The following is a 57671-nucleotide window of genomic DNA, read 5'->3' as shown; positions in this document are numbered from 1 at the left end:
ATGACTTAATCCATTTATCCCCCTGCTCTTGGATATTGAAGGGTTTCACCGTACTTGAATTCACAAGTTCAAGCATAAGTAAATCTGCCCCAAACTTTTTATAACGTATAAGATCAATGTTTCTATTGATCTGTTTAACTGCGTATTCATCATATTTTGTAAAATCTCCCGCTACACAAATAAGTCTGGGAATGCTCCAATCTAACCTATCCGAACATTCTTTCCCTAGTGTCTTCATCACTAATAACTCAAATTCTGCTTTATGATCAAGTAGCCAGTCGAGATAAAATAACCCTTGGTTGATGACATTCTCGTTACTGGTTCTTTTATATTCAAATATAACAGGACAGTTGTTTTCATCCAATCCTAAGCTGTCTATTCTACCACCGTTCGATGTGGTGTATTCGCTTTTCAGAAAAGTTATTCCAAAAAAAGTAGGCATATTCTTTTCAATTAATAATTGCAATTCTCTCTCAAGTATAACAGAACTGGCAGGTAACTCTTTAACTTCTCCCTTTATATGAAACAGTTTAATATCGGACATTTACAGCTCCCTTTCTAAAACTTGATAACCATAGATGTGATACTAAAACTATTAAAGTTTACCACATGCTAGTCATAAGTGGATCGTTTTTCATGTATATCGCTTCGATCCGTGCCTTGGCACGCGACAGCTTTGCCCCCGTTCGTAACGAGCACGATCATCAGCTCTCCCGTACGGAAGCCATGAAGAGTATGAATTCCTCATCGAATTCGCCAATTCCCTCGGCCCGGATAGACAACAGTGAGGGGCGTAGACGTGTCATCTTCATCCTTTCACATCATAAACCGGTTGTCCGATCATCGTCTTCAGCCTAATCGGCACCTCCTACGACAGCTCCGTTAGCGATTCACAGCAGGCAATATTGATGAAATACCTGCCTCCCGCAAGTTCAAGATCAATCGGCCGTGCCTTTTGTTCGATGATGAGATCGCAACCCTCTCTCCAGTTACGGGGGATATTCATCTCACGCGCGAAATAATTCGTTGTCTCTACCGGCAGATACCGAGCGGCGGACAATTCACAAGCGGGCGCCTTACCGTTGATGACATCATACAGTGTTTCGTCTCCACCAGTTGCTATAGTGTCTGGATTGATCGTTCACACTGCTCAAGTATTTCCAGGGCCCATCTCTCACTTACCTCGACACACCGCCAAAGATTGGCACAAAGGAATTTATTTTATTATCAGAAACCGACCATAAAGAAAATTAAATAAGCTGATACCGTTAGAATATCAGCGCCAGCTCGTAGCTTAAGATTTCTAATGTCCGACAGATTGTAATATGAATTGCGACAGCTAGAAAATAAAAAAGCGACCCTTATCCCCTATTACTGAAAATGAAGGTCGCCTTTTGTTTCATGCTTTTAACTGCTCCGTAAAATCTGTATAAATACACCATAACAACATTTGTATGAAAATGAAATAAGAACACCCGAAGGTGTTCTTATCATTAGATTTGATTCTTATTCACTTCCGGTGCTTCATGCCTCTTATTGTAGCCCCACAATCCAAACTATAGCTAAAATGTATGCAATAATATCTGTGATCAAGTAGTTCATTTTAAGTAAAACAAAGAAAGTGACAATAAACAATATTGGGAGAAGGATAGCTATGGCAGTGACTAGCCTTTTACAATTTTTGTCTTCCAAACTCTCTTACCACATTAAATCTTCTTTTTTTTGCCGGTGATCTTATCTATAATGAACATAAATACACAGAACAAAAGGGACATAATCAACATGTCTAGTATAGTTACACCAGAGTCACTTTTTATGACAAAGAACATAATAATCTGTAAAATCAAAGATATCACAAAAAGTGATATGTATCTAATGCTATTCATGCAACACCATTCCCTTCGATGAGTAACTTTACTGTCCTATGCAACGGACACTAAACCAAGCCAAACTAGCAGCAAGTCCTACAACTCCGCCTTTAATTGCATTTTTTCCGATGATTTTGATGATTTCAACGGCTAACTTATCCCACAATTTCTTTTCGATCATTTCTGTCATTGCACCAGTTAAAAGACCGATTCCTGTAAAGTCAATAATTTGGTTGGCAACACAAGATCCCCATGAAGCTGTGGAAAATCCCCCATCTTCTGGATGAGTCACTCCCTTTAGATTATTTGCTGTTAGTTGCTCACCGTTTGCAAGCTTAACAAGTGCCGAGATGGTTGCAACATTATCAGATCCGAACTTCTGAGCAATTTTCCCCTCATTCAATACATACTTGCCGTCTTTTTTCACAGATGCCTCTTCAAAAATGAATTTCAGGTCAGATGCTACTTGAGCTGATTCCAAATACTCAGCCGGAACGATATCACGTACATCAGCATCTTTCACAGTAGTGCCCATCATGCTAAACTTGTCTTCGCCAATTTCGATCATGTGACCTTGATTTTGTGACCCCACTTGTCGTTTTGATTCTGATGCTGCAACAGCCATCGGTGCAAACATCGAAAATGCCATACTCACACTTAACAACGTTCCGATCCATTTTCTCTTCAAACAACTCGCCTCCATATTTTATTGGAGAAGATTACTCTCTATACATGGAAGGACTCTGTATCACGATAAACTACATACGCAACTGTATGTAATGATACATCATCTATTTCTAAGGTGATTTAAAGAGTACCCTCACGTAGCGAGTATATAATATGTTGCATATATTCCATATTTTAGTGATTTGAGAAACAAAAAGTAAAAGTAAGCATCTTTTTGGGTGCTTACGCTATGCTTATACTATATCACCAAGGGAAAACTCCCTTTTAAGTGATTACGAGCCGATAATCCACGGCGCGCCGCCTCCAAATTGTGCTACAGTAACACCTGTGATAGCCAGTGAAACAATAATACGAGCAGCCTTATAAAAAATAATTTTTTTCATGTTGTCTATCTCCTTTTCTGAATTATTTGCTCAACATATTCAGGGCTGTTCTTAACTTTTGAATCACTACATTAGTTGTTTCAACATCACCATTAGCAGCATCTGTCATCAACCCTAATACCTCATAAGCTTTCCTATCTAATGAAATTTTCTTATATTCTAATGCGCTTTGAATATAGCTGTCGAAAGCTTCTTCAATGTTTTCTTTTTGTAGCAAATCCCCTTTAAGCTTATAGTAATGAGCAAGTTTTGAACGTTTGTCAGGAGTAGTACGATAATCTTCAATGGATCTTGTCATTTCGTTTTCATAGGTAATCAATTTTTCCGCTGCGGTGTAATTTTGTTTGAAAAGATATAAATCCATTAGCATAGTTACTGAATAGATGAGATTATATTCGGAGTGATTTTGCAAGTAATTTTCAAGTTGTAAAATGCCAAAATCGATATTTCCTGTTTTTGCACGTAAACATCCATTCATCAAATCAATGTTGTCTTTAATATAGGGGAAAGAATATTTGTTATACTCACTAAGGTATTTTTGACTATTCTCGTAGGCACCGAGATAATAATAGCAATTACAAATGTTGAAAAGTGCATTAGCCTTATATTCTTCAGTTATTGTATTATCATTATCAACAACATATTCGCTAAATCTTATTGAATTGTCATAATGCATTAAGCTGAAAGCATGAACTCCTAATGAATAATAAAGTGTAATTTTTTCAATATCGTTTAAAAAACTTTCGTAGTTCAAAATATAATGGCCTGATTGGTACGTTTCCTCCAATCTACTGAAATCATTCCGTTCGATCATATATTTTTTGTACAATCCTTTTGCAATATAGGGCATTATTCCATGTGAGCGTGAGTAGTCGATGATGAGGTTATACAGAGATAGTTTAATAGAGGTATCTTCTATGGAGTCGATGTGTTGATATAGCTTCTCGGTTAAATCAATGCTGTCTTCGTTCGGAGATTCAAGGTATTTGTTCGTAACTTTCCTAATTAGTTCAGCACTACTTCCTTCTGCAATCGCTGTTTGAAGCATGCCCAGCAATATTTCAGCCCTTTTCTCAATCTCAGCATAATAATCAATCAATGTTTCAAAGGGGATACCCAATGCTGTTGCCAACGGATATGCGGTCGAAAATTCTGGTCGTTTTACATCGCCGTTCTCAATTCTAGATATCGTACCTTTGTTAATGCCTGACAGCTCTGATAACTGCGTTAATGTCATATTCGATGCACGTCTAGTGTCTTGGATAAGTTCTCCGATTGCTTTTATGATCGGCGCTGCCTTCAATATCAGCCCTCCTTCTCCTGAAATAATATCCTATATTTTACCATGTTATGAATGGTGTGTAAATTGAGCGTTATTCTGAGGTGAACATAACTTAAAAGGAGCGAGAAAATAAACTGGTATCCATAGACTGGACACTTTAGAAAGAAAGATGTTCAGGCTGTGAGTATCTTTCGTATTCTCACATCCCAATGCGCAGCCTTTTCACCACGAACGACCTTACCTTTTGTTTAGACAGTTCATAAAAAAATGGGATCTGTTGATAAAATTTGAATCGTTGTTTACCTCTAATTCAGTACAAGGACATTAAAGAAGACGCCTAGGAATTTCCTGACGTCTTCTGATTACTTGGGCTGATCTCCGATCAATTTTCACATCAATTATGTTCTTCGAACAACCCTGACACGACATATTTATTATTATAACGTACTTCGCCGTAGTTCATAAAAATATTGCACAATTGGATGCTTTACCTTCATCTTCTCAGTCATATTTAAAATTCGCTTTTTTCCAACTCGTCTGTCCACCAAAGCCAGAATATTCAATAAGATATCATTGCTCTCTATGCTTTCCTCTATAGAAATGGATAAAAACTTACTTGCTGTAACGACAAAATTTGATTTACTTAATGATGACTGTGCTGACAAAAGCTCTTTTGCATATCCGGACATTTTTCTACTTCTAGCAATTACGATTAGACGATCCTCGGGAGCACCCTTGGTATCCTTTCTAACCGCTTCAATTTCTTCATTGCTGATCGGAATTTGGATTTCTGAATCATTCCTAATTTCCTGCTCCGTTTGATACCATTTGATTAAATTAGTTTTATCACTCATATTGAATACATTCTTTTTATCTACCGAAATATAACAAATACCTGCTTTATCAGGTGAATAACGGTAACCTGTTGCTCGGTATTCAACCCTTCCATGTAACGCAGGACAGAGAAAGCTCTCCAGTTGTTGCTTCAATTTGCTCCAGGACATGTAATCCCCCTATATTCTACTAGAATTCCTTCCCCCATATTATCACATCTTTATTTAATTTTTAGTACGTGTATATTGCGAATTTCAGAAAAGGCTGGACAATAAAACGAATAAATTGTTATTCGATTATTACAAGCAATGCATCGATACGTATAAACAACGACAAACAAAAAAAGGGCCTTCTCAATTAAATACGATACGGTGATACAAGTGTGTACAACATCCCAACCACTTCCCCTTCACACTGGCTGCTACAATAAAATACGACCCACACGAAAAGGCTTTATTAATAGATGATTGATTTTTGCAGAAAGATTATGCCATTATTAAACAAGGATCTGCTATAACATTACTAAGGAGGGATGATTTTGACGACAGGATACACAAAGTTTGTGCCAATTAATTTGAAGGCTGTGGTCACAAGTGTAGATTTAGTTACGAAACAAGTCTCCACAGATATTTTTTTTCAAGGGAGTTGGATTGCTGCACTTACAATAAATTTAACTGAAAATACTATACACAAGATTGGAAGTTTCGACGAAGTGAACAAACAATTTGGACTGAATGAAGAGTTTATTGTCATGAGGATTCAAGACAGGGTTGTTTCAATTATTGAAAACGGCACTACTGATCCTAAAGACTTTCCGATTTAATTTTTTGTGCTTATGATCACCACATTAGGAATATAGCACCACAACATTATGTCAAATACTTAATGATGACTGTGCTGACAAAAGCTCTTTTGCATATCCGGACATTTTTCTACTTCTAGCAATTACGATTAGACGATCCTCGGGAGCACCCTTGGTATCCTTTCTAACCGCTTCAATTTCTTCATTGCTGATCGGAATTTGGATATCTGAATCATTCTTAATTTCCTGCTCCGTCAGATACCATTTGATTGAGCTCGTTTTATCACTCATATTGAATACATTCTTTTTATCTACCGAGATATAACAAATACCTGCTTTATCAGGTGAATAACGGTAACCCGTTGCACGGTATTCGACCCTTCCATGTAACGCAGGACAGAGAAAGCTCTCCAGTTGTTGCTTCAATTTGCTCCAGGACATGTAATCCCCCTATATTCTACTAGAATTCCTTCCCCCATATTATCACATCTTTATTCGATTTTTAGTACGTGTATATTGCAAATGTCAGAACAGGCTGGACAACAAAAAGCCGCCTCCCTTATTGGAGAGGCAGCTCATTCTATTCCAGCCCGTACTCATATCATTCCATATTCCTTTATTTCAAACACCCCGGTCTCTTTCCATCCGAGATCAACTGATTGATCGCTTCGATTAATTGCGGAAGCTCACGCATCGTATCAATCGCGAAATCTGCACCATATTGCATAAAGTTGTGCTTCGTCTTCGAGATCATCTCGGCTTTTTCCGCCTCGGATAGGCCTTCGAATTGCGCTTGGCTGAGTCCCATCTCGGAGCTGCCGACAGCAACACCAACCGACCACACGCCAGCATGGACTCCCTCTTTCACATCCGATGCCGTATCGCCCACTTTGACCACTTTCCAGCATGCGGAGAGCTTGAGCTCCTCCATATTGCGATGGATCATGTAAGGGTATGGTCTGCCATAAGAATCCGTTTCACTAGGTGTGACCAGATGATCGGGACTGTACCCCTTTTCCTTCGCGATAGGTACGATCACATCCATCATGGTGCGGGTATAGCCCGTTGAAGATCCAAACTTCAATCCTTGCGCTCGTAAGGTTTCTACGGTATCCACTACACCTGGAATCGGATCTGTGTATTCAGTTAGTGAGGACATTAACGCAGGCTCAAATGCCGCATAGAGCTGCTCCACATCCTGTTCTGTAAATGGCTTACCATACTGGTCTTCCCATAATGCGGATACCCTTGGCATCGACAGCATCGCCCGGATATGATCGATTTTCAGCATCCCCATAGGTGCTCTAGCCTCATCCATTGTTACCTCGATACCTGCCTGCTTGAAGATATCGATGAATACATTCACAGGTGCAAAACATCCGAAATCGATGGCCGTACCCGCCCAATCCAATATGATTCCTTCTACTTTATTCATGATCGCAATGCTCCTTCATATATTGCTCAATAATACGGCATAACTGATCCATGTCTTCCTCATAGATTTCCCCGATGTTCCCAATACGGAACGTATCCAAATTCGTCAACTTCCCTGGATAAATAACATAGCCTCTTTCTTTCACATATTGATAGAATTCGGCGAATTGAAATTGTTCGTTTGGAAACAGAAAGGTCGTAATAATTGGCGACTGGTAGTCCGCTCTAATGTAAGCTTGCATGCCAACCTTCGCAAGTCTCTCCCTGAGCAGCAGGTTATTGTGCTGATAGCGAGCTTGTCTTGCTGCGACTCCGCCTTCTTCTTGCAGTTCATCCAACGCCTTGGAGAATGCAGCAACGACATGGGTTGGTGAGGTAAAACGCCATTTCCCGTCTTTGTCCATACACTTCCATTGATCATACAAATCAAGAGCCAAGCTGCGCGCAATCCCTTGACATTGTTGCAATTGATCAAGCTTAGCAATTACAAAACCAAAGCCAGGAACACCTTGAATGCATTTGTTCGCACTGCTGATTACATAATCAATATGAAGACCCGTAACATCGATCTCAATACCGCCAAAGCTGCTCATCGCATCCACAATGAACGTTTTTCCATAAGCTTTTGCCAGCTTCGAGACCCTATCAATCGGATTCAGTATCCCAGTAGTTGTCTCGCAGTGAACCATTGCAATATGCGTAATCTCTGGATCAGCTTCAAGCATGACCCCCAGTTCCGTCATATCCGGATACTTATCATAGTCTGCCTTATGCTCGACATACGACAGCCCTATCACTTGTGCCATCTGTATCATGCGTTCCCCATAAGCGCCGTTGGAGATGATTAGAACCTTATGTTCGGGAGCAATCACGGATGTCATCACCGATTCTACGGCAAAGGTTCCGCTGCCCTGCATCAATACAACTGTATACTGCTCCGAATCCACTCCTGCAATCGTCAATAACTGGGATCTTATTTTCTGCGTAATCGATTTATAGTCATCATCCCACGTGCAGCGATCAAGCAACATTTCATGCTTAACGGATTGGGTCGTCGTCAACGGTCCTGGGGTCAATAATTTGTAGTTATTCATCATGATCCCTCCCCCTATTGTTATGAATTATTTAGCATCTTTAAAAAACTGCTGATGTTCCTTCAATAACTCCACGGTTAATGGCTGATCGAACTTCATCGGTTTCGCTGGCTTATTGACCGCATCTGTGGATTCCCCTTTGTACAAAGCAACAGGATAGTTCGTAATCAAATCTTTTCTCGCATCCTTACTAATCGTCTCCGCCATTTTCATGGCAAGATCCGTCACTTCGTTGTTCTTATTGATAACTGCAATGGACTCTGTCAACGAATAATTCCCTTCGATAGGATCAATATAATCAATCGGAGCTCCTTTTTCGTGTGCACGTACCGCCTGATGACGGAGTCCAAATCCAGCAGCTACTTCTCCCGCTTCAACTTTCTTAATCGGCCCGGAACCGGATTTTTCTATATGCTGGCCTGCATTGGCAATGAGATCATGGAGTACAATCTTCCCTTCCTCCGGTCCATAAGCACTGATGATAGCCTGTATAAGCAGCCAAGCTGTAGAGGAATCGAATACATTTGGAATCGACACCAAATCCTTATATTCAGGCTTCGTTAAATCTTTGATCGATTGGGGAGCCTGCAGCCCTTTTTGCTTCAACACTTCCGCATTCACAAAGATAGATCCTGTATTTGCCAAAATAGGCGTGTAGTAGGACGGATACGAATCCATAGCTCCTGTTTCAAATGTTAAGTCTTTATACATCTTGTATTGGCTCTGTGAACTATCTAGGAAATACGAGCTCATGGTCACAAGATCGGCCTCAATCTTATCCCCTTCAGCCATCAGCTTGCCGCCTAATTCTGACGTCCCCATCGATTGGAGTTGATACTGTCCTTCATAGCCTGCGGATTTCAGTGCAGACTCCATCGCTGTTACGGCTTCTTCATCTGCGTTGGTGTAGATAATCACTTGCTTCGATTCCTTTGCACTGCCAGCACCACAGCCTGCCAATACCACCAACATGCTTATTGCCATTAATGACAAGAGCACCATCCTGAACCTTTTTGACATTCCAACCATCGTAATCCCTCACTTTTACGATTATTTAGGCTAATCATAGATAAGCATTAAGCCTGTTTAACGATGAATCGCAAATCTCTTTTGTCCATAATCACATAGCAGTTTCACAATCAGATTGGTGAAGAAGATCAGCATCGACAATACGAAAATTTCATTGAATTTGGCAAAATGCTGAAGCTCTTTGATTTTGCTAGCAACGACAGCGGTTTGAGTGGATACGAGAAAGATGATGCCGCTGATCGTAACCATCGCATTGAGAAAATAATATCCCAGCATCTCGATCACCGTCGCAGCCGAATTAGGCAAGACTACCCGATAGACCGTCTTGAACCAGCTATCTCCGAGTAGTTCTCCCGTCGTTTCCCAGGAAGGATTCATCTTGGAGAGCGAATTCTTCGCCATCAAATACGGTGTTGTAAAGAAATGCACGATATTACACAGCACGATGATCGTAACGGTCCCTTTCAAGCTGCTTCCATTAAACAAGAGCAAGTAAGAGATGCCAAGCACCATGCCAGGCACCGTATTCGTGATCATGGAAGCCATATCGGTGAGTGATCTTGCCCTTAATGAAGTCCGTACATTGAGAAGCGCAGCACAATAAGCAACCAACGTACCAAATATGGAAGTTAACACGGCAATCCAGATCGAGTTCCGATATACCTTCGTTAAATCACTGGATTGAAGTACACTTAGGACATGTTTTGATGTAAAAGTAAGATCATAAGGATATCGGCTCAACCACGGCGCGATAAACATGATGGCGAATATCGACAGCATCATAAAGACGATGACAGAAGACACGGTCACGAAGCTAATATCGCGCAGTCGATGTGTGGGCAGCTCGATTTCTCCAAGTTGATCATAGTGAAAGTTGAGCTTCTCTAAAGACTGCAGCAGCCATATTGCGAATATTGCTGGCACAAGCATGAGCACCGCGATGACAGCCCCCTGATTCAGATCAGGAATGGAGCCCAGCATGACTTGATATAACTGGCTAGCCACCACCGAATAGGTTCCTCCCACCGACGCCGGTATCCCAAAGTCCGTAAAGCTTAGGATAAAGGAAAGCACAAATGCCCCACCCAATGCCCCTGCCAACGGCCGAACAATCGTATTCGCAAAGCTTCTTAACGGTCTGTCGCCCATCAGATGAGACACAATAATAAACTTTTTATCCATGTATTTAAATGCGTTATGAATCAATAAAAAGGCTGGCGGAAGTGTATAAATGACGTAACCGATCAGCAATCCATTAAAGCCATAGATATCGAACAAATTTTGTCCTGCAAGCTTGGTCAGCAATCCCTGATTGCCAAGTGAATACATCATGGCAAATCCATACGTAATTGTCGGAAGCAGCATGGGAAGAACGATTGTCGTCTTCAGCATGCCTTTGAAGGTCCGATGAGCACGTGTACAGTGAATCGTGTACGCCGGGATGAATGCCAATATCGTTGTTAGGATTGCAGTCACCGTTGATATCTTTATACTGTTCAAGACAGCTATCATCATCTCATCATTCATCCAAATCGAGCTGTAATTGGCAAATGAAAAGCCTTGCTCTGTCTCGAAGGATCGAATAAATAGGACAAGCAGCGGCAAGAACAAAATACCGGTTAACAAAAGAAGTATGGCGATGAGCAGAATCCGCATTTCTGGCTTTACTTTATGCATATCGCTCACCAAACAGATTGAATATATTCTGCCGCTTAATCTGCAACTGCTTGATAATAAACTGTTTTACAAACTCATTGCTCGGCTGCCCGATAATCTCTCTCGGCGTGCCATATTGCGAGATTGTGCCTTGATTGATAATCAAAATTTTATCGGAAAGGGTTAATGCTTCCTCAGGGTCATGGGTAACAATGATCGTCGTGAGCTTGAACTCCCTGGCAATCGATTGGATCCGTTGTTTGATCGATTCTTTAATGACTCCATCCAATGCGCTGAGCGGTTCGTCTAGCAGCAGGATCTTCGGCTTCGTAACCAAGGTTCTAGCTAAAGCCACTCTCTGCTTCTGCCCGCCTGATAATTCACTGATTCGCTTGCTTAGATGCGGCTTCAGTTCCAAAAAATCAATATAGTCTTGAACCTCCCGCTCACTCACGCTTCCTTTCTTATTGCGCAACCCATAGATGATATTCTCATAAGCATTCAGATTCGGAAATAACGCATAATCCTGAAATACGATATTAAAGCCACGCTTTTTCATGGATACATGTGTCATGTCCAAGCCGTTATACATAATGCTGCCATGATCCAGCTTCGTTAGGCCAAGAATAATATTAAGCAGTGTCGTTTTCCCGCTCCCGCTTGGGCCGAGAAGCGATACAATCTCGCCAGATCCTATCTCTAAGCTGATATCTTGGAGCACCATTTTGCCGTCAAATTGTTTGCTGATATGTTGCAGCTTAAGCAATCGGCTCACCTCCCTTAGTCACACCCCCATTATATAAATCAATGATCAAAGCAAATGCAGTTTTATGTAAATGTTGCGTAAATCATGCATATATATTTCATATCTTTTGCATATATTGTGCGCCATGTTTAATGTTCAGTTAAATATATAGTCCATTTATTGAATGTGAACGGTGCAGTCGGTACACTGTAGGTACAATATCAATCGATAATAGGTGAACTTATGCTGCCACTTGAAAGACAACAAAGAATTATAGAATTGCTTGCCATCAAAAAGGTGCTTAAACTGCCAGAGCTGGCAGCCGAATTAGCGATCTCCGTGGATACACTGCGACGAGATCTGAATCTATTGACCAAGCAAGGGAAGATCGAAAAGATATATGGCGGTATTAAAATCGTGGAGTCGAAGTATGGAGAATCCTCCATGGATGAGCGGATGGTTAGCTTATTTGAGGCAAAAGAAAACATCGGTAAAATATGCAGCGAGATGATCGACGATGGGGATTGCATCTATATTGACAGCGGCTCCACCACCTATCACATAGCCAAGTTTATTAAAGGCAAGCACAATCTCACGGTGGTCACCAACTCCATCCCCGTAATCAATGAACTCATGAATACCGATGTTGAACTGATTATTATCGGAGGAAAAATCCGCAAAGAAGAACATTCCGTAGTCGCGTACGATTATATTTTTAATTTTCATGAATTAAATATTCGAAAAGCGTTTATCTGCTGCAGCGGCATTACGGTGGAACGAGGAATCTCGGATTACAATTTGGAGGAAGCGATTACACGCAAGAAGATGATCGAACTGTCCAAAGAAGTGTATATCGCGGCAGACAGCACCAAATTCGGGAAAGACGTTAAGATTGCCATTACACCACTAGATAATGTGAACGCCATTATTACCGATGCGAATATCGATCCCCGTTACCCGCCGCAATTTAAGTCGATACGAACGAAGCTAATCCTTGCAGATTGAACTGAATTGCGGATGGATCAAAACATACTACCCGTACATTGAAGCCGAGCATGCACTAACTGGCTTATTTACCATCAGGAGAAGGATGGGTCATGGAAACTGCATACTTATGTATTGAATCAGGTAATCATGAAAAAGTGGGGTCATCGCCCCTCTTTACTATTTGTACCAATACGTACTCGATTTAATTGTCCTTTCGCACCATCACTGCCACCGACTCCACATGCGTCGTCTCGGGAACATGCTATTGGGGTAGAAGAAAAAACTTACGTGCCGATGGTTTCTAGTACGGTCAGCTTCGCCTTGTATAGTAATTCGGAGCAATTCAAAGAAAACGGAAGACTGAAAAAGTAGGAATTTATCTGTTTTTTGTGATGTTCCACGGAAGCAAAATCACCGCTCAAGGCTTAATTTGCCCAAATACAGCGATCGAGGGGCTAAACTGTTTCACAAAATTCTAGGGTTTGGTGCATATGTCAAAGGGATCTAAATTTTTTTACTACCGATATCCAGGATTATGAAAATAAGTCGAGTTTTAGCGATAAGCTAGTTAGTATTGCGGTGGGGTTAATAGCCTTACGCAGTGCGTGGAAAGCAGCGCGAAACAAGAAAAACCACCGGGATTAGGTTGGTCGCCTTGCAATCCGATGGTTTTTCGATCATTTGATTAAAACGCCGTAGTCGCTTCACAGGCTTTTGTTAAGAGTCACGATGCTGGATACATCGTGCTTTTTTTATTTTACGCTTCTTAAAAAATCGTTGACGTGTACATGGTATGAGGATTTGCATTCTTTTCCTTACACATTATTAAATCTTACCTAAGGAATGTAGTACATTTAAATAATGCTCATAATAATCGTTACCTAAAGCACAATCCTCAGGGCGAATACCTTTAAGAATAATGAGTTCCCATAATATTTTTTCACATATACCCTGCATGGTAAACCCTGAAATAGTTTTTTGGTCGGCGCTCTCCAGTATGATATGAATCCGCTTTCCTTCTTTGATTTCTTTCCAAATTTCCTCTGATTTTGTACGAGATAATCCTTCCGGATGAACATAAGTAGAATTTACATGCGACATTTCTATGTGAATTTCTTTTTCATATTGAGTATATAGAGTGGATAAAAAATCGACATCGTTTATTACAAAATATTTAACAATTTGATCAAAGTTAACACAATGGTCCTTCTTCAAGTCGTCAAAGAATGTTTTATCATCCATCTCAACTGCTTTATAATTCGTCATCAATATTTCTTGAACTGCGGATATACTGTATGATGTTGGTAAATTAGACTCTTTAAATTTATGATCAAGTTCGTTTAGCATACAAGCTCCTTAATTTAAAAGAATGAATGTCCACCTGTTCTATCATGCGTATGATAGTGTGCATAATAGAAGAATCCAGGAAGTTGGTCGCAAGTTAGCTCAGGACCTTTCGATTCTTTACCTCCTCCAGCTGTTCGAGCAACTAAATCTGCATAAGCGGATGATTTAGACCACACATTCTGCTCGGCTTTAACAAGCATAGGATTTACCAATCTAAATGCCGCTGCCTCCAAAGACATACCATCACCAACCCAAACTTTCCCCCCTATTATTTTTGCCATGAAATGATTAGCAGTTTTATCTTCTCGTAATTTGGATAAAACACCTGCTTCATTAAGAGCAACATAAGTTACTCCTGCAATCAACATTGCCGTTCCAGCAGCAAGCAATTGACCTAAAAGCCATTCGCCGATGATAACACCTATTGGAACAGCCGGATCGAGGGCCGAATGTATAAGTTCGTGTTTCTCTATCCTGCTCGCGACATAAGCCCTATCCCATGAATCGTATCTAACTGCATAATTGATTGCCCATGTTGCGAGATTGATACCTGTATACAACCGACATTGTTAGAACGATACATCATAAGAAAGTCGATACTTCTTTTTAATTTCATAATAACCCCAATTATGTAAATGTGCCATATCTTCTTTAACGAGTAATGGCATTAGCGCCAAATCGATATAATACCGGAACAAAGGCTGTTGATTGTCCTTTTTGCTGAAAGGCTTGATGGTTTCTTCGCGCGTGCCCACCTGAAGCCGCGAACATGTATGCTGGCAGAATCATTGGAGATGCACTTTACATTCTAATCTGAACAAGGGTGAATCTCCTGAGTGCCTCTTCGAGGAAGTGGGTAGAGCCTGATGAAATGATCCGGCCTATCCTTGAAAATTTGAGAGTTAAAACAGACCCGCAATGAACCGCCTTTTCACCACGAACGACCTCACCATTGATTTAACAAGTTCATTAAAAATGGGTTTAGATATATCCGGTTTCATGACTTAAGGCATACATCTGCTACAATTCTGATTAACCAGAGAGTGCACGCCAAAATTATCTCGGAGTGGAGCGTCTTGGTCATGGCTGCATTACAACAACAATGAATCTCTATGGACACGCTCTCCGATCTGCTGATAAATTTGAGTCGTTGTTTGCATCTAATTCAGTACAAGAACATTAAAGAAGACGCCTGGGATTTTCCTGGCGTCTTCTGATTACTTGGGCTGAACCCCGATCAATTTTTGCATCAAATTTACATCAATTATGGTCTTCGATTTCTATATTACTAATATTTAATTACTATTTCACGTCAAGAAATCAAATAAACATAAGGGATTCACTGTGCTGTTCTATCCCTACTCAGCAAAGCCACTGACTCCACATGTGTCGTCTGCGGGAACATATCCACCGGCTGTACCTCAACGACACGGTAGCCACCACCCGCCAATACTTGCAAATCGCGAGCCAACGTCGACGGATTGCATGACACGTACACAATGCGCTCTGGGCGCATAACCAGCATCGTATCGAGCAGCGCGGGGTCGCAGCCCTTGCGCGGCGGGTCGACGACGATGACGTCAGGCGTTACGCCCTGCTCCTTCCAGCGAGGGATAACGTCTTCTGCTGCGCCGACGGCGAATTCCGCATTCGTCACCCCATTCAACTCGGCATTGCGGCGTGCATCGGCGATCGCTTCCTCGACGATCTCAACACCGAGTACCCGCTTCGCGCGCTGCGCAAGGAACAACGAGATTGTCCCGATGCCACAGTACGCATCAATAACGGTCTCGTTCCCTGTCAGACCCGCATACTCGACAGCCTTCTCATACAGCACTTCCGTTTGGACCGGATTTACTTGGTAGAAGGAGCGAGCAGAGATTTTGAACGCAATATCTCCGATATAATCCGTAATATATTCCGAACCCCATAATACACGGGTTTTATCTCCCATAATAACATTCGTGCGCTTTGTATTAATGCTCTGGCAAACGCTCTTCAACTGCGGCAAGGCCTCAGCAAGCTCGGCTACGATCTTCTCCTGATGCGGCAGCTTGTCCCCATTCGTCACGAAGGTGATCATCAGCTCATTCGTGCGGAACCCGACACGCATCATCACATGACGAAGTAGGCCTGTATGCTGCTCCTCATTATACGGCTCAATGCCATACTTCCGTACAACTTGCTTCACCGCGCGCATCGCGTCGTCATTCATTTCATGCTGGATCAGGCTCGTATCCGTATCAATGATCCGATGGCTCGCCTTCGCGAAGTAACCGCCGATCAGTTCGCCTGTACGTTCATTTTTACCGATCGGCATTTGGCTCTTATTCCGATAGCGCCAAGGCTGCTCCATTCCAATCGTCGGCCATACCTTGATCGGCTGTTCTTGAACCACAGCTGTGACACTTAGGCCGCTCAGGCTCTGTTCTTCGCTAGCCTTATCCGCCGCCACCGCATTCCCTTGTTCAATATCAGGCTCAGAAGCGTGGGAGGCATCACCAGAAGCGACACCAATTTCATCTCCGGTCTCACCTGTGCCTATCTGCTCCACTTGAAACTTCCCAATGCGCTCCAGCACGTCGACGACATGCTGCCGCTTCCAGACCAGTTGCTCACTGTACGCCATATGCTGCAACTGACAGCCGCCATATGCATTCGCCGGATGCTCCAACTCCACACGATGTGGGCTGTCTACAAGGCGCTCCAGCACCTTCGCATATCCGTACTGCTTTTTCACCTTCAGCACAAGCGCACGCACCTGTTCACCCGGCAATGCCCCTTGTACGAACAGCGTGAAGCCGTCAGCACGGCCCACTCCGTCACCGTCATGCGTCAATCCGATAATATCCAGTATAACCTCATCGTTTTTCTGTACCGGAGCACTGTGCACGCGTGCATGTGCCGCGCGTCCACCCACCGCTTCCTGTGAACGCGTCGCAGATGCAGACTGTCCTCCATTTCGGCGCATCGGCCGCTTGCCTTGCTTGTTTCCTTTCACCCTAGTTGCCTCCTGTTATGTGCTCACAAAACCCATCTATTTTGAATGCTATTCGCATTGCTTGCTGTCATCATATGTTCATGCTCTTTCTTCTGTCGGTAAATCACAACCTAACTACATCTTCCACAACGAACGAAAGCAGTTCAAAACGAATCAGAACGAGCAAATCAGCTCCCTACACAGCCTCGATAATGCCAGTCATATTGTACCCTGCTTGCTCCGTATATAGATCATGGCACCATCATACCATAATCCACCCGCCAACAAGAAGTGCTCCAGCATTGTCCTGGCTGCATCATCCGTTTCCACACCAAAAAAGATAACCGCAAAGCGCGCTCTCCCCGCACAATTGCCATCGCCTCTTGCTTCAACAACAAAACGGCTTGACCCGTGCCCCTTACGGCAGCAAGTCAAGCCGAACATTCCATGAAATAGAGAACTGACATTCTCAAACCAACACCTTTATCCCTAAGCACAGGTACATGAAAGTAACCGTTATTTACCGAACGTACCTTATGCCTTATGACACACACTTCTATGCTTACGAACTCCTACGCATAAGTTGCATCTGGGTTATCTGCAAAAATGCGCAAATGCCCTGGCAGCACCTTGAACGTCGCCGGCAGCAATCCGCCGAATTCTCCGTCCAAATTGAGCTGCACTGCATCCGGCGATGTAACCGTAACCCGATTCGTTTGCTTGTGAATGACAAGCGGATCATGAATATGCTCTCCCCGAAGAGCCATACTAGCTACACGAACGAACTCCACAAGATTGCAGCGCTTCAGCATAATAACATCGAAGAGACCATCATCAATCTTCGCCTCAGGCGCCAGCTTCTCGAAACCGCCAACCGAGTTCGTATTCGTAATCAAGAACAGCATAAACTCCTCATGATAGACGCCGTGACCCTCCAACTCTATGCGCAGCTCAGTCGGGCGCAGACGCGTCATCTTCTCCAGCCCTTTCATATAGTAGGCAAGCTGTCCGATGACCGTCTTCAGCTTGCTGGGCACTTCGTACGTCAGCTCCGTCAAGGAGCCCCCGCCCGCAATATTGATGAAATACTTCTCGTTCGATTGCCCAAGGTCTATTACGCGAGTCGCCTGACGTGTAATAATTGAGCAGGCATACTCCCAATTGCGCGGAATGCCGAGCGCACGCGCGAAATCATTCGTCGTTCCGAGCGGAATAATGCCAAGCGGCGGCCGCTCCGGCTTGTCCGCCATTCCGTTGATAACCTCATTGAGCGTACCATCCCCGCCCGCTGCGATAATCATATCGTACCCGTTATCGATCGCCTCTGCCGCACTTGCTGTTGCGTCCCCTTCGCCTTCCGTCGCATGCGTCGTTGTCTCGATGCCCGCTGCATCCAGCATCTGCAATATATCCGCCAACCGCTTTCGGCCTTCCTCTCGGCCAGATGTCGGATTATAAATAAGTCTTGCTCTCTTTACCATGAATACTTCACCCATTTACAATCTATTCACGTTCAATCGATTTCACAACCTGCCACCAAAGGCTCAAGTGCAACCCGCCGGCCGTCATTCGATCCGTTTCTTTCCGTTCAGCATACCTATATCCAAGCAACCTAATATTTAGATTCATACTACCATATCCAGTTCTATTACTTCCATAGCACGACCAACTCACAATTAAAATGCTGCTAAGATGTACGTGCTTCCATCAGTCTCAGTAGACGAACAGCCTCCTGCTGCAGCCACTTGCTTAAGGCCGGATGAGGCAGCAGCGCCTCCCCATCGTACAGAACCGATACATCTTTAAACCGCTCTGGAATAACGTGAGAGGTGAAATAGCCCCGACTGAGAAATACCGGAACGACTGCTACACGGCGCTCCATGATCCGTTCCTCGAGCGCATCCGCCCCAATACGAAGAGTATCCCTGCCACCAACGAAATCCAGCGGAACGGCAAGCTGCTCGGCTCTGCCGCCCCATCCCATTTCATTTTGGCTGCTCGTCAATACATGCGATAAGCGCTGTACCGCATCTGCAATATCCTCACAGCAGAGCAGCGCATGCGAAGCACCTGCACAAGCCCCCCGCTGTACAAGACGGCGCGCCAGCCGCCTCAAACTGGAATGCCAGCGTGAAGTAAAAGGTTCATATCGGCTGCCGTGCGCCACTAGCAATACTGCATCTGCATGGGGACGTACGCCAAGCCCGCGCAGCCGTGCCTCAATCATGTCTAGAAGGAGTTCCTCCTGACCTTCCGATCGTACAAACAAGCCGCTATCGTCACTCCATTGCTCTTCATTCATTTTACGATATGGGGAACTAGCTGTTACTTCTCTCGATGGTTCCGCACAATCCACACAAGCAACGCCACTATTTATACGATCAATCGAGGCCTCTGCCAACGGAACAACATCCCCACCGTCAAGCGGACGGCCATAATAGACGCAAGCCTGAACTTGGAAAGGCTCCAAATCTGTCTCACAGAGCGGAGCAGGCTTCACGCCTAATGCATATGCTATCTCATCCGCATGCGTACTACCCGCAGACACGAACAAGGGGATGACCCCAATGTGGTTCACCCCTTGCGCTTCCAATGTATCAATGCCATATTGTATATCTCGTCCTGGCACACATTCCAAGTAGGAAGATGCGACGGCAACCCCTTGAGGCCATTGTGCCTGTGCGATTGCTTCTTCCACCAGTGTAACCCAGGATTCATCTCTTGAACCGTGGCTGATAATAAGCAGTCCCGGCTTCATCAGATTATTTACCTAAGCGTTCCAATGCCATTTTATAACCATCATTGCCGTAATTCAAACAGCGCTTCACGCGCGATATTGTAGCTGTACTTGCTCCGGTCTCCGCTTCAATCTGATTGTACGTACAGCCTTTGCCCAACATACGAGCAACTTCCAACCGCTGGGATAAGGATTGAATTTCATTTACCGTGCACAGATCATCAAAGAAAACATAACACTCTTCCACTGATTTCAGCGTCATAACCGCCTCAAACAGCTGGTCGATCGACTTATCGTTCAATTTTTTCAATTGCAACCTTATCCACCCCTACATCAATGCTTGTTACCATCATTGTACTTCCTTTGTCAGACCTTTTCAAGCGTTACAGTTGTCCTGCGTTAGTGAATTACTGTAAAAATATAGCGCTTCCATAAAAGATTGGGCGTCCGCCTACGGGCGATCGTCCAATCGAGTTGTTCGCCTATCACATACATTATATTATCCCATATGAATGCAGAAAGCACTAAACAATATTGATTGAAGCATGTCTATGAATAAGCACACCTGCCATACTTATAAGAAAAAGGTCGTGATGATATGAATAACCCTCGCCACCACGAGAGGGCTCCCTTACCATCGCAGTTGATGAACGTGCCGACACTGCCGACGCGGCAAGGAGACAAGGCACATATTCGTAGCTTTAGCCCTGATCCGACTTCATACTCCCCTTCATTCGCACCGCCATCTCCTATAGAGACTACCGCCATCGTTCCATTTAGTCAGGCAGCAGAATCTCCAATTACCACAGTCGTAACCGAGGCTGCAGAGGCCAAAAAAAGCGGCTTCTCCATTGGTGACATCAAGCAGGTCATTGATCGAATGGGCGGAATCGATGGCATCGTAGAAACGATGGGCAAGGTACAAAAAGTCATGAACAGTGTATCTCAGATTGCTCCTGTCGCAAAGCTGCTTATGGGCACACTCCTCCCAGGCAAAAAGAAGGACGAAGAAGAAGAGGAAGAAATTGAATATACGCCCAAGCGCAGGCGCCGCCGCAGACGGACGACAGGCAATACCCGAACACCAACCTTCGGTAAGCAGCGCCAACGCACCAACAGGCCACCACGCCGTCGATAATCGAACCAAAGCAAAGAGCCGGCTCTCCATTGAGCCGGCTCTTTGTGCCTCAATATTAAAAGAACAAATCGACTATTTTGAATACAATCATCGCAAGTGCCGCACATATCGGAATCGTAATGAACCAAGTCACTACAATTCGTCCTGCAACGCCCCACTTCACCGCCGAGAAACGCTTGGCGGAGCCTACCCCCAAGATCGCGGAGGTAATAGCATGCGTAGTGCTAATAGGCAAATGCGTCAGCGTTGCCGACATAATAACCGAGGCTGCAGACAAGTCTGCGGCAAAACCGTTAATCGGTTCGATTTTGAAAATCTTCGTTCCCATTGTCTTAATGATCTTCCAGCCGCCTATCGAAGTACCGAGAGCCATTGCAGTTGCAGCGGCAAGCTTAACCCAGAGCTGCACTTCCATTTCGGTCTGTAATTGTGCAGTGACAAGCGCGAACGTAATAATCCCCATTGCCTTCTGCGCGTCATTCGTACCATGTGTGAATGATTGCAGAGCTGCAGTAATAATTTGACAGGTTCGGAACCCTTTATTTACGGTATGTGGACTGTGATTGCCGAAAATCCACTTTAGCAGCGTCATAACAATATAACCGACAGCGAACGCAATAATTGGCGAAATAATAAGACCGAGGACGATATTTTTAAATCCGCCCAAGTTCAAATAGTCGGAGCCGGCACCGATGAACACTGCCCCTGCCAATGCGCCAATAAGCGCATGCGAGGAAGATGACGGAATACCGAACCACCAAGTAACCAAGTTCCATATTATGGCTGAAATAAGCGTCGCCATAACGATTTCAAGTCCATTCTCCAGCTTTGCTGGATCGGCAATGCTGCCGCCTATCGTCTTGGCAACCCCTGTAAAGGTCAGCGCCCCGGCAAAGTTCATCACAGCGGCCATCAAAATGGCAACACGCGGCGGAAGCGCCCTCGTTGACACCGACGTGGCGATCGCATTCGCCGTATCGTGGAAGCCGTTAATAAAGTCAAAGGCAAGCGCCAAGAAAATAACGACGCCCACGATAATCATCGTAATATCCATATTCATTATCTATGTGATTGCACAGCACTGCCCATCGTCCGTCCGCGCAATCCCTACCTCCTTCGTACACTAAAGCTAGCTTATTATACGTGATACGACAGTTACTAGGAATTCCGCATAACGATCGATTCAAGCTGCTTCGCAACATCTTCACAGCTGTCCGTCGTTTCCTCAAGACGCTCGTATACGTCCTTGCGTTTGATCAATTCGATTGGATCCTTTACATCAGCGAACAAGGCACGGACACCACGGCGGTAAATATCGTCCGCGGAGTTCTCCAATTCATTGACGCGCACGTTATGCTCGCGGATCGCAAGCAATTTCTTCTGCGACAACAAACGAATTGCCTTCTGTATTTCATAAGTACTGCGCTTGATGACATCAGCGAACAGTACGACAATTTCATCACGTTCAATCATTTGGTACATGTCGAAACGCGAAGCACTGGCCTCCATCCCATCAAGAACATCGTCAAGCGCTGTCGTAAGCGCCATAATGTCCTCGCGCTCAATCGGCGTAATAAATGTTTTATTGAGCTCTGTCAAGATCGTATGTACATAGACGTCACATTTACTTTCCAGATCCTTCATTTCTTTCGTAAACGCCAAGACATCCGTCAAATCTTCTACACCTTGTGCGAACGTTTCTGCCGCTTGAACGAGCGTATCCGCCATGTTTTGCAGCGTTTCGAAAAACACGTCCTTTTTCTTGAACATTCCCGAGATCTCCTTTGCAACAAAAATTGCATGTGATGTAATCTTCTAAACCTTACATATCTTATCATAGGATACCGTGGTTTTGTAAAGAAATCGTAAACCAAACGTGAGCAAATGTCGAAACTTTAGCCCTATTCATCGCCAGAATTTCTCTCTTATTCGACAATTTTCGTCGTTTTTCATAAAAAGTACGGCAAAATACCGTTCTCACGCCGTTTTTCGCTCACTATTCAATTTTTCCCATAAAGGAATGTTAGATATGGCATAGACAGGAATGAAACAACATGCTATACCTGACATACGGTATAGTTTCCGCCTTTTTTTGAAAAGACATACATAAAAACCACATGCAATTCTCCCTGTTTAAAAATAAAAAAGACGAAGCGATATAGCCTTCCGGCTGCTGCTTTCGTCTCAGTTCCTTTACGTTCCGTTTTAATCCGCCGCTCACTTATATGCTCCAATTCGCCCATTCTTCCTGACGCTTCTCCCAGCGCTTCAGCCACTGGAGCGTGCAGGTGAACAGCTTTTCCCGATGCTTGCCATCCGAGTACGTATGGTCGGCTTGAAACACAATTTCCTTATCGCATTGTCCGTCACTGCGCAGCCAGAATACCTTCTGGTACAGGAAGCTGTAATCGGCCGGAATAACGTCATCACTCGTACCGTGCACGAGCAGCACATCGCCGTTGAACTTGCGTGCTTCTTGGAGCGGTTGATGGACGCCAAGCGCATTAAAATAGGCAGGTGCAAAGGAATACCCCAAATAATCCGCCGAGCCTTGCGTCATTGCTATGTCATATTGCTCACGTCCTACGATACGCACAATATCGTTGAATGGGTAAGCAACAGGCGACCAGAGGACAAGCCGCTTAATGCGCTGATCGCGCACCGCCGTCAATATCGCCACAGCCCCGCCTAAGCTATGACCAATGAGCGTTACCCGCTGTGGATCAACATCTCCGCATCCAAGCGCATAGTCCAGAATAGATTGCGTTTGGCTGATCATGTCATCCAATCCAGTGTGTCCGTAATCGCCCGTGCTCTCTCCACAGCCCGCGAAGTCGAAGCGCACGACGATATGACCTTCGCCTGCAAGCCTGCGCGCCGCATTGACGAATAACCGGTCAACCCCAATCCGGCTGCCCACGAAGCCATGACAAATGATTGTCACAGGAGCGCGCCGCTTCACACCGCGCTCATATGGTGCCCGCTCCTCAGGATAATGAATCGTCGCCGCTAACCGCTCTTCTTGCCATCGTATATCGATATGTCGCTCCATCAATAATCCCCTGCCTTCCGCCGCTCTCAGGTACGGGCAACGCACCTGGATTCATTTATTTCATATAATTCCGATTAATATACTGTGTTTTATCAAAGTGTACTCCCTCTGTTCCCACTCTGTCAAGAGAATAAGACAAGAAAAAACCGCAATACCGATGTTCCGGCATTACGGTTTTCAACTGCAAGCGCTCCTTATTATCCATTTCCAAGGAGCTGCCCACTTCTTCATCCAATTAACAGCATGTAAGCTTACCTGCAATCCGTTCCAGAACTGGAAAAGCTCATCCCAGTCATTTTCTCCGCATCAATCATACAGGCCGTACAAACGCTGCATCATCTGATGCGTTTCAAGCGTTCCTTCTGTCATCCCCGCATGCATGTGTCCTGCGGCAAGACCATAATCGTCTGTGTCTTCGGATTCATCCGGCGAGGATGCACGATTAGCGGTATATGCTTGTTTAATTGCAGATGCTTCCTCAGGACCTCGCGATTGTTCTTGATTCAAATAAAGCTTCGTAAGTCCTTGTTCCGATCCGCGATTCTCTTCCATCCTTGTCACCCTCCTGCCGTATGTAATGATTGGAGCATACGACATTATTATGGGGCGCAAGGTTAATTTTATTCGCGATCCGATGGACGATCAGACATGATCCCATAGCACAGCATTGTCGTAATTTGGTCAGACAGTGTGCGAACGTTCATCCGCTTATCCAAATTGCCTGGCTGCAGAAAGAACTGCTTCATCGACACAATGTAACGAACAACCAAATGCGGGGACAGCTCCTTGCGAATATCTCCCCGTTGTTGTCCTCGAAATATCGCCGCTTCGAACTCAGGAATGACATGCGCCTCCTGATAGGCCATCATTTTCGCAAACAGATTTGGATAGTACTGTGTTAAATCGTTAATAAACGTCAGGGATATACGATCGAAGGGCTGATACTTCAGTAGAAGATCGAATAGTTCGTATATGTTCCCCGCCTCGTCCATGACCCGCAGCAAATATTGATGGCTTTCATGAGCCATTCGGTCTGTAATCGCCTCAAGCAGCCCTTCTTTGCTCTGAAAATATTTATATATCGTCATTTTCGCAACAGGAACCGCCTCCGCGATCTGCTCCATGCTCGTATCCTGAATCCCCCGTTCGAAAAACAGCCGCTGTCCTGCATCCATAATCGCGATCGCTTTACTGTTCAACTGGCGAATCGTCCCCTTTCCGTACGGACATAACTCGCGGGCTATGCCGTTAGCAGGGACATCACCTTCCCTTTACAGATCCCGCTTCGACAGCACAAGCCAACCGAAGAACAGTCCGCCTGCATATATCCCTATCGTAATAAATATGCCCTGCCAAGGCAAGCTGCCTGAGTCGAATAAATCCTTGCCATTGAACACCGTGAACAAGCTGACATCAGACAGCCAGGCAAGCGATTGCTGCATACCCGACAGGAGATGGAAGAGGAATGATAAAATGACGATTCCAATACTTAGTGACATGCCTGCTCGCTCGGAAGTTACAAATACGGTCATCACATACCCGATTCCAGCAAAAGCTAGTGCCGCCAGCAAGCCCGCAGCCGTAAACACAAGCAGCAAACCTGCATCTGCTACCGTACTGAACATATTGCCAAACCATAATGTCACCCCATAGCTGACAGCCGAAATCAGGAGAAAAGCAACAAGATGCGCGCTGGCCTTGCCTAGAAACAGCTTGCCGCGTGATACAGGCAATGTGAACATAAAATCAACCGTGCCCCGATCCCTTTCCCGAGCTACTGTGGACGAAGCCCACATCGCAGCGAAAATGCCCAGCAGCATCATGTAGAACACCAACGGTTCCCCTGCCATCCAGCCCTCAAAGCTGCCGAACATCTCTACATGCATGCCGAATCCCTCCAGCAAGGCTGGCGGAAACTGCTTCAACGCCTCAAGTAAAGAGGTATTGGTCATGTAGACATCGCCCAGACCAGCGAACATCATTTGGAACACAAGAATAATACTTGCCCATATAAAAAAGCTGCGTCGATTCGTCCTCCATTCATAGCAGAACACCCGCCACATTACGCCTCTCCCCCTTTGCGCTCATCAGAACGCTCACGTGAATGCCCAATTTGCGGTGAGTGCTCTTCTGTTATCTCCTGTTGATGCTTTGCCTGCGATAGCTGCTCTTCCGTACGCTCCGAGGAATGCTTCGCCTGCGATAGCTGCTTCACTTGACCTTGCGCAGGAATTCCTCCATTCCCTCTCACATCGTACTCTGCCATGAACAGCTCCTCCAAGGAAGGCTGCTCGATTCGTACATCCTTCAATTCATATGCGGCAATTCGCTGCAAAGCCAGATGAAGATCGCCCTGCAATAGCAAACGGTGCTCGATTCCATCGTATACAGCATCCGGATCAATATCCCGTAGCTGGTAAGCCTCGATGCAGTCGCCTTGCCGCTTGAATTGAACATGGGCAATCCGTTGATCCTTGCCTGGTATAGCGTCCACCTCGCATACCCGCAGCAATTTCCCTTCACGAATGAAGGCGACACGGCTGCACAGCTTCTCTACCTCGCTCAAGATATGTGTGGAGAAGAAGATCGTAGCTCCACGATCATGATATTCCTTTAGAATCTGGAAAAAGGTGTGCTGCATGAGCGGATCAAGTCCTGATGTCGGTTCATCCAGAACGATTAAATCAGGTTGATGAAGCAGGCACTGCACGATCCCAAGCTTCTTGCGATTGCCGAGCGAATACGATTTTACACGCTTGCTGACATCCAGCTTTAGCCGTTCAGCTAAGTTCATCGCATGGGTATCCTGCAGTGACAAGCCATTCATGCGAGCAGCAAAATCGAGCACTTCCTTGCCCGTTACATCTTCGTTGTAATGCACCTCCGATGGCAGATACCCAATTTTTCTCCGCACATCAGGACGCTCCCTACGCATGACTTCTCCGAACAACTCCACCGTACCGGTCGTTGGACGAAGCAACTGCATCATCGTTCGAAGCGTAGTAGACTTTCCTGCTCCATTTGGTCCAATAAATCCGAAAATTTCTCCCTGCTTCACTTCCAGATTGACATCATCGATACCGCGCTGTACTCCGTACCTTTTCGTTAGATTGCTCAGCTTGATCACGTTCATGCGACACCCCCCAATCTATACTTTAAATCGTTTGTTAGTACATCATATCCCGTTCATGGCGAAATTTACAATGTTGTTTTATACTCAATACTAATAAAAAGTATATCCCTTTCACTCAAAAGCTCTTTCCTGCTCATCATTTCATTTTGGTTGATTTTTATACGCACTGCATTAAAAAAAGAGGAGCATCGCTCCTCTTCCCCATCTGTCCTATTTTGAATGTTCAACCAACCGTTCTGACTTCGCACTGATATCATTCCGATATTGCATGCCATTAAATTGGATGAGGCGGACAGCCTCATAAGCCTTCGCTTTAGCTGCCGCTACATGATCACCTATGCCGACAACGCCCAGCACACGGCCTCCAGCCGTTCGCCAAGTACCATCCTCATCACGCGATGTACCTGCGTGGAACAGCAGCGCATTAACGGATGCTGCATCCAATCCCGTAATGACATCCCCCTTGCTCACCTCACCAGGGTAGCCGGCTGCTGCTACGATCACGCATACAGCAGCATGGTCATGCCATTCTAGCTCGATGTCGTTCAGCTTACCTTCCGAGACTGCCCATAGCACCTTGAACAGATCAGTCTTCATTCTTGGCAGCACCGACTGCGTCTCCGGATCGCCAAAACGCGCATTAAACTCAATCACCTTCGGCTCCCCCTCCGGTGTAATCATCAAGCCTGCAAACAACAAGCCATGGAAGGAACGTCCTTCCGCCACCATTGCCTTTGCTGCCGGTTCAATGATTGTCCTGCATGCCTTCTCTATAACGGATGACGAGAATTGCGGCAATGGGCTGTAAGTGCCCATACCGCCAGTGTTCGGTCCGCAATCGCCATCGAAAATCGGCTTATGATCCTGTGCAGGCTCACATAGTCGCACCGTTTCACCGTCGACGAAGGCAAGGATCGACATTTCCTCGCCCTGCATGAACTCCTCAATGACAACCTTGCTGCCGGAAGCGCCGAATTTGCTATCTACCATGACCTCCTGCAGCACGTGAGCTGCTTCCTCATGGGTCTGAGCAATGACCACACCCTTGCCTGCTGCAAGCCCGTCAGCCTTAATCACAACCGGCAATGTATGCTTTTCAATATACGCCAGCGCTTCATTGAAATCCTCAAACGCAGCGTATGCCGCAGTCGGAATGCCATACTTGCAGAGCAGGTGCTTCATGAACACCTTACTCCACTCAATCTCTGCCGCCTTCCGGTCGGGACCGAATACCCGCAAGCCATGAGCCTTCAATACGTCGACAATACCGCCTGCTAATGGATCGTCAGGACCGATGACAACGAGATCAATCGCCTGTTCAGCGGCATATTTGGCGATGCCTTCGTAATCGTTCACAGCCAATGGTACGCATTCGGCAAGTTCAGCAATGCCTGCGTTGCCCGGCGCGCACAGCACCTGTTCCACCTGCGGACTGTTGCAAAGTGCCCATACAAGCGCATGCTCACGACCGCCGCTGCCGACGACCAACACTTTTTTCCCAATGTGCTCCATGTACATGAACGCCTCCTTAATGCTTAAAGTGACGTACGCCTGTCATTACCATGGCGATGCCATGCTCATTTGCTACTTGGATGGAATCATTGTCACGAACAGATCCCCCCGGCTGGATAACAGCTGTAATCCCAGCTTCAGCAGCCAAGGCCAACGTATCTCCCATTGGGAAGAATGCATCGGACGCAAGCACCGCACCGCGCGCCTTCTCGCCCGCTTGTTCGATTGCGATGCGAGCTGCACCTACACGGTTCATTTGTCCCGCACCTACACCTACTGTCATGCCATCCTTTACAAGTACAATCGCATTCGATTTTACATGCTTCACAACGTTCCAGCCGAACAAGAGCTGCTCTAATTCTTCCGGAGACGGCTCGCGCTCAGTTGCGACCTGAACACTGTCTGCATTCAAGGAATGCAAGTCGATGTCCTGTACAAGGACGCCGCCGTCAACAGTCGTCAATTGACGGGATGGAACACGCTGCTCAGGGGACGGAACCGCTCCGATTTTCAGTAGACGAATGTTCTTTTTCTGCGTAAGCACCTCAAGCGCTTCCTCCGTGTAGCTAGGCGCAATTACGATTTCAAGGAAAATTTCATGCAAAAGGCGTGCTGTTTCTCCGTCAATCTCCCGATTTGAAGCAACGATTCCGCCGAATATGGACGTCGGATCGGACTCATACGCCTTTTGGTACGCCTCCAACACCGTATCGCCAATCCCTACACCGCACGGATTCATATGCTTCACAGCCACTACCGCTGGAGCTCGAAACTCACTGACAATCGCAAGCGCGGCGTTAGCATCATTAATATTATTGTAGGACAACTCCTTGCCGTGCAGTTGCTCCGCAGTCGTAATGCTGCCCGCGCCAGCCAATGGGCGACGATAGAAAGCTGCATTTTGGTGCGGATTCTCCCCATAGCGAAGCGGCTGCTCCAGCTCATAAGTTACAGTCAACCGCTCTGGCCATTGTTCTCCGACCTGAGCCGTCAAATATTCAGCAATAAGGGAATCATATGCGGACGTATGGCGGAATACCTTGGCCGCAAGACGGCGGCGCGTTTCGATTGTGGTATCTCCGTTTGCACGAACTTCCTCGAGTATAGTGCCATAATCCGCAGCGTCAACGACAACCGTGACATCAGCATGATTTTTGGCAGCAGAACGCAGCATCGTCGGTCCGCCGATATCTATATTTTCAATTGCATCCTCATAGGATACGCCTGATTTCGCAATCGTCTGCTGGAATGGATACAGGTTAACTACGACCAGATCAATCGTAGACAAACCGAGCTCGTCCAACTGCTGCATATGAGCCGGATTGCTGCGCATCGCCAGCAGACCGCTGTGCACAGCTGGATGAAGCGTCTTAACCCGACCGTCCAAAATTTCCGGAAACTCTGTAACATCAGAAATCCCAGTCACCGGAACTTGCTCCTGCTCAAGCAATGATTTCGTACCGCCTGTCGAAATAATCTGCACACCCGCTTCAGCCAGGCTGCGCGCAAATGCTACAACGCCCGTTTTATCGGATACACTGATAAGCGCTCTTCGAATCGCCATGTTGTCCTCTCCCCTGCTAAACTTTGGCATTTTAGTTAAAAATCATTGTAATGCGTTACCGGATAGAAGTCTATATCATGACTCCCTATCAGCATGTCTTCACACCACTTCACATCGTAGAACACCACATCACAAACATCGCATCATACAGCATCTCATGACATACGTTTCAGCATATAAATCGCATAAATATCGCACCACATTGCAGAACATCACACATATTACATAAATATCACATCAACATCAGCTCGTATCCAATCCAATAATCCCATCAACGTCCTTCACCAGTGGAAAAACTGATGATTTGTCTTTCAAATAGTGGACACAATTTTGCAAAGACGATAATTTCTTTACATCTAAAACAACACAACATATAGTTAATCAAGTTGTAAAACATCTATATTTAGACATTTGTTCATTTAAAGCAAGATATCCCTGTTTGTCTACCTTTGTGTGGACATTTTCATCGTTTGTCCTCAAGAGGACTACAAAAACAGAGTATCTAGTAACGCTACTCGCTGGATAATGACGAGAGCACTTTGTATCGCTATCCACTGGATATTAAAGAGAGTATTTAGTAACGCTATCATACTGGATATTGACGAGAGTATTTAGTATCGCTATTCTTCCACTGGACATTGACGAGTGCATTTGTAATGCTGCTCACATTGACGGTAAATGTTTCGTGACGCTATTCGTTTTTCGCTGAATACTTCCATGGGTGTATTTATGATCCCGCCACAAGGCTATACGCTGGCAGATTTCACAAGGCTCCGAGCTATCATTTGCTGCACCACTTGCGGGTACAGTGCATGCTCAGCTTGTTGGATACGCGCAGACAAGGTGTCTTCCGTATCATCAGGCATAACGGCAACAACCTGCTGAGCCAGAATCGGCCCCGTATCCATACCTTCATCAACAAGATGCACCGTAACCCCCGTTACCTTCACGCCGTAATGCAGCGCTTGGCGTACTGCATGCATGCCCGGAAATGACGGCAAAAGCGAGGGGTGAATGTTGACCATTCGCCCTTCATAGGCACGCAGCAATACCGGCGTAACAAGGCGCATATATCCTGCCAGTACAACGAAATCGATTTGATGCTTGCGCAGCAGTCGAAGTACATCCTGCTCGTATTCCTCACGAGAAGCATACTTTTTCGGTTCGAATAAGGCTGCTTTCACCCCCGCCAGCTTCGCCCGCTCAATGACACGCGCCTGCGGCTTATCGCATACTAGCAAGGCGATGTCTCCACCCAGCAGCTGCTCTCTGGCTGCATCAATCAGCGCTTGAAAGTTGGAGCCGGAACCAGAAGCAAATACAGCGATTCGAGGTACTCGTTGCCCATGAGATTCCGCTGTCTTCATGTCTCCTGCCATGTATCCCGGTGTAACTTCACCCGTATTTACTACCATGTCTTCTGCCATACTTTTTGTCATTTTCCCTGCCATGCCTTCTGTCATTTCCTCTGCTACGCCTTCTGTTACATCTTCTGTTACGTCTTCTGTTACGTCTTCTATTACGTCTTCTGTTATATCTTCTGTTACGTCTTCTGTTACGCCTTCTGCTACGTCTTCTGTTACGCCTTCTGCTACGTTTTCAGCTATATCTTCTAATACACCTTCCGCCATATCTTCTTGCCTTCCGGATTCCCGCATTACAGGCCTACCCCCGGGATGCGAACTTGGCGACTGCCTTCCGTTACCTTGCCAATGCGATATACAGCCTCTCCCTGTTCCTCAAGGCTGCGGATCGCCGTTTCCGCCTCCTCTTCCCCAACGACAATGACCATGCCAATTCCCATATTGAACGTAGTGAACAGCTCTGAAGCGGTAAGCTTGCCAATTTCACTGCACCAGGTGAAAACAGGATGAATCGGCCATGAGCCATAATCGATCTCAACAGCCGTACCTTCTGGGAGCACGCGAGGAATATTTTCTAAAAAGCCTCCGCCAGTAATATGAGCGGCACCCTTTACATTTACTTGCTTCATCAGTTCGAGCATGGATCGCACATAAATTCGCGTTGGAGTCAGCAACACCTCGCCAAGCGCACCGCTGCCATCTGGCGCAACGTCAGTCAAGCCCAGCCCGCCTTGCTCCAGCAGCAGCTTGCGCACAAGGGAGAAGCCATTGCTGTGCAAGCCGCTAGAAGCAAGCCCCAACACAACATCGCCAGGACAGATCGATTCGCCCGTAATTACCCGACTCTTATCTACCACGCCAACGCTGAATCCGGCGATGTCATACTCCTCCAGTGCATACATACCCGGCATCTCGGCTGTTTCTCCGCCAATCAGAGCACAGCCTGACTGTGCGCAACCTTCGGCAATGCCGCTTACGATCGCCTCGATACGCTCTGGCACAACCTTGCCGCAAGCCAAATAATCAAGGAAGAAGAGCGGCTTTGCGCCTTGAACGACAATATCATTTACACACATGGCTACTGCGTCAATGCCGATCGTATCGTGCTTATCAAGCGCGAACGCAAGCTTCAGCTTCGTACCCACTCCATCCGTACCAGATACGAGAATCGGCTCCTTGTAACGCTGAATGTCGAGCTGGAACATGGCTCCAAACCCACCCAAATCGGTAAGCACTCCTGGCGTAAACGTGCGGCGAACATGTTTCTTCATTCGTTCGACTGCTTCATTACCTGCTGCGATATCGACACCCGCTTGTTTGTAGGCTTCTGACATAATCGTGCGTCTCCTCTCTCCCTGTAAGCAGGACAGGAATGCAGCTTGCATCCCCGTCCATCATCGCTAATGTGAATTCACCAATTATTAAAAAGCAAGTGCTATTAGCAGCCACAGCCTGTTCGCTCGTTGCCTGCTCCGGCTGCAGCATCTGTATATAAATTCGTCGGATACTCCTGATCGAAGCAAGCTAGGCAAAGTCCGCCCTTGGACTCCTCCGCGAACGCACCCCCGATAGCCTCAATCATGCCGTCTTGGCTTAAAAAAGCGAGTGAGTCTGCCCCGACCAGCTCGCACATCTCTTCAACCGTGTGCGATGACGCAATCAAATCCTCGCTGCGCGGTGTATCGATCCCGTAGAAGCACGGATACTTGAACGGCGGCGAAGCGATGCGCAGGTGAACCTCCAGCGCCCCAGCTTCGCGCAGCATGCGCACAATCCGGCGCGACGTCGTGCCGCGGACAACCGAGTCGTCAATCAGAACGACTCGCTTGCCCTCTACGACACTGCGCACAGCGCTTAGCTTCATCTTCACGCCCTGCTCACGCAGCGCTTGGCTTGGCTGAATGAATGTCCGGCCTGTATATTTGCTCTTAATCAAGCCCATCTCATATGGAATACCTGTTAGCTCCGCATAGCCGATGGCTGCCGATATACTGGAATCCGGCACACCGCTCACAATATCAGCTTCTACAAACGCCTCCCTTGCAAGCTGCATGCCCATCCGCTTGCGTGCTGTATGCAAATTGACATCATGAAGCTGGCTGTCCGGTCTGGAAAAGTAAATGAACTCCATCGCGCACAGCGCGCGCCGCTGCAGCGGTGCGAAGCGTTCGGAACGATGGCCGAGCGCATCGACAATAAGCAATTCCCCTGGCTCCAAGGCGCGAACCATTTCCGCTCCGACCGCTTCAAGCGCACACGACTCAGAGGCGAACACATAGCTGTCACCTAGTCTGCCGAGGACAAGCGGCCGCAAGCCGTTCGGGTCGGATGCTGCAAGCAGCTTGTCGTTCGTCATAATGAGAAACGCGAAGCCGCCTACCAGCTCGCTTAGCGCTTCCTTCGCCGCGCGAACGAGATCGTGCTCTGAACGGGCAATAAGATGAGCAATTACTTCCGTATCGCTGGTCGTTTGGAAAATGGAGCCCTTCTTCTCCAGCTCATGCCGAATCTTAGGCGCATTGACGATATTCCCGTTCGTTGCGACCGCCAGATCTCCATCTCGCGTCTTGAACACAAGCGGCTGCGCATTCGCAAGCCGGCTGTCGCCCGAGGTCGAGTAACGCACATGACCGATCGCCCGGTCGCCGCGCATCTCCTGCAGGCGATTCGCGTCGAACACTTCCTTCACAAGTCCCATTTCGCGATGGTAGTGGAACGACTGGCCGTCGGACGTGCACATGCCCGCACTCTCTTCGCCGCGATGCTGGAGCGTATGCAAGCCGTAGTACACCATTGAGGTGGCCTCTTCATAGCCAAATACCCCGAATACGCCGCATTCTTCCTTCAAGCGGTCGAACGGTCCGTCTTTGCCGCTGCCTTCGTTATAGTAGGCTCCTGTCACTTCATGAGACATGGAATCGCATCCTTCCATCCCTGTTCTGCTTGCTTCCAAGGCATATCCAAAGCATCCATTCCATTTACCCGAACTTGGATTCGTTCACCCCCGACCGTACCAATGCCCTCAACCGGAACACCGGCTGCCTCGCAGCGGGCCTTTACCTCCTCAAGCTGCTCCGCGCTCACTGACAGCAAAATGCGAGATTGGCTTTCACTAAACAATGCGATGTCTGTTCTCAGCTCCACAGTATTCAACTCAAGCGCTGCGCCGACTTGGCCGCCAATACAGCATTCCGCAAGAGCAGCCGCAATGCCGCCATCCGATACATCATGAGCGGATTGCACAAGCCCTGCTTGAATAAGCTGCAAAACCGTTGCCAGCAAGCGCGATTCCGCATCCAAATCCAACTGAGGCGGACGGCCTTCAACCTTGCCATGCAGGACGGCTTGGAATTCACTGCCGCCGAGCTCCGCCTTCGTGCGGCCAAGAAGCAGAACTGCATCTCCCTCCCGCTTGAATGCTTGCGTCGTAATATGCTGCGTATCATGAACGAGCCCGACCATACCAACGACCGGCGTCGGATAGATAGCTCCCTTTGCATTTTCGTTATATAAACTGACGTTTCCGCCGATTACCGGCGTATTCAACACGCGGCAGGCCTCAGCCATACCGTCGACCGCCTGTTCCATCTGCCAGAAGTTCTCTGGTTTCTCTGGATTGCCGAAGTTCAAATTATCCGTGATCGCAAGCGGCTCACCGCCTGAGCATACAATGTTGCGCGCTGCCTCGCAGACTGCAATTCGGCCGCCCATGTATGGATCAAGCATCACGTAGCGGCCATTGCAATCCGTCGTCATCGCAAGTGCCTTGTTCGTTCCGCGAACGAGCACGACTGCCGCATCCGAGCCCGGCGCTACTGCTGTACTTGTGCGAACCATCGTATCGTACTGACGATATACCCATTCCTTGCTTGCCACGGATGGCGAGCCAAGCACCTTCAACAGCGCTTCGTTCAACGCGTCAACACCGCTTACTTCCGGGTAAGCCGTTGTGTCCACAGAAGCATTGGCCTCATAATAAGCAGGCACTTGAGAAGGCTTATGGTATATCGGACATTCATCCACAAGTCCGTTTACTGGCATATCGCCAACAACCTCGCCGCCATACAGCAGGCGCAGGCGCCCATCATCCGTAACGCGGCCAACTTTGCGGCAAATAACGCCCCAGCGCTCGAAGATTTCCATCGCAATCGGCTCATTATGCTCTTCAATGACGAACAGCATCCGCTCCTGCGATTCGGACAGCATCATTTCATAAGGTGTCATGCCAAACTCACGCTGCGGCACCTCGTTCAAATTCAGCTCAAGCCCATTGCCCGCCTTGCTCGCCATTTCCGCGCTCGAGCAAGTCAGACCGGCTGCGCCCATATCCTGAATCCCGATCACGATGCCGGAAGCTATCAGCTCCAGACAGGACTCCATGACCAGCTTTTCCATGAACGGGTCGCCCACCTGTACCGCCGGACGTTTCGCTTCCGACTGCTCTGTCAGCTCCTCCGACGCGAATGTCGCGCCATGAATGCCATCGCGGCCTGTCGGCGGCCCCACATAATACACCGGATTGCCGATACCGCTTGCTACGCCCTTCTGAATATCCTTGTGGTCAATCAGCCCGACGCACATCGCGTTGACGAGCGGATTTCCTGCATAGCTGTCATCGAAAACGACCTCGCCGCCTACCGTTGGAATGCCGATACAGTTGCCATAGCCGGCAATGCCTGCAACGACATGTTCAAACAAATATTTCACCCGCTCATCCTGCAAGCTGCCAAAGCGCAGCGAATTCAACAGGGCAACCGGACGCGCTCCCATCGAGAAAATATCACGGATAATCCCGCCTACTCCTGTTGCCGCACCTTGGAACGGCTCGATTGCAGAAGGATGGTTATGGCTCTCAATTTTAAAAACGACCGCTTGCTCATCGCCGATGTCCACGATGCCTGCGCCTTCTCCCGGACCAACCAATACGCGTTCGCCAGTCGTCGGGAATCGCTTTAGCAGCGGCTTTGAATTTTTATAAGCACAGTGCTCAGACCACATCACACTGAATACGCCAATTTCGGTATAGTTCGGCTTCCGGCCGAGCAGCTCGCATATATGCGCATACTCGTCTTCCGTCACACCCATTGTCCGGTACAGCTTCTGCTCTTCTATCTGCTCAGCAGTCGGTTCCTGGCCCATATGGCGCAAGCCCTCCGCTATGGATTCTTCCTTCTGTCGAGCAAGGCGCGCTGCCGCCTGTTCTTGTGCCGTCGTATTAGTGAGCGTTGACTGCATGTTGCTCCCTCCAAGCATGTAAAATGGATGTAAACAAGCGAATGCCATCTGCTGAACCAAGCAGCTCGCTAACCGCGCGTTCTGGATGCGGCATCATGCCGAGCACATTGCCCGCTTCATTGCAAATGCCTGCAATATTCTCAAGCGAACCGTTCGGATTCTGCTCATACGTAAAAATGATTTGGTTCTGCTGCTTCAGCTTTGCCAGCGTCTCTTCATCACAGTAATAATTGCCCTCGCCATGTGCGATTGGAATATTCAAAATATCGCCCTCGTTATAGTCCATCGTGAACGGCGTATCTGCACGCGTTACACGAATAGGCGCTGCATGACAGCGGAACTTCAATCCTTCGTTCCTCCGCAGCGTCCCTGGAAGCAAGCCCGCTTCCGTCAAAATTTGAAATCCATTGCAAATGCCAAGCACATAAGCGCCTGCCTCAGCCGCCTTCGCAACAGCATTCATGACAGGGGCGAATCTTGCGATTGCTCCACTGCGCAAATAGTCGCCATACGAGAAGCCGCCTGGAATAACAATAAGATCATATCCGTTCAAGTCCGACTCCGTATGCCATACCCGCTCTACAACCACATTCAGCGTATCTTGCACGGCATGGACACAGTCTAAGTCACAATTCGATCCGGGAAATACGAGCACCGCTGCCTTCATCGCCTATTCCTCCAACTCGTACCGATAGTCTTCAACGACTGGATTCGCCAGCAGCTTCTCGCACATTTGCTCCACTTGCGCCGCAGCCTGCTCACGATTATCCGCGATAATGTTGAACTCCATATATTTGCCTATGCGCACCTGCTCCACACTGCTGTACCCCATCGTGTGCACCGCTTGCTCCACAGCAGCTCCCTGCGGATCCAACACGCCTGCCTTAGTCGTTACGAATACCTTCACCTTCATCCCTATTTCCCCCTCATTCGTCCATACTGGTCTGTAATCAGAATCAAATGTTTATGCTTCGGTCCATTGTTGCTCCGTAATACGCTCAAACAGTTCGACATAGCGGCTGCGCGTCGCCTCCACAACCTCTGACGGAAGCACTGGCGGCGTTCCGCATTTATCCCACCCGCTCGCAGCCAAATAACGGCGTACGGGTTCTTTGTCCAAGCTGTCGATATCGCGATCCAGCACGTACTGATCCGCTGACCAGAACCGTGAGGAGTCTGGCGTGAACAGCTCATCTATAATTACGAGCTCTTCGTCGATCATTCCGAATTCAAATTTGCAATCGGCGAGCAAAATGCCCTTGGATGCGCACAGTTCTGCCGCATACATGTACAGCTCGATGCTGATCCGGCGCAGCTTCTCCGCGAGATCTGTGCCGAGATCCTCGCACATGACCGCGAACGGCACATCTTCGTCGTGTCCCTCATCATGCTTGCGGGACGGTGTAAATATCGGCTCCGGCAGCTTCTCATTCATGCGAAGGCCTGCAGGCAGCTCAATTCCGTTGACAGCTTGATGGGCAGTATACTGCCGCCAGCCGCCGCCGGTAATATAGCCTCTAACGACGCATTCAAAGTCAATGCGCTTTGCTCGGCGAGCAATAGTCATTCGATCTTGTAGGGAACGTAAAATTGCGGATAAATCCTGAGGTTCGAGATACATATCTCGGCTATCGCGGCAAGCTTGCCGCTCTTCTGCCAAATCCTGAACTTCGCCTTGGCGCAGCGCATGTTCGCAATGTAAATCCGGGTGTGGGTCTTGGTGTGAGCTCTGGTGCATAGCCTGTAGCGATTCAGTGCCGCTGTGCACAACTTCGGGATAAAGCGCTCCGGATTGGCACTGCTCCAAATGCTTCGCCTGAACAGACTGCAAACCTACCTCATCAAGCGATACAACATGATTCGCGATCAGGTGCTTCGTCTGCTCGAACCAAAATTGGCTCAGCTTGTTCAGTACCTTTCCTTTGCCGGGCACCTCCGGCTTCAACACGGCATCGAATGCAGAAATCCGATCCGATACAACAATCAGCAAATGGTCTGGGTCCAGCTCATACAGTTCGCGCACTTTTCCACGATGGAGAAGTGGCAGCGGAACGATGTCTGCTGCAGTCGCATATTGAATGTTTGAAGACATCTCCTGTGCTCCTTTCGGCATAACGCCCATGTAGTCAAAAGCGCGTGTCCAAATCAATCCGCTCGCCTTAAACAGCAGATACATTGAACAACCTCTAAAGGAACCCTCCCATATTTTCGCACCCGCTGCAGCGGTCTCTTCCGATCGTGGGTGGAGGGAAGGAAGAGACCGCCCGCATGCGGCTGTCAGAGGGACAGCCTACGGGAGCATCCTACGCATCATCTCAGGGGGATGCATAGGGTTATGCAATAACCTTAATCAAGCAAGCCGACTTGGCGGAAAATCGTATCCACATTTTTCAAATGCCATGCAGGGTTGAACGCATCCGCGATCTCCTCTGCACTCAGCACGGCCGTAATTTCCGGCGTGTTCTCGATAATGTCGCGGAAGCTGCGCTGCTCTTCCCATGCCTGCATCGCACGAGGCTGCACCGTGTCATAAGCCTGTTCACGCGCCCAGCCCTTGTCGATCAGCTTCGTCATCACGCGGCCGGAGAACGGAACGTCGAAGGTGCGCTGCATATTGCGCTTCATATTCTCTGGGAACACCGTCAAATTCTTCACAATGTTCATGAAGCGGTTCAGCATATAGTTCATCAGCATCGTCGCATCCGGTAAAATGATGCGTTCTACCGAGCTGTGTGAAATATCGCGCTCATGCCAGAGCGGCACATCCTCATAAGCGGTCAGCATGTACCCGCGCATTACGCGGGACAAGCCGGAAATATTTTCGCAGCCGATCGGATTGCGCTTATGCGGCATCGCCGACGAGCCCTTTTGGCCTTTTGCGAAGGCTTCCTCAACCTCGCGGAACTCACTCTTTTGCAGGGCGCGAATTTCGGTAGCAAACTTATCAAGCGATGTCGCGATAAGCGCAAGCGATGCCATGTACTCGGCATGACGGTCACGCTGCAGCGTTTGCGTCGAAATCGGCGCTGGCTTCGTACCGAGCTTCGCGCATACGAATTTCTCTACGGATGGATCGATATTCGCATACGTTCCAACCGCACCGGACATTTTGCCGAACTCAACGCCGTCCGCCGCGTGACGGAACCGCTCCAGGTTGCGGAGCATTTCCGCATACCAGAGGGCCATCTTCAGGCCGAACGTTGTCGGCTCGGCATGCACGCCGTGCGTACGTCCCATCATTGGCGTATCTTTATATTCAAGTGCTTTATTTTTCAAAATCTCAATGAAATTCAGCAAGTCGCGCTCAATAATCTCATTCGCCTGCTTCATCAAATACCCGAGCGCGGTATCCACGACATCTGTCGACGTTAAGCCGTAGTGAACCCATTTTCGCTCTTCGCCGAGCGTTTCGGATACCGCGCGAGTAAAGGCAATAACGTCATGGCGCGTTTCTGCTTCAATTTCATAAATCCGTTCGATATCGAAGCTTGCATGCTCGCGGAGCTTCTTTACGTCTTCGTGCGGGATGACACCAAGATCAGCCCATGCCTCACACGCGCACAGTTCCACCTCAAGCCAAGCCTTAAATTTATTCTCTTCCGTCCAAATCGCCCGCATCTCCGGGCGCGAATACCGTTCAATCATCGTTCGCATTCCTCCACAAGTCCGTTAAATTCATCCATTCGAGCGCAGCAGCGATGTCCGGCCCTAGTATGTTAATATGCCCCATCTTGCGCTTCGCCTTCGCTTCCGACTTGCCGTACCAGTGCAGCTTTGGCGTCACGCCAAGGCGGCTGGCTGCCGGATCGTCAGCACGGAACCATTGTACCATGTCCACAGCGTCTTCGCCGAGCAAGTTGACCATAATAACAGGGGTGTGGAGCTCTGTGCTGCCAAGGGGCAGATTGCATATGGCCCGAAGATGCAGCTCGAACTGCGAAGTGCGGCAGGCATCCATCGTATAGTGACCCGAATTGTGTGGTCGCGGAGCAAGCTCATTGACGAGCAAACGCCCGTCGGCGGTCAGGAACATCTCCACAGCGATAAGCCCGACGACATCGAGCGATTCCGCAATGCGGCGTGCAAGACGCTCTGCCTCTTCCTGTACGTGCTGCGTAATGCGAGCCGGTACGATGGACATGTGCAAAATGTGATGCCGATGAATGTTCTCCGCTACCGGGAAGACGGCGATCTCGCCGCGCGGGCTGCGCGCCGCGATGACGGACAGCTCCAGCTCGAACGGGATGAACTCCTCCAGAACGAGCTCTGGCGTAAGTGCGGACAGCGCTTGATACGCCTCCTTCGCCTCATCCGGGTGACGAATGATGCGCTGACCCTTGCCGTCATAACCGCCGGTCGCGGTCTTCAGCACGCCTGCGCCGCCGAACGCTTCCAGCCTCTCCTGAATTTCGGCTGCCGATCCGATGGCTGCATACGGCGCCACCGGCACATTCGCTGCCGCGAGCGCTTCTTTCTCCCGCAAGCGGTGCTGTGTAATCCGCAGCAAATGACTGCCCTGCGGCACATACGCTTCCTGTTCCAAGCGTTCCACAATTTCAGCCGATACATTTTCGAACTCGTACGTAATGACATCCGAACGCTTGCCTAGCTCATGCGCGGCAGCCGCATCGTCGTAAGCAGCCGTTATCATATCGGCGGCGGCTCCGCACGGCGCGTCCTGCGCCGGATCAAGCGCTGTGAAGCGGTAGCCTAGGCGCACGCCCTCAAGCGCCAGCATGCGGCCCAATTGGCCGCCGCCCAGCACGCCGATCGTCGCACCGGGGACAAGCACCGGTGCGTCCGCACGGCTCGGGCGCTCCTGCGGCAGCGTGCGGCCGTTCACAGGCGCGCTCATTCGAGCGCCCCCGTGTCCTGCACCTGCTGCCGAATCGCTTCCCTGCGCGCCGCAACACGCGCGCGCAATGCCTCATCGTGCATGCCAAGCATCTGCACGGCCAGCAGCCCGGCGTTCGACGCACCCGCCGGTCCAATGGCGACGGTCGCCACGGGTACGCCCGCCGGCATCTGTACGATGGACAAAAGCGAGTCCATCCCATTCAGATGCGACGACTTCACCGGCACACCGATAACCGGCAGCACCGTCTTCGCCGCTACCATGCCCGGCAGGTGCGCCGCGCCTCCCGCTCCGGCAATGATGACGCGGACTCCTCTCGCCTCTGCCGTCTCAGCATAGCGGAACATCTCGTCTGGCGTGCGATGAGCGGACACCACCTTTTTCTCATAGGCAACGCCCATCTCCTCCAATATCTCGCACGCCTTCTTCATCGTATCCCAATCGGACTTGCTTCCCATAATGACGCCTACTACCGGCACACAGCCCTGCCCCTGGCTCGCTGCGTTCGCCATCGCAATCACCCGCTTTCGACAATGTCCAACCAATCTGTCTTGATGCACCGCTATAGCGGCATGAACATAAAAAAACGTTCAGGCTTCTCCCCCGAACGCATCATCGACATGCTATGAGAAATGAGCAAACAAGCGGAACACTCCCGCTTCGGCAGGAATCGAATGTTCACCACCACAACCGTCACCTTCCGGTGGCGTGCGGCAGCGAGAACAGTCTTCTGCCTGTTCGTCATTCTCGTAGTCCAAAAATTTACGGTTCTTGGGTAGAAACTTCCGGCCATATTCCCGGAATTATACGAGCAACAATATTCGGTTTATCCTTCTTGTGCCTCCAGTTTAACAAGGCTTAACATGGCGTGTCAACAATTAAATGCGAATATTTTAATAAATTATTTAATAAACGTTCGTATTTAGACGAAGATTTTATTGTTAACCACGTTAAATATTCGGATTTGGCGAACATTTCGCCCTCTTTCCCCTCACATACAAATAAGCCAACAACAGGCCATCCCTGCTGTTGGCTTATCCCTTTACGTTCTCATAATGATTTGCTTATCGTAAGCCACAATTTCTTCTCTATCGCAACGATTACGGTCAACCATAACGATCAGCATCGCATTATAACTATCCATTATTATTTAATAACCAGTACAGGCACCTTGGCGTGCTGCACGACATGATGACTCACGCTGCCAAGCACAAACTCCTTCAACCCGCTAAGACCGCGGCTGCCGATAATGACGAGATCCGCATTGAACTCATCCGCCTCGTCGATGATCGCTTGGCCTGGAGGGCCTTGCTGCAGAATAACCCCGGCTCGGTCGCCAAGCGACGCAACCTTGCCCTCTGCTTCCTTCTGCAATCGCTCCGCATATTCGTACAGTTCTTCATTCGTTTCTGCTGAAGCCGTTGCATAGGCCGAACCCACAAAGTATTGCGGGAACTGAAATACATGCACGACACGTACTTGAGACTCCTCATTCGCCTCTGCAAGCCCAATCGCGTGCTGCAATGCCTTGCGAGCCGGCTCCGATCCATCATATGCAACAAGAATGCGTTGAAATTTCATAAATCCCACCACGCTTCCCCATAATGTACTAATGCTGTGCTTATTATTTAACCAAATCGAACCAAAATAAAACCGAAAACAAAAATATTTACCAGCAAAATAAACGGTACGCCTGCCGTAAAGGTAACATGCTGCGTCTTATGGCGCTTGTTGTACATGGCGGTCAACACCCCTAACGCACCGCCGAGCCAAGCCGCTAGGAACAGCTTGCGCTCTGGAATGCGGCGTCGATGCTTCTGTGCCCGCTGCTTATCCACAACCATCATTTGATATCCGATCACATTTATAATAAGCAAGTAAATGAATACGATCCAAGTCCAGTCCTTCATCCTATGTTACTGCCTCCCTCCTGTCCCTATTATACAATGGGGGCAATCCAAAAGTCCGCTGCCAATCATCTGTATGACGCAACATATCAAATAGGCACTTCGTCTGTATGTACGAAAGGAGTGAGTCAGCCGTATGCGCAAATGCATCATTCTATTTACAATTGCCTGCAGTATCTTTTTCGTTACCGCCTGTCAGACTGTGCAGCAGCATACATCCAAAAAGCCTCCTGACACTCCAATGGAAGCCTCTTCTATGAGTTGGCCGTACAGCCGTATGATTTTTTTCAATCATCTCATTTATGTAGGCAGCGACGAGAAAGTCGACAAGGTGGATGAATTGCTTGGAGAAATCGAACATTCCTCGGATAAAGAGGAGGCAGTGAAAGGAAATAGCTTCTCGAATTACTACCCAGTAGGTACCAAGCTGTACAAAATGAAAGGCACGAGCGAGAATGAAGCCATTGCAGTAGAAACCGAAAAAGATGAATTCAAGAAGGCCTACCGTAAAAAAATATAGCCATTCGGACAATGGCCGCATCTCCAGCGCCTTAGTTCATTTTTTTCAACAGTTCATCCTTACTGATGAGTACCTTGCTTTTTTGATTTTGATAGACAGCAGGCACGTTTTCGTTGCCCTCCTGCAAATTCTGCGCTGAAACTTTCAGGAAAATAGAAGTATTCTCATTTACAACACGATACGTACCATCCGTATTTATTTTCAAAAATAGGATCGACTCATCACCGTATTGCAAAGGAGTTGTATCATCGGAAACAACAATGGCTTCCCCGTCGCTTCCGCCCATTTGGGTTACATGAATGAACGTGTTTTTGATAGCGGCGTCCCCTTTTAATACATTCGATACTTGAACGACTGATACCGTTCGATACGTTTCTGGTGCGCTATTTGCAGCTTTCTTCACGTCATTCGCTTGAACAATTTGCCCCTCGACAATCAGATCCGCATCGCTGGCTAATGCTTCGTAACTTTTATACCCATAGGCCCAGCTCACGTCGAAATGAACAACAGGAATGAAAGGATTGGCTTGGGACAATGCTTTCATCTCCCCATACTTCTTTTTAATCGTTTCTTTATCGGCAGAGGTCGGCGATGTATTCGTTCTCGCAAGCGAACCGTCAGACCAGAAGGTATTGGATCTCATTACAGAGGACTCATTATCATTATGTGCCAGCCCTAATGCATGACCTAATTCATGCGTCGCAATCCCCTCAACGATCGATGACGTGTATCGAGTTTGGCTCGTGTAATACTCATTCACCCAAGCGCGCGTTTTTGTGGCAATTCCATTGGCGTATGTCGTATAGCAAATGCCGTCCCAATCATTGTCTTTCGTTGGCGAAACCTTTTTATTCCCTGTCCGAAAATCAAATTTCGTTCCTTTTCCCATCGATACGCTTCCCGTCCCATTCCATCGACTGGCGCCCGTGTTCCAGATCCCCTCGTAAAACGAATTCGATCCATCGTTGTAATACTGAATATGATTTGAATTAAACTTCCATGGGTTTTCCGGCGTTGCTGCATGTACAGTTCCAGCAAATGCAAAAATGAGGGTTAAAGAAAAAGCTGCCTTTGCAAATCTCTTTTTCATTTCCAATCCTCCCGCATCTGATTTAGAAAGCAATTCACTTTCTAAGCTGCAAATCATTTTCATGCAATCCGATTAATATATATATGCCTTTACCGATCAATATTTCATTTCATCCTATATTTTTCGTGCAGCAAAAAAGACACACCGACCGTAACCCTACTAAGCTTGATCCTGTGTGTCTCTTTCTTATGTTCGGTTATTTCTTATTCGTGTGATCTACGATTCCAATTGGAGACTTCAGCGCTGCTTGACGCTCTGCCTCTGTCATCCAGCCGAGATCCGTCATGCGCTTCAATACAACATACTGCCGCTGGAGAGCCAGCTTCATATTCTTCGCTGGGGAATAGCGCTCCGGTGCCTTGAGTAATCCAACGAGAATGGCTGCTTCTGCCTTGTTAATCGTAGGGAGGTCACCATTCACTCGGGTTGTTTTGCCGAAATAATAACGTGCTGCATTCTCGATCCCGTATTGTCCATGTCCGAAATATACTTTATTCAAGTACATTTCTAGAATCTCTTGCTTGCTATAATTCAACTCCAGATTGGCTGCTATCGTCATCTCCTTCATTTTGCGGGAAAATGTCTTATCATGCGTTAAGAATAGGTTGCGCGCCAACTGCATCGAAATCGTGCTGCCTCCCTGTGCCTTCTGCTGCTTCGTCACATTAATCCAAACCGACCGTGCCAGTCCAATCGGATCGATGCCAGGATGCAGCTTGAAGCGATGATCCTCAATGGCCATTAGCTCTTGCGGAATAAAGGGGGCCATATGGTCGAGCTGAACCATGCGCTGTCCATTGGCCGTTGTTGCTTCCAATGCAATTTGCTCACGGAACGTGGTGAGCTTGCCTTGATCGATCCATACTGTGCCTGTTGCCGCCATTCCAACCCATCCGATAATCGGAGTAAGAATTGCAACGAGCAAGCTATATATGACCCAACGCTTCCACTTCATTCCCTGTGGCGTATGGGCAGGTTGTGCGATTGTCTCAGATTGTTCATGCAGCATAGTGGATTCTTTCTTATTAGGAAAATGAATATGAGGCTTATCTTGCATCACATTCGGTACCTTGCGATGTGCAGTTGTCTCCTGAGCAGGAAGAGGCATAAATACCGATGCGTGAACCAGATGTCCTTTTCTTTGTTTTTTCATTCGTAACCGCCTCCCCTTCTTATATGTAAGAGCTATTTTCAGATTTGAAACACAACCCTTACGTACAGTGTATACGTTGACCGCATGCCATGACATCGAATTGACTTGCAGCCAGCTTACAATGATGAAAGAAAAGAGTGAAAGTAAAACAGAAAACGCCTTATCTATGAAATAGAAGACGAACGAGTTACGAGAAATGTTGTTGGTATATTTTTCTTGTTGCAAAATGATATGAATGTATGCTAAATTAAGGTTCTGTTGAGCAAATAATATGGCGGTCGTGGCGAAGTGGTTAACGCATCGGATTGTGGCTCCGACACTCGAGGGTTCGATTCCCTTCGATCGCCCCATATCATTTGCCGATGTGGTGGAATTGGCAGACACGCCGCACTCAAAATGCGGTGCCGAGAGGCTTGCCGGTTCGAGTCCGGCCATCGGTATACGACAAAAAAGAGTTATCAAATTGCGTTAAGCGATTTGATAACTCTTTTTTTATACACATTCACTTCATTTTTCCATAAGCATTCTCAACCCGGAAAACATGTACACTACGTTTTTATCGTCATCCAATGCAACTGACATTTTTGTCTCTTTATTTTGAACGAAACGGAAATCACGTGCTGATTTATCCCATTTCACTTCAAGTCCCTGAATGTCCATATGGAACAATTTTTTGGCAATCGGCGCAGCTATTTCTTTCACTTCTTTTTCTGTTACTGCCTTGTCTGCTTGTTTTCGCGCAACGTCATATACATACTCTATCTTTCCTGTTTTTGCTTCAACAGCCAGAGTAATATGATCACCTTTGAGCTTCCACGTATCATTTTTGGTGACTTTGATGCCACCATAATAACCAAGCTCGGCTTTCTTTACCTCAAATTCCTGATCTAAAGCTGTTTTCACTGCATCCGCTGCCGTTTTAAGTAATTTCGGTTCTAGCTCGTTCTTGTCTACCTGGATAACGGCTGCACCAATATAATTTTTATTCTTTGATTGCTCCTGTGGATATTTTATCCAAGAAATCACGAAGTCTTTTCCCTCTAGCAAATAAAGGGTACTGTAAACCTTCCCCTTGTCATAACTCTGAGTGATTTGAACCTCTTTATGAAATGCATAGGCTTTCTTGGCGTACATCCCTTTCAACTTGTTCAGCAGTTCCTTTTGATCATCCTTGCTCACTTTATCAAGAGATTGAATCCCCTTAATATTGATCAGTTCCCCTGTACCTGGTTTAAAATTTACTTCGTATAATTCGTCTGCCGAAGGAACCGTCGCCAGATCAAATGGATGTTTAAAGGCATTCTCGAACTTCAACTTTATTTCTTTCCCTGCAAATTGATTCACGGCCTTTTGCAGATTGGCAGCAACCTTTTTATCAAATTGAACACTGTTGCTTGATGCTTGTTCTTGCTTCTTTCCTCCTGCTGCTTCGGCTCCTGCAAAGGCCGGACCCGCAAGTGTAACGAACATACTGGATACGATCATAGATGCTAGAATTGCTTTTTTTATATTCATTTTATTTCCTCCTATGTATGATTGTATGGATATTTCCTTCTATACTAACACGTAAATCCCAATATTTTACTTAACTTTCTATGAATATAATTTAAGAAAAAAATCAAAAACTAAATGCGAATATCCAAATTTAAAAGAGTTATCAAATTGCGCTATGCAATTCAACAACTCTTTCATATTCAAACCTGCCCTATTCAGAACCCACTTAACGCTCTGACACCTGATGTTAAGAACACTATGTTCTTATTAGCGTCAAGTGCTACTCTCAATACGGGTTGTTTGTCTTTAATGAAGTAGTAATTTTTAAAGGTGCTGTCCCACTTTACTTCTAAATCCGAAATGTCCATATTGAATAATTCCTTGGCAAGCGGAGCAACCGATTCTTTTGCATCCTTTTCCGTAATACCCTTGTTAGTCGTTACCGCTTTACGTGTTTTATGAAATACGTTAGTGACCTTTCCCTCCTCCATTTCAAGCGATACGTCCTTATCTTCAAGTGTCCATGTAAAGCGTCTTAGATTAGCGGATGTAACTTCCAAATCATGATTGAATACCGTTTTTATTGCTCCGATTGCCGTTTCCAACAACTTCGGATCGAGCTCTTCCTTGGTGAACTTTATTGTAAATGCACTAACTTCATTTTTTGGCATTTTAGGAGTATTCTCTTTGAAGAAATATACCTCGAAGTCTTTCCCTGTCAACTGATACGACAAAGGCACACCTAGCTTTTCTTTTTTACCATCATAGTCTCGCATCATGATCACTTCTTTATTGAAAACATAATTTTTATTTGCATATGCTTTTTTTAACACTTTCAAGATCTTCTCCTGATCCTCTTTACTGATTGTATCGATTGTGACCTTTTCATCAACCTGCCATATACCACCACTTTCAACATTAAAGCGAACAGCATATTTTCCGTCTACGGATTCAACCTTTGCACTCATAGATAATTCTATCTTCTCGCCGAAATTTTTCAGCTTGATCTCTTTCCCCGCATATACTTTGATAGCTTTTTGCAGCTTGGCGGCCAGCTTCTGATCGATTTGAACCTTCTTGTTATCCGTTTGCTTCTGTTCTTGCGCAGCCTCAGCCCCTGCTGGAATCGGGCCTGCCACGGCAACCAACATACTGGATACGATCATAGACGCTAGAAATGCTTTTTTTAGATTCATTTTATATCCTCCCACTTATTAATATATGAGTACTCTCTTCATGCTTACATTGACAATTAGATTCAACTTAATTCGCTTATTGCCCCTACTTGGTTTCCCGCAATCGCTCTAACATTTCTTGCCCCTTGATCTGAAGATCGGCAACTGCATCGTCCAGCGTTTTCTCTTTGTCAATTAATGATTTCAGCGCATTCGACAATAACGAATCGAATTCAGCTTGGAAACCCGGTGGAATGCTTTTTTTATCTGACACACTGCTAGCTTGCATTGGCTTCAGGAGGTAAAAAGCATCCGTTTCCCGCCCTCTAAAATCCTTGAAGTTGTCTGATCGCGTAGGCAGCTTAGCGTATACTGCCTTCCCAGCAACCTGCGCCATTTCCGGTCCATTCACGAATTTGACGAATTCCCAAGCTGCCCGCTTGCTCGGAGAATCCGCAGATATGGCATAGATCTCCGACAATTTCACGTAAGCCGATTCATCAGGCTTTGCAGGATTAACCGGTGCGGCTGCGATGCCCCAGTCGATCTCCGGTGTCTTCGAGTAATATGTAATATCCCGCAAGAAGAAAGCAAACCACGGCGCCTGAATCGTCATTGCCGCTTGGCCCATGTAGAACAATTCGTTCGATCGGCTATACTGTTTCAAATCTCCGGTATATTCGTATCCTTCGAGTTGCTCGCCCTCCTCCAACGGGGGAGGAGCATAGGCCGCTTTATTGCGGACGGAATTCGTCGCCATCTTTATTGCTTCCTTCCAACCATCTGAATCTATCAACAGCTTGCCTGATTTCGCATCAACCAGTTTAAGTGCCGATGCTGCGGCGATATCGTACATCAAACTTGCTGCCCCTCTCGTCTGATACAATCCGTACACTTGCTTTTTTCCCGAATCGACGCTCGAAAATCTCTCTGCTAAATCAAGGAGCTCCTTCCATGTCATTTTCCCGTTTGGCGGCTCGATTTGATGCTTCTTGAACAAGTTGCTATTATAATAGATGACATTCGTTTCGAAGGAAGGAGTAAGCCCGTACAGCTTCCCATTCCCTTTTGCCCGCAGCCTGTCGATAAGACCAGGCATAAATCCGTCCAACTTGTATTGATCCTGGTTGATGGCCGGCTCTATGTCATACAACCTTCCTTCTTGAGCAAAGGCTTCGAACATGCTTTCATTCAAAAACAGCACATCCGGCTTAACTTTATCGAGCAGCTTTTTCTTTTCATCAGTCAAATTGAATGCCTCGTTTTTTTCGGCTTCGTCGAACAATTCTGCTTCACTGATAACCTCAATATCGATGTCGGGATTCATCATCTTAAAGAAGTTCCCGTAGTCACTATAAAATCGATCTTCATCTTGATAGACGACCCTGATCTTCCCCTTGCCATCCTTTAATGGCGCAAGCTCTGACCGTTCTCCGAAGCAGCCGCTTAAGAGAGACATGATCGTCAGCAGCATAATGACGGTCTTCCCATTCTTCAACACGTACTACACTCTCCCTATTTTCCCTCATCCTTGTTTGCAGATTCTCGCGCTTTCAAGAGCAGTTCCTGCGCTTTTACCTCCAACGCGGCAGTTGCTTCATCAACTGATTTCTCGTTCGCGACGACGGCTAACAGCTCCTCACGAAGCGGTTTATAAAATAACCTGAAGAACTCGAATGGAAGACTTTCATAAAGGCTGCTCTCCTGCCTGATCTTCGGCATATAAAATGCATCCGTACTTCTGCCCTTGATATCCTTCATATAACCGTTACGTGAAGGAAGCTTGCCTTCCAGTGTTCGCGAACGGGCCTGCGCCATCTCCGCGCCATTCACGAATTTGACGAATTCCCAGGCTGCCCGCTTGTTGGCTGAGTCGGCCGCAATTGCATAGATGGGAGCAAAGCTAATGGATGAAGAATCCATCGTAGGATCTACCGGAGCCGTAACTACATCCCAATCTTGCTTGGTTAATACAAGCTCCCGAGTTTTGTAAGCGCTACCTATCGTCATAGCAGTTTGATCTCTAAGTTTTTGAGAGTAAATTTGGCCTTCAGGATGCAAAAATACAGATTTGCTGCGTACAGCATCCGTTACCTGCTTGATTGCTTTTTTCCAGCCATCTGAGTTCAGAAGCACCTTCTCTCCCTTCGGGTCGAGCAGCTTCAATCCGGAGGAATCGGCAATTTTGTACAAAATGGCTCCTATATTCCCATACCATTCATAGAACCCGTACACCTTATTGTCTCCGCTTCCGATATTGGCAAATCTCGCTGACAAATCAAACATTTCCTGCCAGGTCATATTGTTCTTCGGCGGTTCGATTTGATGCTCCTTGAACAACGCTGCGTTATAGTACAAAACTTCCCTATCCACATAAGGAGCAAGCCCATATAGCTTGCCGTTGCCTAAGCTTTTGATTCTGTCGATCAGCCCTGGCAAAAAGCCCTTCATATCATAGTCGTCCTGCCGGATCATTTCTTCCAACTCGTATAATCTGCCAGCTTCAGCAAATGATTGAAACGTTTTCGCATCACCCAGCTTTATTACGTCCGCGCCGGAGTTCTCCAACAGCTTCTTTATTTCCGCATCCCAATCCTCTGCACGAATCGTTTTCCCGAGATTTAGAAGCACCTGACTCTCGGGGATAACCTCGACCTCAATCTGCGGATATTTCATATGAAAATACTTTCCGTAGTCGTGGTAAAAGGCTTCCTCATCCTGATAGATCACCTTGATTTTGCTTGGCTGCAAAGGCTCCAGCACTTCCTTCTTGCCAAAGCAGCCGCTCATTAAGGAAACGATCGTCAGAAGCAGAATCGCAAGTTTCCATCTGCTATACATATTTCTAGCTCCCTCTTTGTTCAAGCTCAGTTTGCAATGACCCCTGTAATTCTTTTAGTTGAAAACTCAAGGGTAAAAAGCTTACGAAGCATCTTTTATGGCTTTTTCTCAGATCTCCGTAAGCTTTTATGAGTACCTCTTGCCCCTGTATCTCCTGCGCGGCTACCGCTTCGTTCACTGACTTCTAGTTATCGATAACGGCTCGCAGCTCTTCCAGCAGCGGCTTTCATTGGAGCACTGTTTTTAGTGCGACAACGTCTAATTTCCAACTATTAACCTTGAGCCGCTCGATATGATGTACACCGGTTTCTTATCAGCATCCAACGCTGCTTTCAATACCGTTTTTTTGTCTTTAACAAAGTAATAATCTTTAAACAGGTTGTCCCACTTCACTTCATATCCCGAAATATCGATATTAAATAATTCCTTGGCAAGCGGATCGATCACTTCCTTTGCATCTTTTTCCGTAACCTCTTGGTCGGTCGTTACCTGTTTCCTTGTATGATGATACACATTCAGAACCTTTCCGTTTTTTTTGTCTATCTCAAGCGATACATCGTTATCCTTAAGTAATAACATTTGAACCTTGTCCCCATTAGAATGAAGTTGGGCATTTGTTATTTCAAAATCATGATCAAATGCCGTTTTTATCGCTTTTGCTGCCATTTCCAACGATTTCGAATCAATATCCTCCTTGGCAAGCTTTATTACAACTCTACTCACAAATTCCGCCTTACCCCATACTTCCCAATTTGCTTCAAAGTCCTTCCCTGTCAACTGATACGAAAAATAATCATCTTTTAGTTTTTCATTTTTACCATCGTAAAGGCGACGCAGAACTACTTCTTTATCAAGAACGTATGTTTTCTTCGCGTATGCTCCTTTCAGCGCTTTCAGGATCTTCTCCTGAGCCGCTTTACTGATTTTATCGAGTGGAATCGTTCCGTTTACCCCCGATACTGCACCTTTTTTATAATCGAAGCGAACGACAACGATCATAGTTGCTAGAATTGCTTTTTTCATATTCATTTTATTTTCTCCTATGTATTCATTTAATAATAAAATCAAAAACGAAATGTCAATATCCAAAAGTAAAGAGTTATCAAATTTCGTCATGAATTCAATAACTCTTTTATATTCAAACCTGTCTTATTCAGAATCCGTATAATGCTCCGACACCTGCTATTATGGACACTACGTTCTTATCGGCGTCCAGTGCTGCCCTCAGAACCGGTTTTTTGTCTTTAATGAAGTAGTAATTTTCAAATGAGCTGCCCCACTTCACTTCTAATCCGGTAATGTCCATATTGAATAATTCCTTGGCAAGCGGAGCAACCACGTCTTTAGCCTCTTTTTCCGTCATTTTTTTGTTAGTCGTTACCGCTTTGCGCGTTTTATGAAATACGTTTGTGAGCTCTCCCCTCTCAATTTCAATCAATGCATCCTTATCCTCAAGTATCCATCTAAAACCATTTATTAGTTTAGCGTCTTTAACTTCAAAATCATGATTGAATGCCGTTTTTGTCGCTTTTGCTGCCGTTTCCAGGAGTTTCGGATCAAGCTCTTCCTTGGTAAACTGTATCTTAAAACCACCAACAGTACCTGTTAGCTCTTTAGTGGAATTTTCCTTTAAAAAGGAAACATCAAAGTCTTTCCCTGTCAACGTATACGATAAATTCACACCTAATTTTTCTTTTTCACCATCATATCCTCGATGCATGATCACTTCTTTATTAAAGGCATATGATTTATTTTCATATGCTTTTTTTAACACTTTCAAGATTACCCCCTGATCCTCTTTACTGATTTTTTCGATTGTAACCTTTTCATCAATCCCCCATATTTTACCGCCTTCAATGTTAAAACGGATAGCGTATTTTCCGTCTACGGATTCAACCTTTGCACTCGGAGATAATTCTATCTTCTCGCCGACTTTCTTCAGCTTGATCTCTTCCCCTGTATATACTTTGATTGCTTTTTGCAGCTTGGCGGCCAGCTTCTGGTCGATTTGAATCTTCTTATTGTCCGTTTGCTTCTGCTCTTGCGCAGCTTCGGCTCCTGCAGGAATCGGGCCTGCAACGGCAACTAACACACTGGATACGATCATAGACGCTAGAATTACTTTTTTCATGTTCATTTTATTTCCTCCTATGTATGAATATATGGGTTCTATATTTATGCTAACATTGAATAAATAAGATTCAACTTAACATGATCTGAATATAATTTAAGAATAAAATCAGAAATGAAATGCGAACGACCAACTCAGTTATGCCAGAATGCAAGTTGGGAACTGATATTTGTTGTTATATATTCCTTCTCTACCCGCACACAAAAAAAAGTTATCGAATTGTATAACGCAATTCGATAACTCTTTTTATTTCATCCATAACTATGAATGTTTAAGTATTTTCCCTCATCCGTTCTGCATTCAATTTCTCTTGGAATTCCTTCTGCAAAAGCGAGTGCTTCATTTGTAATCGAAATATGTGTAAGGGAATACGCTTACAAACAACTTCATTTCCATAAGCAAATATAAACATCAATATTAGGATTTCATAACTTTTAATGGATGAATATAAACAAGTGAGGAACAGAATTATGACTTGGAGTGTATAAGTTGTAGATGGTTTTTAGCTTGCCTATATTGTATGAGGCACTGAATCTCAATGAATAAATGCTATACGATTCAATTATCTTTGCTACTTATCAACGCTGTGGATAAGTAAATCCTTGCTGCACTGTGAATAACTTCGTTATTTTGCGAATTATCAAATTATATCTCAGACTTATCCTATGTTATGAACACGTTTTCAACAGAAAATGTGGATGGAAGAGCTTATTTATAAGAAATTATACACTTTAAAAAGTTATCCCTCTGTGCATATCTCTGCAACATTATACCTATTCATTGTTGTGGATAAGCTGTGGACAACAAATAACCCACCAACTAAAATAGTTAGTGGGTTATTCTTATTGCTTGGCGACGTCCTACTCTCCCGGGACCCTGCGGTCCAAGTACCATCGGCGCTGGAGGGCTTAACGGTCGTGTTCGGGATGGGTACGTGTGGAACCCCTCCGCCATCGCCACCAAACAGCATTGGCTTAGTGCCAATATAAAGTTCAAGGTCATACCTTGAAAACTGAATGCGAAAGTTCGTGTTAAGATTTTCATCCGGGGCTCCCCGAAAAGTATTCGGTGTTGCTGCAACGCTTCACGTCACTTTTTGGGGGCTAATTAGGATAAGCCCTCGACCGATTAGTATTGGTCAGCTCCACACATTGCTGTGCTTCCACCTCCAACCTATCTACCTCGTCGTCTTCAAGGGGTCTTACTAATTGGGAAATCTCATCTTGAGGGGGGCTTCACGCTTAGATGCTTTCAGCGCTTATCCCTTCCGCACATAGCTACCCAGCTATGCTCCTGGCGGAACAACTGGTACACCAGCGGTGCGTCCATCCCGGTCCTCTCGTACTAAGGACAGCTCCTCTCAAATTTCCTACGCCCGCGACAGATAGGGACCGAACTGTCTCACGACGTTCTGAACCCAGCTCGCGTACCGCTTTAATGGGCGAACAGCCCAACCCTTGGGACCTACTTCAGCCCCAGGATGCGATGAGCCGACATCGAGGTGCCAAACCTCCCCGTCGATGTGGACTCTTGGGGGAGATAAGCCTGTTATCCCCAGGGTAGCTTTTATCCGTTGAGCGATGGCCCTTCCATGCGGAACCACCGGATCACTAAGCCCGACTTTCGTCCCTGCTCGACTTGTAGGTCTCGCAGTCAAGCTCCCTTATGCCTTTGCACTCTTCGAATGATTTCCAACCATTCTGAGGGAACCTTGGGGCGCCTCCGTTACTCTTTAGGAGGCGACCGCCCCAGTCAAACTACCCACCTGACACTGTCCCCGAACCGGATTACGGTCCTAGGTTAGAACTCCGATACGAACAGGGTGGTATCCCAACGGCGCCTCCACCTAAGCTGGCGCTCAGGCTTCTCAGGCTCCCACCTATCCTGTACAGTCCGTACCAAAGTCCAATATCAAGCTGTAGTAAAGCTCCATGGGGTCTTTCCGTCTTGTCGCGGGTAACCTGCATCTTCACAGGTATTAAAATTTCACCGGATCTCTCGTTGAGACAGCGCCCAAGTCGTTACGCCATTCGTGCGGGTCAGAATTTACCTGACAAGGAATTTCGCTACCTTAGGACCGTTATAGTTACGGCCGCCGTTTACTGGGGCTTCGGTTCATAGCTTCGCCTTGCGGCTAACCACTCCCCTTAACCTTCCAGCACCGGGCAGGCGTCAGCCCGTATACTTCGCCTTGCGGCTTCGCACAGACCTGTGTTTTTGCTAAACAGTCGCTTGGGCCTTTTCACTGCGGCCCCCTCGGGCTATTCACCCTACCGAGGCACCCCTTCTCCCGAAGTTACGGGGTCATTTTGCCGAGTTCCTTAACGAGAGTTCTTCCGCGCGCCTTAGAATTCTCTTCTCACCTACCTGTGTCGGTTTGCGGTACGGGCACCTTCACCTGGCTAGAGGCTTTTCTTGGCAGCATGAAATCAAGACCTTCGGTACTGTAATTTTCCCTCCCCATCACAGCCTAGCCTTACGATGTGCGGATTTGCCTACACATCAGCCTCACTGCTTGGACGAGCATCCATCAGCTCGCGTCCCTATCCTTCTGCGTCCCCCCATTGCTCATAACGGTTACGGTGGTACAGGAATTTCAACCTGTTGTCCTTCGACTACGCCTTTCGGCCTCGCCTTAGGTCCCGACTTACCCTGAGTGGACGAGCCTTCCTCAGGAACCCTTAGGTTTTCGGCGGACATGATTCTCACATGTCTTTTCGTTACTCATACCGGCATTCTCACTTGTGTACAGTCCAGCAGTCCTCTCGGTCTACCTTCAACCCGGTACACAACGCTCCCCTACCACTGATACATAGTATCAATCCATAGCTTCGGCAGTATGTTTAGCCCCGTTACATTTTCGGCGCAGAGTCACTCGACCAGTGAGCTATTACGCACTCTTTAAATGATGGCTGCTTCTAAGCCAACATCCTGGTTGTCTGGGCAACTCCACATCCTTTCCCACTTAACATACATTTAGGGGCCTTAGCTGATGGTCTGGGCTGTTTCCCTCTTGACAATGGACCTTAGCACCCACTGTCTGACTCCCGGATATAAGTCGATGGCATTCGGAGTTTGACTGAACTTGGTAACCCTTGGCGGGCCCCGCATCCAATCAGTGCTCTACCTCCATGACTCTTTACTCCGAGGCTAGCCCTAAAGCTATTTCGGGGAGAACCAGCTATCTCCGAGTTCGATTGGAATTTCTCCGCTACCCCCACCTCATCCCCGCACTTTTCAACGTGCGTGGGTTCGGGCCTCCAGTGCGTGTTACCGCACCTTCACCCTGGACAGGGGTAGATCACACGGTTTCGGGTCTACGCCTACGTACTTATTCGCCCTATTCAGACTCGCTTTCGCTTCGGCTCCAGCTCTTCACCTTAACCTTGCACGCAAACGTAACTCGCCGGTTCATTCTACAAAAGGCACGCCATCACCCATAAATAGGGCTCTGACTTCTTGTAAGCACACGGTTTCAGGTTCTATTTCACTCCCCTTCCGGGGTGCTTTTCACCTTTCCCTCACGGTACTGCTTCACTATCGGTCACCAGGGAGTATTTAGCCTTAGCAGATGGTCCTGCCAGATTCCCACGGGGTTTCACGTGTCCCGCGGTACTCGGGATCCGTCTCGGAGGGCATTTA

General features: G+C 46.8%; 50 protein-coding genes, 2 tRNA genes, 2 rRNA genes, 2 pseudogenes and 1 riboswitch (1 of these 57 running past the window's edge). Of the genes and pseudogenes, 7 read left to right on the top strand and 49 right to left on the bottom strand.

The window, feature by feature from the left end; translation table 11 throughout:
* The 5 genes from NO352_RS00290 to NO352_RS00275 form a co-directional block, all read right to left on the bottom strand.
* Positions 1-544: the 5' portion of a DUF5655 domain-containing protein gene (locus tag NO352_RS00290; RefSeq protein ID WP_289354673.1), read on the bottom strand. 356 nt of this gene lie to the left of the window's left edge; the window shows 544 of its 900 coding nt (coding positions 1-544); its start codon is at positions 542-544; its stop codon lies beyond the left edge, outside the window.
* 324 nt (positions 545-868) lie between these two features.
* On the bottom strand, positions 869-1087 hold the full coding sequence (locus NO352_RS24980; protein ID WP_353961214.1) for a hypothetical protein: 219 nt from the start codon (positions 1085-1087) through the stop codon (positions 869-871).
* Between the two features lie 827 nt (positions 1088-1914).
* Complete coding sequence (locus NO352_RS00285; RefSeq protein ID WP_289354672.1) at positions 1915-2556, bottom strand: hypothetical protein; 642 nt, start codon at positions 2554-2556, stop codon at positions 1915-1917.
* Between the two features lie 404 nt (positions 2557-2960).
* Entirely contained in the window at positions 2961-4241 is a 1281-nt protein-coding gene (locus NO352_RS00280; RefSeq protein WP_289354671.1) for a helix-turn-helix domain-containing protein, read from the bottom strand.
* A gap of 416 nt (positions 4242-4657) precedes the next feature.
* Positions 4658-5224 carry an SF0329 family protein gene (locus NO352_RS00275; RefSeq protein WP_289354670.1) on the bottom strand — a complete coding sequence of 189 codons (567 nt, stop codon included), beginning with the start codon at positions 5222-5224 and terminating at the stop codon, positions 4658-4660.
* 368 nt (positions 5225-5592) lie between these two features.
* On the opposite strand from NO352_RS00275, the gene NO352_RS00270 reads away from it, so the two are divergent.
* Positions 5593-5877, top strand: a complete 285-nt coding sequence (locus NO352_RS00270; RefSeq protein WP_289354669.1) for a hypothetical protein — start codon at positions 5593-5595, stop codon at positions 5875-5877.
* Between the two features lie 57 nt (positions 5878-5934).
* Here the strand turns inward: NO352_RS00270 and NO352_RS00265 are convergent.
* The 6 genes and pseudogenes from NO352_RS00265 to NO352_RS00240 all read right to left on the bottom strand — a co-directional run.
* A pseudogene (locus tag NO352_RS00265) lies at positions 5935-6297 on the bottom strand (SF0329 family protein); the annotation flags it as partial.
* Positions 6298-6472: 175 nt separating this feature from the next.
* Positions 6473-7291 carry a phosphonoacetaldehyde hydrolase gene (gene phnX / locus NO352_RS00260; protein WP_289354668.1) on the bottom strand — a complete coding sequence of 273 codons (819 nt, stop codon included), beginning with the start codon at positions 7289-7291 and terminating at the stop codon, positions 6473-6475.
* Positions 7284-8384, bottom strand: coding sequence for a 2-aminoethylphosphonate--pyruvate transaminase (phnW, locus tag NO352_RS00255; RefSeq protein ID WP_289354773.1), 1101 nt, complete (start codon positions 8382-8384; stop codon positions 7284-7286). Before phnW ends, phnX begins: the two co-directional genes overlap by 8 nt.
* A 27-nt stretch (positions 8385-8411) precedes the next feature.
* Positions 8412-9404 (bottom strand): extracellular solute-binding protein, encoded by a 993-nt coding sequence (locus NO352_RS00250; protein WP_289354772.1) that lies wholly within the window; start codon positions 9402-9404, stop codon positions 8412-8414.
* Between the two features lie 66 nt (positions 9405-9470).
* On the bottom strand, positions 9471-11090 hold the full coding sequence (locus NO352_RS00245; protein WP_289354667.1) for an ABC transporter permease subunit: 1620 nt from the start codon (positions 11088-11090) through the stop codon (positions 9471-9473).
* Positions 11083-11835: an ABC transporter ATP-binding protein gene (locus NO352_RS00240; RefSeq protein WP_005543084.1), complete on the bottom strand. Its 753-nt coding sequence runs from the start codon at positions 11833-11835 to the stop codon at positions 11083-11085. Before NO352_RS00240 ends, NO352_RS00245 begins: the two co-directional genes overlap by 8 nt.
* A 222-nt stretch (positions 11836-12057) precedes the next feature.
* On the opposite strand from NO352_RS00240, the gene NO352_RS00235 reads away from it, so the two are divergent.
* Positions 12058-12819, top strand: coding sequence for a DeoR/GlpR family DNA-binding transcription regulator (locus tag NO352_RS00235; protein ID WP_171415192.1), 762 nt, complete (start codon positions 12058-12060; stop codon positions 12817-12819).
* A gap of 807 nt (positions 12820-13626) precedes the next feature.
* On the opposite strand, the gene NO352_RS00230 is transcribed toward NO352_RS00235, so the two are convergent.
* Positions 13627-14148, bottom strand: coding sequence for a hypothetical protein (locus NO352_RS00230; RefSeq protein ID WP_005543089.1), 522 nt, complete (start codon positions 14146-14148; stop codon positions 13627-13629).
* Positions 14149-14162: 14 nt separating this feature from the next.
* Complete coding sequence (locus NO352_RS00225; RefSeq protein ID WP_268620131.1) at positions 14163-14708, bottom strand: hypothetical protein; 546 nt, start codon at positions 14706-14708, stop codon at positions 14163-14165.
* Between the two features lie 396 nt (positions 14709-15104).
* Between NO352_RS00225 and NO352_RS25245 the strand changes: the two are divergent.
* A pseudogene (locus NO352_RS25245) lies at positions 15105-15331 on the top strand (tyrosine-type recombinase/integrase); the annotation flags it as partial.
* Between the two features lie 156 nt (positions 15332-15487).
* Here NO352_RS25245 and rlmD read toward each other — a convergent pair.
* From rlmD to NO352_RS00200, 4 genes are all read right to left on the bottom strand, one after another.
* Complete coding sequence (gene rlmD / locus NO352_RS00215; protein WP_289354666.1) at positions 15488-17149, bottom strand: 23S rRNA (uracil(1939)-C(5))-methyltransferase RlmD; 1662 nt, start codon at positions 17147-17149, stop codon at positions 15488-15490.
* A 551-nt stretch (positions 17150-17700) separates the two neighbouring features.
* A complete protein-coding gene (locus NO352_RS00210) occupies positions 17701-18609 on the bottom strand; it encodes a diacylglycerol kinase (RefSeq protein WP_040734869.1) in 909 nt (302 codons plus the stop codon).
* A gap of 206 nt (positions 18610-18815) precedes the next feature.
* Entirely contained in the window at positions 18816-19886 is a 1071-nt protein-coding gene (locus NO352_RS00205; RefSeq protein WP_289354665.1) for a sirohydrochlorin chelatase, read from the bottom strand.
* A 4-nt stretch (positions 19887-19890) separates the two neighbouring features.
* On the bottom strand, positions 19891-20181 hold the full coding sequence (locus NO352_RS00200; RefSeq protein WP_289354664.1) for a YerC/YecD family TrpR-related protein: 291 nt from the start codon (positions 20179-20181) through the stop codon (positions 19891-19893).
* A 282-nt stretch (positions 20182-20463) separates the two neighbouring features.
* Here NO352_RS00200 and NO352_RS00195 point away from each other — a divergent pair, with 282 nt between their 5' ends.
* Complete coding sequence (locus NO352_RS00195) at positions 20464-21003, top strand: tyrosine protein kinase (protein ID WP_268600558.1); 540 nt, start codon at positions 20464-20466, stop codon at positions 21001-21003.
* A 55-nt stretch (positions 21004-21058) separates the two neighbouring features.
* On the opposite strand, the gene NO352_RS00190 is transcribed toward NO352_RS00195, so the two are convergent.
* From NO352_RS00190 to NO352_RS00085, 22 genes are all read right to left on the bottom strand, one after another.
* Positions 21059-22057, bottom strand: a complete 999-nt coding sequence (locus tag NO352_RS00190; protein WP_040735182.1) for an inorganic phosphate transporter — start codon at positions 22055-22057, stop codon at positions 21059-21061.
* Between the two features lie 104 nt (positions 22058-22161).
* A complete protein-coding gene (locus NO352_RS00185) occupies positions 22162-22773 on the bottom strand; it encodes a DUF47 domain-containing protein (protein ID WP_005543105.1) in 612 nt (203 codons plus the stop codon).
* A gap of 451 nt (positions 22774-23224) precedes the next feature.
* The gene (locus NO352_RS00180; RefSeq protein ID WP_005543106.1) at positions 23225-24055 is read right to left on the bottom strand and encodes an alpha/beta hydrolase family protein; all 831 of its coding nucleotides are present in this window, start codon (positions 24053-24055) and stop codon (positions 23225-23227) included.
* 306 nt (positions 24056-24361) lie between these two features.
* Positions 24362-24607, bottom strand: coding sequence for a hypothetical protein (locus NO352_RS00175; protein WP_005543109.1), 246 nt, complete (start codon positions 24605-24607; stop codon positions 24362-24364).
* A gap of 68 nt (positions 24608-24675) precedes the next feature.
* Positions 24676-25254: a TetR/AcrR family transcriptional regulator gene (locus tag NO352_RS00170; protein ID WP_289354663.1), complete on the bottom strand. Its 579-nt coding sequence runs from the start codon at positions 25252-25254 to the stop codon at positions 24676-24678.
* A 72-nt stretch (positions 25255-25326) separates the two neighbouring features.
* The gene (locus NO352_RS00165; protein ID WP_289354662.1) at positions 25327-26118 is read right to left on the bottom strand and encodes an ABC transporter permease subunit; all 792 of its coding nucleotides are present in this window, start codon (positions 26116-26118) and stop codon (positions 25327-25329) included.
* Positions 26118-27188 (bottom strand): ABC transporter ATP-binding protein, encoded by a 1071-nt coding sequence (locus tag NO352_RS00160; RefSeq protein ID WP_289354661.1) that lies wholly within the window; start codon positions 27186-27188, stop codon positions 26118-26120. The genes NO352_RS00165 and NO352_RS00160 overlap by 1 nt, the downstream gene beginning before the upstream one ends.
* 210 nt (positions 27189-27398) lie before the next feature.
* Positions 27399-28706 (bottom strand): phosphoribosylamine--glycine ligase, encoded by a 1308-nt coding sequence (gene purD / locus NO352_RS00155; RefSeq protein ID WP_289354660.1) that lies wholly within the window; start codon positions 28704-28706, stop codon positions 27399-27401.
* Between the two features lie 10 nt (positions 28707-28716).
* The gene (gene purH, locus NO352_RS00150; protein ID WP_289354659.1) at positions 28717-30264 is read right to left on the bottom strand and encodes a bifunctional phosphoribosylaminoimidazolecarboxamide formyltransferase/IMP cyclohydrolase; all 1548 of its coding nucleotides are present in this window, start codon (positions 30262-30264) and stop codon (positions 28717-28719) included.
* A 746-nt stretch (positions 30265-31010) separates the two neighbouring features.
* The gene (purN, locus tag NO352_RS00145; RefSeq protein WP_289354771.1) at positions 31011-31631 is read right to left on the bottom strand and encodes a phosphoribosylglycinamide formyltransferase; all 621 of its coding nucleotides are present in this window, start codon (positions 31629-31631) and stop codon (positions 31011-31013) included.
* A 290-nt stretch (positions 31632-31921) separates the two neighbouring features.
* A complete protein-coding gene (purM, locus tag NO352_RS00140) occupies positions 31922-32962 on the bottom strand; it encodes a phosphoribosylformylglycinamidine cyclo-ligase (protein WP_005543118.1) in 1041 nt (346 codons plus the stop codon).
* Positions 32963-33066: 104 nt separating this feature from the next.
* Positions 33067-34542, bottom strand: coding sequence for an amidophosphoribosyltransferase (gene purF / locus NO352_RS00135; RefSeq protein ID WP_268620138.1), 1476 nt, complete (start codon positions 34540-34542; stop codon positions 33067-33069).
* Entirely contained in the window at positions 34527-36767 is a 2241-nt protein-coding gene (gene purL / locus NO352_RS00130; protein WP_268600573.1) for a phosphoribosylformylglycinamidine synthase subunit PurL, read from the bottom strand. The genes purF and purL overlap by 16 nt, the downstream gene beginning before the upstream one ends.
* 76 nt (positions 36768-36843) lie before the next feature.
* A complete protein-coding gene (purQ, locus tag NO352_RS00125) occupies positions 36844-37530 on the bottom strand; it encodes a phosphoribosylformylglycinamidine synthase subunit PurQ (RefSeq protein WP_005543121.1) in 687 nt (228 codons plus the stop codon).
* A gap of 3 nt (positions 37531-37533) precedes the next feature.
* Positions 37534-37776, bottom strand: coding sequence for a phosphoribosylformylglycinamidine synthase subunit PurS (purS, locus tag NO352_RS00120; protein WP_005543122.1), 243 nt, complete (start codon positions 37774-37776; stop codon positions 37534-37536).
* Positions 37777-37827: 51 nt separating this feature from the next.
* Positions 37828-38955: a phosphoribosylaminoimidazolesuccinocarboxamide synthase gene (locus NO352_RS00115; protein WP_289354770.1), complete on the bottom strand. Its 1128-nt coding sequence runs from the start codon at positions 38953-38955 to the stop codon at positions 37828-37830.
* A 254-nt stretch (positions 38956-39209) separates the two neighbouring features.
* Positions 39210-40508 (bottom strand): adenylosuccinate lyase, encoded by a 1299-nt coding sequence (gene purB, locus NO352_RS00110; RefSeq protein WP_005543124.1) that lies wholly within the window; start codon positions 40506-40508, stop codon positions 39210-39212.
* A complete protein-coding gene (purK, locus tag NO352_RS00105) occupies positions 40501-41718 on the bottom strand; it encodes a 5-(carboxyamino)imidazole ribonucleotide synthase (RefSeq protein WP_289354658.1) in 1218 nt (405 codons plus the stop codon). The genes purB and purK overlap by 8 nt, the downstream gene beginning before the upstream one ends.
* On the bottom strand, positions 41715-42230 hold the full coding sequence (purE, locus tag NO352_RS00100; protein ID WP_268620141.1) for a 5-(carboxyamino)imidazole ribonucleotide mutase: 516 nt from the start codon (positions 42228-42230) through the stop codon (positions 41715-41717). The genes purK and purE overlap by 4 nt, the downstream gene beginning before the upstream one ends.
* A gap of 50 nt (positions 42231-42280) precedes the next feature.
* A complete protein-coding gene (locus tag NO352_RS00095; RefSeq protein ID WP_268620142.1) occupies positions 42281-42463 on the bottom strand; it encodes a hypothetical protein in 183 nt (60 codons plus the stop codon).
* Positions 42449-42549: riboswitch (purine riboswitch) on the bottom strand. It overlaps the preceding gene by 15 nt.
* 315 nt (positions 42550-42864) lie before the next feature.
* The gene (locus NO352_RS00090) at positions 42865-43299 is read right to left on the bottom strand and encodes a universal stress protein (RefSeq protein WP_005543131.1); all 435 of its coding nucleotides are present in this window, start codon (positions 43297-43299) and stop codon (positions 42865-42867) included.
* A gap of 47 nt (positions 43300-43346) precedes the next feature.
* Positions 43347-43628: a DUF1294 domain-containing protein gene (locus NO352_RS00085; RefSeq protein WP_005543132.1), complete on the bottom strand. Its 282-nt coding sequence runs from the start codon at positions 43626-43628 to the stop codon at positions 43347-43349.
* 133 nt (positions 43629-43761) lie between these two features.
* Between NO352_RS00085 and NO352_RS00080 the strand changes: the two genes are divergently transcribed.
* Positions 43762-44145 (top strand): hypothetical protein, encoded by a 384-nt coding sequence (locus NO352_RS00080; protein ID WP_268600563.1) that lies wholly within the window; start codon positions 43762-43764, stop codon positions 44143-44145.
* A 31-nt stretch (positions 44146-44176) separates the two neighbouring features.
* On the opposite strand, the gene NO352_RS00075 is transcribed toward NO352_RS00080, so the two are convergent.
* The gene (locus tag NO352_RS00075) at positions 44177-45235 is read right to left on the bottom strand and encodes a matrixin family metalloprotease (RefSeq protein WP_268600564.1); all 1059 of its coding nucleotides are present in this window, start codon (positions 45233-45235) and stop codon (positions 44177-44179) included.
* Between the two features lie 196 nt (positions 45236-45431).
* A complete protein-coding gene (locus NO352_RS00070) occupies positions 45432-46388 on the bottom strand; it encodes a transglycosylase domain-containing protein (RefSeq protein WP_289354657.1) in 957 nt (318 codons plus the stop codon).
* Positions 46389-46662: 274 nt separating this feature from the next.
* Here NO352_RS00070 and NO352_RS00065 point away from each other — a divergent pair.
* Positions 46663-46738 (top strand) — tRNA-His (locus NO352_RS00065).
* Positions 46739-46746: 8 nt separating this feature from the next.
* A tRNA-Leu gene (locus NO352_RS00060) sits at positions 46747-46828 on the top strand.
* Between the two features lie 67 nt (positions 46829-46895).
* Here the strand turns inward: NO352_RS00060 and NO352_RS00055 are convergent.
* From NO352_RS00055 to NO352_RS00020, 8 genes are all read right to left on the bottom strand, one after another.
* Positions 46896-47903: a hypothetical protein gene (locus NO352_RS00055; RefSeq protein ID WP_289354656.1), complete on the bottom strand. Its 1008-nt coding sequence runs from the start codon at positions 47901-47903 to the stop codon at positions 46896-46898.
* A 194-nt stretch (positions 47904-48097) separates the two neighbouring features.
* Entirely contained in the window at positions 48098-49078 is a 981-nt protein-coding gene (locus NO352_RS00050; protein ID WP_268620146.1) for a hypothetical protein, read from the bottom strand.
* Between the two features lie 85 nt (positions 49079-49163).
* On the bottom strand, positions 49164-50558 hold the full coding sequence (locus tag NO352_RS00045) for an ABC transporter substrate-binding protein (protein WP_268620147.1): 1395 nt from the start codon (positions 50556-50558) through the stop codon (positions 49164-49166).
* Between the two features lie 14 nt (positions 50559-50572).
* Positions 50573-51898 (bottom strand): ABC transporter substrate-binding protein, encoded by a 1326-nt coding sequence (locus NO352_RS00040; protein WP_268620148.1) that lies wholly within the window; start codon positions 51896-51898, stop codon positions 50573-50575.
* A 258-nt stretch (positions 51899-52156) separates the two neighbouring features.
* Entirely contained in the window at positions 52157-53014 is an 858-nt protein-coding gene (locus tag NO352_RS00035; protein ID WP_289354655.1) for a hypothetical protein, read from the bottom strand.
* 37 nt (positions 53015-53051) lie between these two features.
* A complete protein-coding gene (locus NO352_RS00030) occupies positions 53052-54035 on the bottom strand; it encodes a hypothetical protein (RefSeq protein ID WP_289354654.1) in 984 nt (327 codons plus the stop codon).
* An 841-nt stretch (positions 54036-54876) separates the two neighbouring features.
* A 5S ribosomal RNA gene (gene rrf / locus NO352_RS00025) occupies positions 54877-54993 on the bottom strand.
* Between the two features lie 144 nt (positions 54994-55137).
* Positions 55138-57671: ribosomal RNA gene (locus tag NO352_RS00020) — 23S ribosomal RNA — on the bottom strand; the annotation flags it as partial.

This window comes from Paenibacillus sp. S-12 (assembly GCF_030363895.1).
Lineage (GTDB): Bacteria > Bacillota > Bacilli > Paenibacillales > Paenibacillaceae > Paenibacillus_B > Paenibacillus_B alvei.
This window is presented reverse-complemented; position numbering and strand designations above follow the sequence as displayed.

Excerpts from the sequence above, each read along its gene's own strand:
- NO352_RS00245 (WP_289354667.1), bottom strand. The coding sequence starts at position 11,090 with ATGCATAAAGTAAAGCCAGAAATGCGGATTCTGCTCATCGCCATACTT.
- NO352_RS00050 (WP_268620146.1), bottom strand. The coding sequence starts at position 49,078 with ATGAATCTAAAAAAAGCATTTCTAGCGTCTATGATCGTATCCAGTATG.
- NO352_RS00180 (WP_005543106.1), bottom strand. The coding sequence starts at position 24,055 with ATGGAGCGACATATCGATATACGATGGCAAGAAGAGCGGTTAGCGGCG.
- purQ (WP_005543121.1), bottom strand. The coding sequence starts at position 37,530 with ATGAAGGCAGCGGTGCTCGTATTTCCCGGATCGAATTGTGACTTAGAC.
- purB (WP_005543124.1), bottom strand. The coding sequence starts at position 40,508 with ATGATTGAACGGTATTCGCGCCCGGAGATGCGGGCGATTTGGACGGAA.
- NO352_RS00165 (WP_289354662.1), bottom strand. The coding sequence starts at position 26,118 with ATGTGGCGGGTGTTCTGCTATGAATGGAGGACGAATCGACGCAGCTTT.
- NO352_RS00095 (WP_268620142.1), bottom strand. The coding sequence starts at position 42,463 with ATGACGAACAGGCAGAAGACTGTTCTCGCTGCCGCACGCCACCGGAAG.
- NO352_RS00235 (WP_171415192.1), top strand. The coding sequence starts at position 12,058 with ATGCTGCCACTTGAAAGACAACAAAGAATTATAGAATTGCTTGCCATC.
- phnX (WP_289354668.1), bottom strand. The coding sequence starts at position 7,291 with ATGAATAAAGTAGAAGGAATCATATTGGATTGGGCGGGTACGGCCATC.
- purH (WP_289354659.1), bottom strand. The coding sequence starts at position 30,264 with ATGGCGATTCGAAGAGCGCTTATCAGTGTATCCGATAAAACGGGCGTT.
- NO352_RS00055 (WP_289354656.1), bottom strand. The coding sequence starts at position 47,903 with ATGAATATAAAAAAAGCAATTCTAGCATCTATGATCGTATCCAGTATG.
- NO352_RS00185 (WP_005543105.1), bottom strand. The coding sequence starts at position 22,773 with ATGTTCAAGAAAAAGGACGTGTTTTTCGAAACGCTGCAAAACATGGCG.
- NO352_RS00115 (WP_289354770.1), bottom strand. The coding sequence starts at position 38,955 with ATGTCTTCAAACATTCAATATGCGACTGCAGCAGACATCGTTCCGCTG.
- NO352_RS00070 (WP_289354657.1), bottom strand. The coding sequence starts at position 46,388 with ATGAAAAAACAAAGAAAAGGACATCTGGTTCACGCATCGGTATTTATG.
- NO352_RS00250 (WP_289354772.1), bottom strand. The coding sequence starts at position 9,404 with ATGTCAAAAAGGTTCAGGATGGTGCTCTTGTCATTAATGGCAATAAGC.
- purF (WP_268620138.1), bottom strand. The coding sequence starts at position 34,542 with ATGTCTCATGAAGTGACAGGAGCCTACTATAACGAAGGCAGCGGCAAA.
- purD (WP_289354660.1), bottom strand. The coding sequence starts at position 28,706 with ATGTACATGGAGCACATTGGGAAAAAAGTGTTGGTCGTCGGCAGCGGC.
- NO352_RS00195 (WP_268600558.1), top strand. The coding sequence starts at position 20,464 with ATGAATAACCCTCGCCACCACGAGAGGGCTCCCTTACCATCGCAGTTG.
- NO352_RS00090 (WP_005543131.1), bottom strand. The coding sequence starts at position 43,299 with ATGAAATTTCAACGCATTCTTGTTGCATATGATGGATCGGAGCCGGCT.
- purE (WP_268620141.1), bottom strand. The coding sequence starts at position 42,230 with ATGGCGAACGCAGCGAGCCAGGGGCAGGGCTGTGTGCCGGTAGTAGGC.
- NO352_RS00160 (WP_289354661.1), bottom strand. The coding sequence starts at position 27,188 with ATGAACGTGATCAAGCTGAGCAATCTAACGAAAAGGTACGGAGTACAG.
- NO352_RS00230 (WP_005543089.1), bottom strand. The coding sequence starts at position 14,148 with ATGCTAAACGAACTTGATCATAAATTTAAAGAGTCTAATTTACCAACA.
- purS (WP_005543122.1), bottom strand. The coding sequence starts at position 37,776 with ATGAAGGTGAAGGTATTCGTAACGACTAAGGCAGGCGTGTTGGATCCG.
- NO352_RS00085 (WP_005543132.1), bottom strand. The coding sequence starts at position 43,628 with ATGAAGGACTGGACTTGGATCGTATTCATTTACTTGCTTATTATAAAT.
- purN (WP_289354771.1), bottom strand. The coding sequence starts at position 31,631 with ATGAAGACAGCGGAATCTCATGGGCAACGAGTACCTCGAATCGCTGTA.
- purL (WP_268600573.1), bottom strand. The coding sequence starts at position 36,767 with ATGGGCCAGGAACCGACTGCTGAGCAGATAGAAGAGCAGAAGCTGTAC.
- NO352_RS00035 (WP_289354655.1), bottom strand. The coding sequence starts at position 53,014 with ATGACGAAATTTGATAACTCTTTACTTTTGGATATTGACATTTCGTTT.
- NO352_RS00275 (WP_289354670.1), bottom strand. The coding sequence starts at position 5,224 with ATGTCCTGGAGCAAATTGAAGCAACAACTGGAGAGCTTTCTCTGTCCT.
- NO352_RS00080 (WP_268600563.1), top strand. The coding sequence starts at position 43,762 with ATGCGCAAATGCATCATTCTATTTACAATTGCCTGCAGTATCTTTTTC.
- NO352_RS00030 (WP_289354654.1), bottom strand. The coding sequence starts at position 54,035 with ATGAACATGAAAAAAGTAATTCTAGCGTCTATGATCGTATCCAGTGTG.
- NO352_RS00040 (WP_268620148.1), bottom strand. The coding sequence starts at position 51,898 with ATGTATAGCAGATGGAAACTTGCGATTCTGCTTCTGACGATCGTTTCC.
- NO352_RS00075 (WP_268600564.1), bottom strand. The coding sequence starts at position 45,235 with ATGAAAAAGAGATTTGCAAAGGCAGCTTTTTCTTTAACCCTCATTTTT.
- purM (WP_005543118.1), bottom strand. The coding sequence starts at position 32,962 with ATGTCAGAAGCCTACAAACAAGCGGGTGTCGATATCGCAGCAGGTAAT.
- purK (WP_289354658.1), bottom strand. The coding sequence starts at position 41,718 with ATGAGCGCGCCTGTGAACGGCCGCACGCTGCCGCAGGAGCGCCCGAGC.
- NO352_RS00190 (WP_040735182.1), bottom strand. The coding sequence starts at position 22,057 with ATGGATATTACGATGATTATCGTGGGCGTCGTTATTTTCTTGGCGCTT.
- NO352_RS00210 (WP_040734869.1), bottom strand. The coding sequence starts at position 18,609 with ATGGTAAAGAGAGCAAGACTTATTTATAATCCGACATCTGGCCGAGAG.
- NO352_RS00175 (WP_005543109.1), bottom strand. The coding sequence starts at position 24,607 with ATGGAAGAGAATCGCGGATCGGAACAAGGACTTACGAAGCTTTATTTG.
- phnW (WP_289354773.1), bottom strand. The coding sequence starts at position 8,384 with ATGAATAACTACAAATTATTGACCCCAGGACCGTTGACGACGACCCAA.
- NO352_RS00205 (WP_289354665.1), bottom strand. The coding sequence starts at position 19,886 with ATGAAGCCGGGACTGCTTATTATCAGCCACGGTTCAAGAGATGAATCC.